Raw genomic sequence first — 52104 nt, 5'->3', positions numbered from 1 at the left:
CGCTTCGGCGGACGAACGCCGTTGTGCGCCTGAGGGGTGACGTCGTTGATCGACCCGACCTCGAGGCCGGCGGCCTGCAGCGAGCGGATCGCGGTCTCGCGACCGGAGCCCGGTCCCTTGACGAAGACGTCGACCTTCTTCATGCCGTGCTCCTGCGCCTGCCGGGCGGCGGACTCGGCGGCCAGTTGCGCGGCGTACGGGGTCGACTTGCGCGATCCCTTGTACCCGACGGCTCCGGATGACGCCCAGCTGAGCACCGCTCCGCTCGGGTCCGTGATCGAGACGATCGTGTTGTTGAACGTCGACTTGATGTGGGCCTGGCCCACGGCGATGTTCTTCTTCTCTTTGCGACGCGGCTTCCGAGCGGCCGACTTTGGTGTTGCCATGGTGTTCTCCTAAAACTCGTATGGCGACAGCGTTGGGGGTGACCCAGCGCCTATCGGGCCTTCTTCTTGCCGGCTACGGTGCGCTTCGGACCCTTGCGGGTACGGGCGTTGGTCTTGGTGCGCTGCCCGCGCACGGGGAGGCCGCGACGGTGGCGGATGCCCTCGTACGAGCCGATCTCGACCTTGCGGCGGATGTCGGCGGCGACCTCGCGGCGAAGGTCACCCTCCACCTTGTAGTTGCCCTCGATGTAGTCGCGAAGGGCGATGAGCTGGTCGTCGCTCAGATCCTTGACGCGGATCTCTCCGCTGATCTCGGTGTCGGCGAGCACTTTGAGTGCGCGCGTGCGACCCACTCCGTAGATGTAGGTCAATGCGACTTCGACGCGCTTGTCGCGCGGGATGTCGACGCCTGCTAGACGTGCCATGGCGGTGTCTCCTGGTGATTCGTGGAGGTCTGGAGCGCATCCGGTGCGGTGGCCTCCACCACCGGTGTCCCCTCACGAGTGAGGTTCTGGATGCGCTGTTCTGTGTTCAGTTATTGCTGTAGATCTCGATACGATCGCCCGGAAGGGGCGATCACTCGATCTTGACGGCTTCGAACGCTACGCGTCCGAGGCCATCAACCCTGGCGCTGCTTGTGACGCGGGTTGGACTTGCAGATGACCATGACGTTGCCGTTGCGGCGGATCACCTTGCAGTGCTCGCAGATCGGCTTGACGCTGGGGTTGACCTTCATGTGTTTCTCTTTTCGCTGTCTTCGTACCGGATGCCGCAGAAATGAACCCGACGGAACCGGCCGTTACTTTCCAGCAGCTGGTTACTTGTAGCGGTAGACGATCCGGCCGCGGGTCAGGTCGTACGGGCTCAGCTCCACGATCACGCGGTCCTCTGGGAGGATCCGGATGTAGTGCTGGCGCATCTTCCCGGAGATGTGGGCGAGTACCTTGTGCCCGTTGCTCAACTCGACGCGGAACATCGCGTTCGGGAGAGCTTCGGTGATCGCGCCTTCGATCTCGATGACACCGTCTTTTTTGGCCATATCCTCTTCGTCGCTAAAAGTGTTGACTGCTGGTCGTGCGGATGGGGGGGTGGGCGCCACGCGACCGCGTCATCCGTACCATCGGAGGAGCGAGAACTGCGGGCACACATGATGGGCCCGGACACCAAGGATCAAGCTTAGGTGATATCTCGGCTTTTCGGCAACCTGCCCCTATACTTGCGCGCCGAGTTCGCTTTGGGCGTCGCCGACCTGTGCTGCGATCGCGGTGAAGAGCGGATGCGCTTCGTCGAGACGGGTCAGCCGTGCCGTGAGCTCCGTCGCGTCGAGGGTCCCGAGCAGTTCCTGCAGCTCGACGCTCTCCGGGTCCTCCGCTACGTCGAACCGGAGGGCCGCGCCCATCGCCCGCACGAGGGCGTCGAAGGAGTAGCCGAGGTCCGCGAGTGCCGCCGCCGGAGCGACAAACCGCTCGTCCCGTCCGAGCTTCCGAATCGGCTGACGCCCGACGCGAGTCGGGGTGTCGGGCAGGTGCGGGTTCGAGAACCGCACGACGGTGCGATCGACGTACTCCCGGTGCGCGACCGGATCGAACCCGTGCGCGGCCACCAGGAACGCGGAGGTTTCCCCGAGCACGGCGACGACCTCGTCGCGCACCTCGGGGATCGCCGTCGCGGCCGACAGCGTCGGCGCACCGCGCAGGAACCCGTGATAGGCGAGAGTCGCGTGCCCGGTGTTGACCGTGAACAGCTTGCGCTCGATGTACGGGGCGAGGTCGTCGACGAAATGCGCTTCGGGGATGGCGGGCGGATTGCTGCCGAACGGAGCGGATTCGATCGCCCACTCGAAGAAGTCCTCGACCGTGACGTCCAATCCGTTCGCCTGATCCTGTGCCGGCACGATGCGGTCCACTGCGGTGTTGGCGAAGATCGCGCGGGCGGCGACCCAGTCGTCCGGACGCTCCTCGAGTCGCGACAGCACCTCCGTCTCGAGCAGATCCGTCGCGTTGTTCGCGTTCTCGCACGCCATGACCGTCAACGGGGCGGATGTCGATGAGCGCTGCTCGATCGCCGCGGCGATCAGCGGTGCGACGAAGCGCAGGACGTTCGGGCCGACCGCCGTCGTGACGATGTCGGCCGATGCGATCTCGGCGACGACGTCGGCCTCGTGCGTGGCCGAGTTGAGTGCCCGGTAGTTGTCGACCGTCCAACTCTTCGGCTTTGCTCCCACCTCGTGCACCCGGTAGCTCGGAGTTGCGGCGAGCGCGTCGATGAGGTCGGCGTTCACGTCGGCGAACACCACCTCGTAGCCGGCATTGTGCAGGATCAGGCCGACGAAGCCTCGACCGATGTTGCCGGCACCGAAGTGGACTGCCTTCACTCGTTCACCTCTGAGAGCAGCGCGAAGAGCGCGGGGCCGTCAGGCGCATCCAGAAGCCCTTGAACCTCGTCGTCATCGGAGAAGATGATGGCGATCTTCGAGAGGATGTCGAGGTGACCGTTGTCTTTGCCCGCGATGCCGACGACGAAACGCACCTCGTTGCCCTCCCAGTCGATCGGGGTGGCGTAGCGCACGAACGAGAGGCCGGAGGCGAGGATCGTGTCTTTGCCCTCGTTCGTTCCATGGGGAATCGCCAAGAAGTTGCCCATGTACGTCGAGACACTGGTCTCGCGCTCGAGCATGTAGTCGACGTAGTCGTCGGTCACGGCTCCGGCGGCCACGAGAATGGATGCCGCTTCGCGGATCGCGTCCTCCTTTGTGGTCGCGGTTCCATTGACGCTGATCGATTCGAGATCCAGTACTTTGTCGCTCATGACATCCTCATCTTCGTTCGCTTCGTAACCTGCGGATTGGGAAAATCCAAGGCCGCCCGGCCGCCGGAGCAGTGCTCCGACGGCCGGGGGCGTCCTGGGGAGAGTGCAGCCTACTACCGGGTGTGCTGGGCTGCGACCCGATTCACGACCTCGTCGTATTTGGGGCTGTTCATGAAGTTCTCCACCGAAACGTGCTCGGCATTCGGAGTCTTCTGCCTGGCCCTGTCGGTGAGGTCCGTGTGCGTGACGACCAGGTCGACGTCGCTGTTGAGGTTGGCGATGGCCACGTTCGTCACCGTGACGTCGGTGACGCCCGCCTTCTTGAGCTTGTTCCGCAGCACCGACGCGCCCATCGCGCTCGATCCCATGCCGGCGTCGCAAGCGAACACGATGTTCTGCAGCCGCGTTTCAGTGAGTACGGTCGACTGCCCGTGATCGATTGCCTCGTCGCCGCCGAGGAGCGCTCCGACGCGGCTTTCGCCGCCATTGTTCGCGGCGTTCTGAGCGACCGCTGCGGCGAGGGCGTCGTCGCCGGCTGCCTCGGCTGCCAGGTCTTTTCTGCGGCTGGCGCGGAGCAGCACCGCCGAGATGAGGAACGACACGGTGGCCGCCAGGACGACCGACAGGATGACACCGATGTAGCTGTCTTTCGCCGTCACGAGCATGACGGCGATGATGCTGCCCGGTGCCGCCGGTCCGACGAGGCCCGAGTTGAAGATGACGTTCGTGGCGACGCCCGTCATGCCACCACCGATCGCGGCGAGGATCAGCTGCGGCTTCATCAGCACGTACGGGAAGTAGATCTCGTGAATTCCACCGAAGAACTGGATGATGATCGCTCCCGGCGCACTCGCCCTGGCCGCTCCCACGCCGAAGACCGCGAAGGCGATCAGGATTCCCACGCCGGGACCGGGGTTGGCCTCGAGGAGGAACAGGATCGATTTGCCGTTCTCAAGCGCCTCAGGCGTTGCGACCGGCGTGATCACACCATGGTTGATGGCGTTGTTCAAGAAGAGAACCTTGGCGGGCTCGATGATGATGCTCGTCAGGGGAAGGAGTCCCAGGTTGAGCAGGCCGTCGATGCCGGCGCTGAGCAGGTTCGTCAGACCCTGGATCAGGGGCGCGACGCCGAAGAATGCACCGATGGCGAGGATGCCGCCGACGATTCCACCCGAGAAGTTGTTCACGAGCATCTCGAAGCCGGGGCGGATCTTTCCGTCCCAGAGCCTGTCGATCTGCTTCATGATCCATGCTGCGAGCGGGCCGACGATCATGGCACCGAGGAACATCGGAATCGTGCTGCCGACGATGACACCCATCGTCGCGATCGTCGCGACGACGCCACCACGCTGGCCGTAGACCATGCGTCCACCGGTGTTGGCGATGAGCAGTGGCAGCAGGTAGGTGATCATCGGGCCGACGAGACCCGCGTACTGCTGGAAGTTGTTGCCATCCTCACCGACGGCGATACTGGTGGCGGCGCCGGGCCAGCCTATGGTGGCCGCGTCACCGAATCCACCGAGGATGCCGTTCGGCAGCCAGCCGGCGGAGATGAACAACGAGGTGATGAGACCCCAGGCGATGAACGCGGGAAGGTTGGGCATGACCATTCCGGAGAGGAATGTGCCGAGCTGCTGAACGCGAACCCGGGCACCTCCCGGCTTGGCTGGAGCTGACGTCGTCGTCATGAGTGATTCTCCTTGTTTCTGTGTTGTGGGGCTGTGTGTGTTCGGGTGGGGTGTGGTGCGGGTGGAGCGTCAGGAGGACGCGGCGGCGGACACCGCTGCGCGGGCCTCCATCGCGCTGTTCGCCGTGAGGGCGAGTTCGGCGAAGTGCTGCGCCTGCTCGATCGTGTAGAGGCGCAGTTCCGCGCGCACGTCGGCGAGCGCGGCGGGTGACATCGACAGGGTGGTGGCCCCGAGTCCGACGAGTACGACGGCGAGCAGCGGGTCGGCCGCAGCCTCACCGCAGATGCCCACGGGCTTGCCCAGGGCGGCTCCGGCCTTTCCGACCTCACCGACGAGTCGGAGAACGGCGGGATGCCATGGGTCCTGGAACGAAGCGACGCTTCCGAGAAGTCGGTCGGCCGCCAGCGTGTACTGGGTCAGGTCGTTCGTTCCGATCGATGCGAAGTCGGCGTCGACCAGGATGCGATCCGCCAGCAGGGCAGATGACGGCACCTCGATCATGACGCCGGCGGTCTTCAGCCCCACCTCGCGGGCAATGCTCGTGAAGTAGCGCGTCTCCTCGAGAGTCGACACCATCGGGGCCATGACCCACACGTCGGCCGTGTTCTCGGCCTCGGCGTTGCGGATAGCGGTGAGCTGGTCGCGCAGGATCTGCTCGTTCGCCCGCAGGGCCCGCAGGCCGCGCAGCCCGAGGGCCGGGTTCTCCTCCGGAGCGTCGTTCAGAAAGCTGAGCGGCTTGTCGGCCCCGGCATCCAGTGCACGAACGACGACCTTCTTGCCCGGGAACGCGGCGAAGAGAGCGGAATACTGCGACTGCTGCTCGGCGACGGTCGGCGCTTCTGCCGAGTCGAGGAACAGAAACTCCGTGCGGAACAGGCCGACGCCCTCGGCGCCCAGGTGCACGGCCTCGGCTGCGCCCCCGGCAGAACCGAGGTTGGCCAGCAGGGGGATCGCGGTGTCGTCCGCGAGACGACCCGGACCGGCGGGGGCCGCGGCCATCGACGCACGCTCCTGAATCGCGATCTTCGCCCTGAAGCGAGCATCCTCGTTCGGATCGACCGTCACGGCGCCGGTGGATGCGTCGACGATGACGGTCGTGCCGTTCGGGATCTCGAGTGCGCCGGCGACGCCGACGACCGCGACGATCGACTTCTCCCGGGCGAGGATCGCCGTGTGCGAGGTCGGACCGCCGTCGCTCGTGATGAGTCCCAGAACCTTGTCGAGGTTGAGCAGGGCGGTGTCGGCCGGCGCGAGGTCGCGGGCGACGAGCACGAACTGGTGGTCGGGGTCGGGCACGCCCGGGGCTTCGACGCCCCGGAGCTGGGCGACGACGCGCTGTGACACGTCGTCGAGGTCGGTCGCGCGCTCCCCCATGTAGCCGCCCATGCTCACGAGCAGATCGCGGAAGCTGGCGAACGCCTCGAAGACGGCGCGCTCGGCAGTCTTGCCGGTCTCGAGCCGCGCCTTCACATCGTCGGAGAGAGTCGGGTCCTCGGCCATGAAAGCCTGGGCCTCGAGCACGTCTTTCGCGGAACCGCCGGCACGCTCACCGCGGGCCCGGATGCCGGCGGCCGTGGCGGCGAGCGCGACCGCTGCCCGCTCTTTCTCGGCGTCTACGGCGAGCGCCGACGCCGCATCCTGTGGTTCGGGAAGCGGTGCCGGCATCTGCAGCACGGTTCCCAGGGCCATGCCCCGGCCGATTCCTACTCCGGTGAAGGTCATCGCGGGCCGCTCAGGCTGCGTCGTGGTCGGTGGAGAGGAGGGCCGCGAGTTCATCGAGCACGTCGCTCGCGTCGTCGCCTTCCGCCGACAGCACGACGTCGTCGTTGTGGTCGATGCCGAGTGAGATGACGCCGAGAATGCTCGCCGCGTTGACGGTCTTCTCGCCCTTCGTCAACTGAACGGGCACCCCGCTCTTGGCCGCGGCCTGCGTGAAGATCGACGCGGGACGCGCGTGCAGTCCGTGTGTCGATGCGATGGTGACGGTGCGTTCGGCCATGATTTCTCCTTGAATTTCGTGTGTCGTTCGGTGGGTCAAGACGCGGGGGTCGTCGGGGCGTCGAGGCCCAGTGCGAGATCGAGCGCGGCCTCTTCGCCGCGCGCGCCGAAGACCGTGTCGGGCAGAAGGGCGCTGCGCGCACCCGCGGCGGCGGCGAGCCGCGAGAGTTCGTCGAATCGTGCCGCGAGGGGCGGGCCGACAAGCAGCACGTCGATTTCGCGTATTCGCTCGGCGAGACCGTCGGTGCTGGATGCCGCCACGTGCAGGTCGATGTCGCGAACGCGGGCGGCGGCACGAATTCGATGGGCCAGAAAAGTGCTCGACGCACCGGCACCGCAGACAACCAGCACTCTGTGCATCTCTCGCCTCCTTGCGATCAGGTTCAATACTCTCGGACAATCCACGGCTTCGCTCGCCGTCGGGCCTCAGAAAACTTTCCGCGGGGGAGGAAGCAGACCCTCGGCAATTAGTCTGCAGGCACCTGGGATGGTTGACTCTTCTCGGGAGCGACCAGCATGAATGAGAAGTACGAACGCCTCTTGGACTACCTGTCCCAGGCCGACGGCTGGGTGACCGCTGCCGAACTGGCCGACAGGCTCGGCGTCACGACCCGCAGCGTGCGCAGCTATGTGACGGCCGCGAAAAGCGCCGCGCATCCGCACGAGACGATTCAGTCGGGCGTGCTGGGCTATCGCGTCGACCGCGATGCACTGGCCGCGTCTCGCGCGGAAGGCCGCACATCGGAACCCGAGACGCCTCGCGACCGCCTTTACCAGCTCGTGCGACTCTTGGGCAACGCACCAGACGGACTCGACGCCCGCAGCCTCGCGACGCGTCTCTTCGTCAGCGACTCGACACTCGAGCAAGACCTGCGCAAGGTCAAGCTCCTCGTCGAGGCCGACGACCTGTCTCTCGTGCGGCGAGACAATCTCGTCTGGATCGCGGGCTCCGAGACGAATCATCGCCGCATGCTCAGCCGCATGTTCCGGGAGGAGAGCGCTCAGGGCTTTCTCGAACTCGAACGCGTTCAACGCGAGTTCGAGTCGGAGAACCTCGGCGGGTTCAAGACAGAGCTGATCGCCATGCTCGACGAACACGGTTACTTCGTGAACGAGTACGGCGTGAACAACGTGCTGCTCCATCTGATGATCGCGCTGGAGCGGCAGGATCGCGAGCAGCCCGGCGACGCACCACGTGTGGCCACCGGGGCCCGGGTCGCCGAGATCGCCTCCGCGCTGTCCGGCCTCGTCGTGACGCACTTCTCGGTGTCGCTCAGCGCCATCGACCTCGACTACCTGGCCGTGTTGCTCACCACCCGCGTCGTCACGCCGGGCCACGACCAGTCGACGAACGAGGTCGTCGAGAACTATGTCGACGCCGACGTACTCGAGACGATCCGGCAGATCGTCGCGCTCGTGCAGCAGGAGTATCTGATCGACCTGGCCGACGAGGACTTCATGGTGAGGCTGTCTTTGCACGTGCGCAACCTCGTGGCCCGCGCGCACGACAACGCCTACTCCGCGAACCCCTTGACCAGGTCGATGAAGACCTCGTACCCGATGACCTACGAGCTGTCCGTCTACATCGCGAGCCAGCTCCAGCGACGTGTCGGCATCCACATCAACGACGACGAGATCGCGTTCATCGCCCTGCACGTCGGCTCCTACCTCGAGCGCAAACAGCGTCGCGGCGACAGGCTGCGCTGCGCAGTGGTGTGCCCGAACTACTACGACATGCACGAGATGCTCACCGAGAGGATCACACGCGCTCTGGGCGACGAACTCGATGTCGCTATCGTGATCACCCGCACGGATGTCGATCGGGCCGAGCTCGATGCCGACCTCGTGCTGTCGACGATAGCCTCGCGCACCCCGCGCGACAACGAGGTCATCATCCAGCCGTTTCTCACCGAGGGCGACATCGAGAACGTGCGCCGGGCGATCAGCCGGGTGCGCCGACACGCTCGTCGGATGCAGATCAAAGACGACCTGCTGCTCTACTTCGACGAGACCCTCTTCTTCAGGGAGCTGCACGCGTCGAGCGAGGTCGAGATGATCGAGACGCTCGGGCACCGCATGATCGAGCGGGGCGTGATCGACCGCTCCTACGTCGACGGCGCCATCGAGCGTGAGCTCATGTCATCGACCGCGTTCACCGACAGCATCGCCGTTCCCCACGCCATGGCGATGACCGCATCTCGAACCTCGATCGCCATCGTCATCAACGACTCGGCGATGGCGTGGGGAGAGAACAGGGTGAACGTCATCGCGTTCATCGCCTTCGCTGCGGCCGGACGAACCTCGTTCCAGGAGGTCTTCGACCAGTTCGTTGAGGTGTTCTCCGACAGGGAGGACGTGCAGCGCATCATCAAGCGCGCGGTAGACTTCCCGAGCTTCATCGAAGAACTCGTGCACATCATGGACAAGTAGCCCGCCCGCTCCCGAGCCCTCGTTGCGAACAGTTCACGGATGAGGAAAAAGTCGCGACACGCCGAAGAGCTCTGTTGCGAGATCGGGGTGTCGCAGGTTCTTCCTCATCCGCGAAAGAAACGGGGCGGTTCCAGCCGAATTCTCTGTCGACAGGCTCCGGGAACTGCGGGGTCTTGCTACGGGATGGGGGTTGGCGAGACGCCGAACGGGGCGAGGCCGGCCGCTCCGCCGTCGTGGGCCGTGGTAACCCAGATGCCATCGGCGTGCACCGCGACGGAGTGCTCCCAATGGGCTGCCACGCTGCCGTCCGCAGTCGCGACGGTCCAATCGTCTGTGCGCACGTAGGTCTCGATCGAGCCCAGCGTCACCATCGGCTCGATCGCGACGACCAGCCCGGGTCTGACGTCTGGCCCCTTGCCCCGCACCCGGTAGTTGAAGACGGGAGGCGCCTCGTGCATGCTGCGACCGATGCCGTGACCGATGTAGTCGGTGACGATTCCGAACGTTCCGTGCGCCTCGACGTGTTCTTCGATGGCCTCGCCGACCTCGTTGAGGTGGCGGGCGGAACCGAGGCGGGCGATGCCGGCCCACAGCGAGCCCTCTGTGACATCGCACAGTCGCCGTCGAGCAGCAACGAGTTCGGGGCGCGATTCGTCGGGAACCACGATGGTGAAGGCCGAATCACCGTTCCATCCCTCGACCTCGGCGCCGTTGTCGATTGAGACGATGTCTCCTGGCCGAACGATGCGATCGCCCGGAATGCCGTGGACCACGTCGTCGTTGATCGAAGCGCAGATGGTGTGACGATATCCCGGCACCAGCTTGAAGTTCGACACTCCCCCGCTCTCGAGGATCACGTTCTCTGCGATCGCGTCGAGTTCGAGGGTGCTGATACCGGGGCGTATGGCGGCACAGACCGCGTCGAGGGACGCTGCCGTGACGACACCGGGACGCACCATGAGCCTGAGCTCGTCGGGCGTCTTGTAGATATTCTTGCGGAAGCTCATCGACCCGCGAGTGCGGTGACGATGCGCTCGGTGACCTCGTCGACCACGCCCAAGGCGTCGACGGCGACAACGAGTCCGCGGGTAGCGTAGATGCCGATCAGGGGCGCCGTCTGGTCGACGTAGACCTCCTGGCGGTGCCGCAGCACCTCTTCGGTGTCATCGGCACGACCTTCGACCAGTGCACGTTTACGCAGCCGCTCGACCACCTGGTCGACGTCGGCGACGAGTTGCACGACGGCATCGAGGCGGGCATCGGCCTGAGCCAGGATGCGGTCGAGCTCGTCGACCTGTTCGGTCGTGCGCGGATATCCGTCGAGGAGGAACCCGCCCGACACGTCGGGCTGCAGCAGCCTGTCGCGCACGAGATCGTTCGTCAGCGAGTCGGGAACATACGAGCCGGACTCGACGATCGCCTGCACCTGCTTGCCCAGCTCGGTTCCCTCTGTGATGTTGGCACGAAAGATGTCACCGGTCGAGATCGCGGGAATGCCGTAGATCTCGGCGAGCTTCGCCGCCTGCGTACCCTTGCCGGCCCCGGGAGGACCGATGATCAGCAGCCGCACGGTTCCCGTCACCGTGTCGACCGAGGTCATCGCAGCAGACCTTCGTAATGACGCTGCTGCAGTTGCGAGTCGATCTGCTTGACCGTCTCGAGGCCGACGCCGACCACGATCAGGATCGAGGCTCCGCCGAACGGAAAGTTCGATGTCGCGCCGACCAGGGCAAGGGCTATCAACGGAATCAGGGCGATGAGACCCAGGTAGATCGACCCGGGCAGCGTGACGCGAGTCAGCACATAGTCGAGGTATTCCGCCGTCGGACGACCGGCACGGATGCCGGGAATGAATCCGCCGTACTTCTTCATGTTGTCGGCGACCTCTTCAGGGTTGAAGGTGATGGCGACGTAGAAATACGTGAAGCCGACGATGAGCAGGAAGTACAGGAGCATGTAGAGCGGGTGATCGCCCTTGGTGAGGTAGTTCGTGACCCAGGTGACCCACGCCGCGGGCGACTGTCCGGCCGCAGGCTGATTGAACTGCGCGATGAGGGCCGGCAGGTACAGCAGCGACGAGGCGAAGATGACCGGCACGACGCCCGCCATATTGACCTTGATGGGAATGTAGGTGTTGTTGCCGCCGTAGGTTCGCCTGCCCACCATGCGTTTTGCGTATTGCACGGGGATGCGTCTCTGCGATTGCTCGACGAACACGACTGCCGCCACGATCACGAGCCCGACGGCGATCACGAGAAGGAAGGTCTCGAAGCCCTTGGCCTGCGCGATGCTCCAGAGCGAGGTCGGGAACTGCGCGGCGATCGAGGTGAAGATGAGCAACGACATGCCGTTGCCGATGCCGCGCTCGGTGATGAGCTCGCCCATCCACATGATGAGCCCGGTGCCGGCCGTCATGGTGATGACCATCAGCATGATCGCGTACCAGGCATCGTCGGTGATGAGCTGCGTGCACTCCGCCACCGTGGTGGTGCCGAAGAGGGCGCCGGAGCGCGCGACGGTGATCAACGTCGTCGACTGCAGGACGGCGAGGGCGATCGTGAGGTAGCGGGTGTACTGCGTGAGCTTGGACTGGCCCGCCTGGCCCTCTTTATGCAGGGTCTCGAAGTGCGGGATGACCACGCGCAGCAGCTGGGTGATGATCGACGCCGTGATGTAGGGCATGATTCCCAGCGCGAAAATGCTGAGCTGCAGGAGAGCGCCACCGGAGAAGAGGTTGACGAGCTCATAGAGGCCCGAGGTGTTTTGATTCGCAGCAAGACACAACTGCACGTTTCCGAAGTCCACGAAGGGTGCAGGGATGAAGGATCCCAGACGGAACAGTGCGACGATGCCGAGCGTGAAACCGATCTTCCGGCGGAGATCCGGGGTGCGGAAGATCCGCGCGACGGCTCTAAACAAAAAATGCCTCCTGCTAATTGGCGAAAGTGATGGCACGAAAGCCCCCGGCAGACTCAGGGAGTCTAGCGGGGGCTCTCGAACGAAACCGTAGCGCGTGAGTGAACGAATCACTCACCGCACCGGAAGGTGCGTTACTTTACGGAGCCACCGGCGGCAACGATCTTCTGTTCGGCTGAACCGGAGACCTTGTCGACTGCAACGTTCAGCTTAACCGTAATGTCGCCCTGTCCGAGAACTTTGACCTTCTCGTTGTTGCGTACGGCACCCTTGGCGACGAGGTCGCTGATCGTGACCTCACCCCCGGCGGGGTAGAGCTCGGCGAGCTTCTCCAGGTTCACGACCTGGTACTCGACGCGGAACGGGTTCTTGAACCCTCGGAGCTTCGGGGTGCGCATGTGCAGCGGCATCTGCCCACCTTCGAAGCCGACGCGAACCTGGTACCGGGCCTTCGTGCCCTTGGTTCCACGGCCGGCGGTCTTTCCCTTGGATCCCTCACCACGACCGACGCGTGTACGCGCCTTCTTGGCACCGGGAGCCGGACGAAGGTGATGAACCTTGAGGACCTGCTCGCGGGGAGCGGCCTGTTCGGTCTTCTCAGCCTTCGGAGCCGCCTTCGCCGCAGCCTTGGGGGCGGCGGCAGCGGCCTCGGCCTTGTCGGCCTTGGGGGCCGCGGCCTTCTTCGGAGCAGCAGCCTTCTCCGCTTTGGGGGCGGCATCGGCCTTGGCGGCCTTGGGTGCCTTCGCCGCAGTCTCTGCTTTGGCGGCAGCGGCCTTCTTCGGAGCAGCCTTCTCGGCCGTCTCCTTCTTAGCTTCTTCAGCCATTAGTCAATCTCCTCAACCTTCACCAGGTGAGCGACGGTGTTGACGTAGCCACGGTTCTGCGAATTGTCTTCGCGAATCGTGACGTCGCCGATGCGCTTGAGTCCCAGGCTGCGAAGGGTATCGCGCTGGTACTGCTTCTCACTGACTTTGGACTTGATCTGGGTTACCTTGAGGCGCGCGGCCATCATGCACCTGCCTTCGCAGTCGCCGCGGCCTCGCGAAGCGCTGCCTCGGTGCGGAGCAGACGGGCGGGGGCCACGTCTTCGTAGGAAAGACCACGACGTGCGGCGACGGCACGGGGCTCCTCGAGCATCTTCAGGGCCTCGACGGTCGCGTGCACGATGTTGATCGTGTTCGACGAACCGAGCGACTTCGAAAGGACGTCGTGGATGCCGGCGCACTCGAGCACGGCGCGGACGGGACCACCGGCGATAACACCGGTACCGGCGGCCGCGGGACGAAGAAGAACGACGCCTGCGGCGGCCTCTCCCTGAACCGGGTGCGGAATGGTGTTGCCGACGCGGGGAACGCGGAAGAAGTTCTTCTTGGCCTCTTCGACGCCCTTGGAGATGGCGGTGGGAACCTCGCGGGCCTTGCCGTAGCCGACGCCGACGAGTCCGTTGCCGTCTCCGACGACGACGAGCGCGGTGAAGCTGAAGCGACGACCACCCTTGACGACCTTGGACACGCGGTTGATCGTGACGACGCGCTCGAGGAACTGGCTCTTCTCGGCGTCGCGGCTTCCGCGGTCACCGCGATTCGGGTTGCGCTCACGGCCTCCGCGACGAGCCTCGCGGGGCTCGGTCTGGTTTGCCTCCGTGGATGCGGCGGTCTCTACCGGGGCTTCAACAGCCACAGCGTTCTCCTTCGTAGTGTTTTCGGTGCTCACAGGTTCAGCCCACCTTCACGAGCGCCCTCGGCGATAGCCGCAACGCGTCCTGCGTAGCGGTTTCCGCCGCGGTCGAAGACGACTGCGTCGATGCCGGCTGACTTCGCGCGCTCGGCGACGAGTTCGCCGACCTTGCGTGCCTTGGCGGTCTTGTCGCCATCGAACGATCGCAGATCGACCTCGAGGGTCGATGCCGAGGCCAGGGTGTGACCCAGGGCATCATCGACGACCTGCACGAAGACGTGGCGAGCCGATCGAGTCACGACGAGACGGGGGCGGAGGGCGGTGCCCTCGACCTTCTTGCGGAGACGGTCGTGCCGGCGCGAACGCGCGGCAGCCTTGCTCTTTCCTCTAGTTCCGAGACCCATGGTTACTTACCACTCTTTCCGGCCTTGCGGCGAACGACCTCGCCGGCGTAACGCACACCCTTGCCCTTGTAGGGCTCGGGCTTGCGCAACTTACGAATGTTTGCGGCAACCTCACCGACGGCCTGCTTGTCGATTCCGGTGACCGTGAGCTTGTTGACGCCCTCGACCGAGAAGCTGATGCCCGCGGGCGGCTCGACGGTGATCGGGTGCGAGTAGCCGAGTGCGAACTCGACGCCCGCGCCCTTGACAGCGACGCGGTAACCGGTTCCGACGACCTCGAGGCTCTTGGAGTAGCCCTCGGTGACACCGATGATCTGGTTGGCGATCAGGGTACGGGTCAGACCGTGCAGCGAACGCGAGGTGCGCTCGTCGTCGGGACGGCTGACCAGAACCTGGCCATCCTCGATCTTGACCTCGATGGGACTTGCAACGGTGAGCGCGAGCTCGCCCTTCGGTCCCTTGACGGCGACGGCCTGGCCGTCGATCTTCACTTCGACCCCCGCGGGGATCTCAATGGGAAGTCGTCCAATACGTGACATCGGTGATCACCACACGTAGGCGAGGACTTCCCCACCTACGCCCTTCTTGGATGCCTGGCGGTCGGTGAGCAGACCGGAGGAAGTTGAGAGGATCGCAACGCCGAGCCCACCGAGAACTGTAGGGATCTCCGTCGACTTCGCGTAGACCCGGAGGCCCGGCTTCGAGACGCGCTTGATGCCCGCGATGGAGCGTTCGCGGTTCGGTCCGAACTTGAGCGAGAGCGTCAGGGTCTTGCCGACCTCTGCGTCTGCAACGTCCCACGCCGAGATGTAGCCTTCTGCCTTGAGGATGTCTGCGATGTGGGACTTGAGCTTCGAGTGCGGCATGGACACGGTGTCGTGATATGCCGAGTTCGCGTTGCGCAGTCTGGTCAGCATGTCTGCGACCGGATCTGTCATTGTCATTGTGTTGTGCCTTTCGCCTGGTTTCGACACCCTTTACGAGGATGCCGACCTTTGGTGGTGAACTCCGCGAGAACCTGCGGAGCCTTTCATTGCATGCGTGACGCCCGGGTCGCGAAGAACGGCCCAGGCGAAACGGCAAACAACAAAGCTTATCCCACGCGGTCGAGGACCGCGCGGGACGAGACTATGCGGGAGTGTTCTCCGCGTTGCGGAACGGGAAGCCGAGCGCCTTCAGCAGGGCGCGACCCTCGTCATCGGTCTTGGCGGTCGTGACGACGGTGATGTCGAAACCACGAACGCGGTCGATCTTGTCTTGGTCGATCTCGTGGAACATCGACTGCTCGGTCAGACCGAACGTGTAGTTTCCACGACCGTCGAACTGCTTGTCGCTGAGCCCACGGAAGTCGCGGATGCGGGGAAGGGCGAGCGACAGCAGTCGGTCGAGGAATTCCCAGGCGCGATCACCACGGAGCGTGACGTGTGCACCGATGGGCTGGCCCTCGCGCAGCTTGAACTGGGCGATCGACTTGCGGGCGAGGGTGACCTGCGGCTTCTGGCCGGTGATCGCGGTGAGGTCCTTGACGGCCCCATCCATGATCTTGCCGTCGCGGGCTGCCTCGCCGACACCGGTGTTGACCACGATCTTCACGAGCCCGGGCACCTGGTGCACGTTCGTGAAGCCGAAATCCTCCTGGAGCTGCTTCGAGATCTCGGAGCGGTACTTCTGCTTGAGACGGGGCTGGGGCCGAGAAACGGACTCGGTGCCAGACACCACTGCAGTATCAGTCATTACAGGTCCTTTCCTGACTTCTTCGCGTAACGGATGCGAACGGTCTTGGTGACGCCGTCTTTCGTTACCTGTTCGGTGCGGAAGCCGACGCGGGTCGGCTTCTTCGACTCGGGATCGACGATCGCGACGTTCGACACGTGGATCGGCGCCTCGTGGGTCTCGATGCCGCCGGTCTTCGTGCCGCGCTGCGTCTGTCCGACGCGCACGTGCTTCGTGATGAAGTTCACGCCCTCGACGACGACGCGGTTCTTCTCGACGAGCACCTCGAGAACACGGCCCTGCTTGCCGCGATCGCCGCCGCGGGCCTGGGTCGCGCCCGTGATGACCTGTACGAGGTCACCCTTCTTGATGTTTGCCATGACTTAGATAACCTCCGGCGCCAGCGAGATGATCTTCATGAACTTCTTGTCGCGAAGCTCGCGGCCAACCGGGCCGAAGATGCGGGTACCGCGAGGGTCACCGTCGGTCTTCAAGATCACTGCGGCGTTCTCATCGAACTTGATGTACGAACCGTCGGGACGACGGGTCTGCTTCTTCACGCGAACGATGACGGCCTTGACCACATCGCCCTTCTTGACGTTTCCGCCGGGGATCGCGTCTTTGACGGTGGCGACGATGACGTCACCGAGACCGGCGTACCGGCGGCCTGAGCCACCGAGAACGCGGATCGTGAGGAGCTCCTTCGCGCCGGTGTTGTCGGCGACCTTGACTCTGGATTCCTGCTGCAGCATTTTCTACTCTTCCTTAGGCGAAGTAAGCGCGAGGCCTACTTGGCCTTCTCGAGGATCTCGACCAGGCGCCAGCGCTTGGATGCGCTGAGGGGACGGGTCTCGCTGATGAGAACGAGGTCGCCGATGCCGGCGGAGTTCGCCTCGTCGTGGACCTTGACCTTGGACGTGCGGCGGATGACCTTGCCGTACAGGGGGTGCTTCACGCGGTCTTCGACCTCGACGACGATGGTCTTCTCCATCTTGTCGCTCGTGACGTACCCACGACGGGACTTGCGGTAGCCGCGGGGGGCTGCCGTCGTCTCATCGGCCGGCGTTGCAGCCGAATCGTTAACCGTTGCCATTACTTGGCCTCCTCAGCCTCAGCGGCCGGGGCGTCCGCCGAAGCGGTCGCATCCTTCTTGGCCTTGCTTTTCTTCTCTGCCTTGGGAGCCACGGCGACCGGGGCGGGCGTGGCACGAATGCCCAGCTCGCGCTCACGGATGATCGTGTAGATGCGCGAGATATCGCGCTTCACGGCACGCAGGCGTCCGTGGCTCTCGAGCTGGCCGGTAGCCGACTGGAAGCGAAGGTTGAACAGTTCTTCCTTCGCCTTCCGCAGCTCTTCGACCAGGCGGGCGTCTTCGAATGTGTCGAGCTCGACGGGGGCGAGCTCCTTGGAACCGATCGCCATTATGCGTCGCCCTCCTCGCGCTTGATGATGCGTGCCTTGAGCGGCAGCTTGTGGATGGCCCGGGTGAGGGCTTCGCGTGCGATCGTGTCGCTGACGCCGCTGAGCTCGAAGAGCACGCGACCCGGCTTGACGTTCGCAATCCACCACTCGGGTGAACCCTTACCGGAACCCATGCGGGTTTCGGCGGGCTTCTTGGTGAGCGGGCGGTCGGGGTAGATGTTGATCCACACCTTTCCGCCTCGCTTGATGTGACGGGTCATCGCGATACGAGCGGACTCGATCTGGCGGTTCGTCACGTATGCAGGGGTAAGGGCCTGGATGCCGTACTCGCCGAAGCTCACCGTCGTTCCGCCGGTGGCGTGACCACTGCGTCCGGGGTGGTGCTGCTTACGGTGCTTGACTCTGCGTGGAATCAACATGGTTATGCCTCAACTCCTGCTGCAACGGGAGCCTCTGCCTTGGGGGCGGAGGCGCCAGTGCCTGAATTCGTGCCGGCAGCACCACGACGGGGACGGTCGCCATCGCGGCGGTCGTCACGACGGTCGGGACGCGTCGACTTCTGGTTGGCCTGCTCGCGAGCAAGCTCCTTGTTGGTGATGTCACCCTTGTAGATCCAGACCTTCACGCCGATGCGACCGAAGGTGGTCTTCGCCTCGTAGAAGCCGTAGTCGATGTTCGCACGAAGGGTGTGCAGCGGCACACGACCCTCGCGGTATAACTCCGAACGGCTCATCTCGGAGCCGCCGAGGCGGCCGGAGACCTGGATACGCACACCCTTGACCGAGCCGGTGCGCTGGGCGCCCTGCATTCCCTTGCGCATCGCACGACGGAAGGCGACGCGAGCGGTGAGCTGCTCCGCGATTCCCTGTGCCACGAGCTGGGCCTCGGCCTCGGGGTTCTTGACCTCGAGGATGTTGAGCTGGATCTGCTTGCCGGTGAGCTTCTCGAGGTCGGTGCGGATGCGCTCGGCCTCGGCTCCACGACGACCGATCACGATGCCCGGGCGGGCCGTGTGGATGTCGACGCGAACACGGTCACGGGTGCGCTCGATCTCGATGCGGGCGACGCCGGCACGATCGAGCGAGGTGCTGAGCAGCTTGCGGATCTTGACGTCTTCTGCAACGAAGTCCGCGTAGCGCTGCCCCGGCTTCGTCGAGTCGGAGAACCAACGCGACACGTGGTCGGTGGTGATACCGAGACGGAAGCCGTACGGGTTTACTTTCTGTCCCATTACTTCTTACCTGCCTTCTTCGTGGTCGTTGCCACTGCTGCCTCGTCGGGCGTGTTCAGCACGATCGTGATGTGGCTCGTGCGCTTCAGGATCTGAAACGCGCGGCCCTGTGCACGGGGCTGGAAACGCTTGAGGGTCGTTCCCTCGTCGACGAACGCGGCCGAGACGAACAGGTCTTGCTCGTCGAGGTAGCTGTTCGATGCGTCGGCCTTGACCCGGGCGTTCGCCATTGCGGACGCGACGAGCTTGAAGACCGGGTCGGACGCACCCTGGGGGGCGAACTTCAGGATCGCCAGCGCTTCGACTGCCTGCTTGCCGCGGATCATGTTGACGACGCGACGAGCCTTCATGGGGGTGACGCGGATGTGTCGCACACGTGCGATTGACTCCACCATTTCTCTCCTCCTTTCGCCACCGCGTTAGCGGCGACGGCCCTTCTTGTCGTCCTTCACGTGACCACGGAAGGTGCGGGTGGGAGCAAACTCTCCGAGCTTGTGCCCAACCATGGTTTCGGTGACGAACACCGGGATGTGCTTGCGACCGTCGTGCACGGCGATCGTGTGTCCGAGGAACGCCGGGATGATCATCGATCGGCGCGACCAGGTCTTGATGACGTTCTTGGAACCGGCTTCGTTCTGGGTGACAACCTTGCGATACAGGTGGTCGTCAACGAAGGGGCCCTTCTTGAGACTGCGTGGCATCTTCTACAACTCCTACTTACGCTTCTTGCCGACGGTTCGGCGACGAACGATGAGCTTGTCGCTTTCCTTGTTGATGTGCCGGGTGCGGCCTTCCTTATGGCCCCAGGGGCTCACAGGATGACGTCCACCGGAGGTCTTTCCTTCACCACCACCGTGCGGGTGGTCGACCGGGTTCATGGCGACACCACGCACGGTCGGGCGAACGCCCTTCCAACGCATGCGGCCGGCCTTTCCCCAGTTGATGTTCGACTGCTCGGCGTTGCCGACCTCGCCGATCGTGGCGCGGCAGCGGGCATCCACGTTGCGGATCTCGCCGCTCGGGAGACGAAGCTGCGCGTAGGGGCCGTCTTTGGCGACGAGTCGCACCGAGGCTCCGGCGGAGCGGGCCATCTTGGCACCGCCGCCCGGCTTCAGCTCGATCGCGTGGATGACGGTACCCGTGGGGATGTTCTTGAGCGGCAGGTTGTTGCCGGGCTTGATGTCGGCGGACGCGCCCGACTCGATGACGTCACCCTGCGACAGCTTGTTCGGAGCCAGGATGTAGCGCTTGGTTCCGTCGAGGTAGTGCAGCAGAGCGATGCGCGCGGTGCGGTTGGGGTCGTACTCGATGTGAGCGACCTTGGCGTTCACGCCATCTTTGTCATTGCGACGGAAGTCGATCACGCGGTACTGGCGCTTGTGACCACCACCGATGTGACGCGTCGTGATGCGGCCGGCGTTGTTTCGTCCACCGGTCTTCGAGAGCGGACGCAGAAGCGACTTCTCGGGAGTCGACCGGGTGATCTCCGCGAAGTCGGCGACGGACGAACCGCGACGACCCGGGGTGGTGGGCTTGTACTTGCGAATAGCCATTTCTATATCCCTCTGGCCCTAGCCGACAGCGGTGAAGATGTCGATGGTGCCGGATTTGAGCGTGACGATGGCGCGCTTGGTGTCTTTGCGCTTGCCGATGCCGAACTTGGTTCGACGGGTCTTGCCGACACGGTTGAGCGTGTTGATCGACGCGACCTCGACCGCGAAGATCTTCTCGATGGCGAGCTTGATCTCGGTCTTGTTCGAGCGGGGGTCGACGATGAACGTGTACTTGCCCTCGTCGATCAGGCCGTAGCTCTTCTCGGAGACGACCGGCGAAAGAATGATGTCGCGGGGGTCTTTGTTGAATGCGGCGTTGCTCATGCTTATGCCCCTTCGTTAGTCAGGTCAGTCGCCTGCTCGGTGCTCTTCGTCTTGGCTGCGACGAACGCGTCGAACGAAGCCCTGGTGAAGATGATGTCGTCGGAGACGAGCACGTCGTAGGCGTTCAGCTGGTCGGCCGGCAGCACGTGCACGGTCGGGATGTTTCGAACGCTCTTCTCGCTCAGCACATCGCCGCGCTCGAGCACGATCAGAACGTGCTTCGAGGTGGCGACCTGGCTCAGCAACTCGAGAACGCCCTTGGTCGACGGCGTGTCGCCCTGGGCGAGCGACTCGACGACGTGAACGCGTCCACCGCGTGCGCGGTCGGACAGCGAACCGAGGAGAGCGGCGGCGATCATCTTCTTGGGGGTGCGCTGGTCGTAGCTGCGCGGGGTCGGTCCGTGCACGATGCCACCACCGGTCATCTGGGGCGCGCGGATCGAGCCCTGGCGGGCGCGACCGGTTCCCTTCTGCTTGAACGGCTTGCGACCGGCGCCGGAGACTTCACCACGACGCTTGGTCTTGTGGGTTCCCTGGCGGGCGGCGGCGAGCTGGGCGACGACGACCTGGTGGATCAGCGGGACATTGGTCTGGACGTCGAACAGCTCGGCGGGAAGGTCGACCGAGCCGGCCTTCTTGCCTGTCGAGTCGACGACGTCGACCGAGGTAGTTGCGGTAGCCATGGACTAGGCCCCCTTCACTGCGGTACGGACGAAAACGAGACGGCCACGCGCTCCGGGAACGGCACCCTTGATGAGGATGACGTTCTTCTCGGCGTCGATGGAGTGCACGGCGAGGTTGAGCACGGTGACGCGCTCTCCACCCATGCGACCGGCCATGCGCATGCCCTTGAAGACGCGCGACGGGGTCGAGGATGCGCCGATGGAACCGGGCTTGCGGTGGTTGCGGTGAGCACCGTGCGAGGCGTTGTCGCCTCGGAAGTTGTGACGCTTCATGACACCGGCGAAACCCTTGCCCTTGGACGTGCCGACGACGTCGACCTTCTTGCCGGCTTCGAACACGGCGTCGACGGTGAGCTCCTGGCCCACGGTGTAGTCGGCCGCATCCGCGGTGCGGATCTCGGTGATGTGACGACGGGGCGTGACGCCGGCGGCGTCGAAGTGACCCGTGGCCGGCTTGTTCACCTTGCGCGGGTCGATCTGGCCGGCCGCGATCTGCACGGCGACGTAACCGTCACGCTCGACGGAACGAACCTGGGTGACCACGTTCGGCGTGATCTCGACGACGGTCACGGGGATGAGACGGTTGTTCTCGTCCCAGACCTGGGTCATGCCGAGCTTCTTGCCGAGCAGACCCTTGCTGGTCTTGGTCGGGAGAGACTGTGTAGGGATAGACATAGTGTTCAGCCCCCCGCTTAGAGCTTGATCTCGATGTTGACGTCAGCCGGCAGGTCGAGACGCATCAGCGAGTCGACGGCCTTGGGCGTGGGATCGATGATGTCGATCAGACGCTTGTGCGTGCGCATTTCGAAGTGCTCGCGGCTGTCTTTGTACTTGTGGGGCGAACGGATCACTGCGATCACGTTCTTCTCGGTCGGCAGCGGTACCGGACCGACGACGGTCGCACCCGCGCGGGTCACCGTGTCGACGATCTTGCGCGCCGAGGAGTCGATGACCTCGTGGTCGTACGACTTAAGTCGAATGCGGATCTTCTGTCCCGCCATGTGTGACTCACTCTCTTGTCTTGCGTCGTACCGCCTGGAGGCAGCATTGGACGCGCTTGCTTGCGCGGGCCTTGCGACCCGAGCTCGATACGCCCGCAGTCGGTCGCACCACTGTTCTTCTGTCAATGTCCTCGCGGACCCAACCCGTCTGCCCCGCACACAGGGCGAACCTGTAGCGCGTAAGACTGGGATTGAAGTGTGTTCTGCTACCCGCGGCCCAGCTCTCGACCTCGGATCGTGACGACCCAGTGGGCTAGCTGTGCACTGCCTGGCAGTGATTTCGCGCACGCAGGGCGGCACGAAAATGTTGAACTAGACGAGTTTGCCACACACAACGAGCATCGTGCAACCCGGGCGTGTCGCGTTGGGCGTGTCGCGCCGCCGGCCAAGCTTCGTCGGGGGGCCGGCTACTCGAAGAGCAATGCTCGCAGCTCCGATTCGGCCGAGGTGAGGCGGGCCGCGTCGATGGTCGTCCCCTCCATGTAGTGGTCGACGATGCGAGGATCGACGTAACTCTTCTTCGCTATCGAGGGCGTGTTTCCGAGCACCTCGGCGGCATCGCGCATGGCCTGTGCGAGCGCACGCGATCGAGCTGTGCTGCGCTGTTCAGGGCCGTGCTTCGCCAGGCTCACGGCGGCGGCAACAGTGCCGTGCAGCGTGCGAAAGTCCTTCGCCGTGAACTGGCCGCCTGTCTTCTCGCGCACGTAGGCGTTGATCTCGTCGGCGGCGACCGGATGCCAGTGGCCGGCACCGGCACGCCAGGCCAGCAACCTCGCGCGCGGCCCGCGATGCTTCAGCGCCCTGATGACCGCGGCGAGGTCGGCGTCCCTGATGTCGCTCTCCCACGCCTGCCCGCTCTTGGCGGGAAAGGCCAGGTGCACGATGTCGCCGCTGACCCGCGCGTGGGCCCCGAGCAGCGTCGACAGCCCGTGGCTGCCGTTCGACTCGGCGTATCGTTCGCTGCCGACTCGCAACGACCCGGTGTCGAGCATCCGGAATGCGGCGGCCAACGCGCGTTCCCTCGTGGGCTTCTCGCTTCGGAGGTCGATCGTGACCGCCCGCCGTGCGGTCGGCAGGGACTCGGCGAGGGCGAGCGCTCTGTCGAACTTGATTCGATCCTTCTGCTCTCGCCATGTCGGGTGATAGATGTACTGGCGCCGCCCGGCCGCGTCGATGCCGGTGGCCTGGATGTGGCCATTGGCGTAGGGCGCGATCCAGACATCGGCCCACGCGGGCGGAATAGCGAGACCCTCGATGCGGCGACGCAACTCCGTGTCGGCGACGACGGAGCCGTCTGCATTCCGATACGAGAATCCTCGCCCGGCTCGGACGCGATGCAGTCCGGCACCTGCGGAGTTGCTTCGCCTCAGCCTGACCATGCGTCCATTGTGAAGCCGAGTCGCGTGCTCCGCGTCATCGGCGTGATGGGCTTGACAGCGCCCGCACACGCGAGAAGCGCCTCATTCGATATCGAATGAGGCGCCCGTGCGTGCTGAGCACGTATTACTCAGTGCCGACGGCCTTGTCTGCAGCGGCTCGTGCACCCTCGACCTGTTCTTCGAACTTGTCGCCGGTGACCTTGTTGACGGCGCCCGCCACACCGTCGAGCAGCTTGTCGCTGATGTCCTCGGCCTGCTCGCTCTTCAGCGCATCCTTAACCGTGGAGTCGCCCAGGAAGTCCTGCGCCTTTTTGGTGATGTCCTCGAGTCCCATGATTCTCCTGTGATCGGGCCCCCTTGCGCGGGGCGTCGCGACCATTGTGCTCTGGAATAGCCCATCCGTCTACTCTGAGTCGCACCCGTTACGTCGATCGAACGGGGGGTTAACGCCAGCAGGACCCCACCCGAGGGTGAGGTCCTGCTGAATGGTGAGAAGTGAAGAACGACTACTTGGTGATCTTCGTGACGGTGCCGGCGCCGACGGTGCGGCCACCCTCACGGATCGCGAAGCCGAGGCCCTCTTCCATGGCGATGGGCTGGATCAGCTCGACGCTGATGTCAGTCGTGTCGCCGGGCATGACCATCTCGGTGCCCTCGGGGAGGGTGATGACGCCGGTCACGTCGGTGGTGCGGAAGTAGAACTGCGGGCGGTAGTTCGTGTAGAACGGGTTGTGACGACCACCCTCGTCCTTCGACAGGATGTAGGCGGTTCCATCGAAACCGGTGTGCGGCGTGACCGAACCCGGCTTGACGATGACCTGGCCGCGCTCGACGTCTTCGCGCTTGGTGCCGCGAAGAAGCAGACCACAGTTCTCGCCGGCCCATGCCTCGTCGAGCTGCTTGTGGAACATCTCGATACCCGTGACCGTGGTCTTGACCGTCGGGCGGATGCCGACGATCTCGACCTCGGAGTTGATGGCGAGGGTTCCGCGCTCGGCGCGACCCGTGACGACGGTTCCACGACCGGTGATCGTGAAGACGTCTTCTACGGGCATGAGGAAGGGCTTGTCCTTGTCGCGGACCGGCTCGGGGATGGAGTCGTCGACGGCCTGCATGAGCTCGAGGATCGAGTCGACCCACTTCTCGTCGCCCTCGAGAGCCTTGAGGCCCGAGACGCGAACGACCGGAGCGTTGTCGCCGTCGAAATCCTGGCTGGAGAGCAGCTCGCGAACCTCGAGCTCGACGAGCTCGAGGATCTCTTCGTCGTCGACCATGTCGGACTTGTTGAGCGCGACCAGCAGGTAGGGAACGCCGACCTGCTTGGCGAGCAGAACGTGCTCGCGGGTCTGGGCCATCGGGCCGTCGGTGGCGGCGACCACGAGGATCGCGCCATCCATCTGCGCGGCACCGGTGATCATGTTCTTGATGTAGTCGGCGTGACCCGGGGCGTCGACGTGGGCGTAGTGACGCTTCTCGGTCTCGTACTCGACGTGCGAGATGTTGATCGTGATGCCGCGCTGGCGCTCTTCGGGAGCGGAGTCGATCGACGCGAAGTCGCGCTGAACGTTGGTCTTGGACGGGAACTTGTCGGCAAGGACCTTGGAGATCGCTGCAGTCAGCGTGGTCTTTCCGTGGTCGACGTGACCGATCGTTCCGATGTTTACGTGCGGCTTGGTCCGCTCGAACTTGGCCTTGGCCACTGGGTCCTCCTCAGGACTCTCTTGCTCCGCATCCGGACAGAAATCTACCGGGTGAAGAGCGGGGGTGTTTGTGTATTGATGTTACGCGCTCCGGTGCTCGCAACAATATTGAGCACCGGAACACGATACAGGACTATTCGCCCTTGTTTTTGTTGATGATCTCTTCGGCGACAGCCTTCGGGACCTCGGCGTAGCTGTCGAAGGTCATCGAGTACACCGCACGGCCCGAGGTCTTAGACCTCAGGTCACCGATGTAGCCGAACATCTCCGAAAGCGGAACATGGGCACGGATGACCTTGATGCCGGTCGCGTCCTCCATGGACTGGATCTGGCCACGACGCGAGTTGAGGTCGCCGATGACGTCGCCCATGTATTCCTCAGGGGTGCGCACCTCGACTGCCATCAACGGCTCGAGGATGACGGGATCCGCCTTGCGGGCCGCCTCCTTGAATGCCATCGAACCAGCGATCTTGAACGCCATCTCAGACGAGTCGACGTCGTGGAACTGGCCATCGAGCAGGGCCGCCCTGACACCCACCATGGGGTAACCGGCGAGAACGCCGACCTGCAGGGCATCCTGGATTCCCGCGTCGACCGAGGGGATGTACTCGCGCGGAACGCGACCACCGGTGACCTTGTTCTCGAACTCGTAGCTCTTCTCCGCGGTCACCTCCATGGGCTCGATCGAAATCTGCACCTTGGCGAACTGACCCGAACCACCGGTCTGCTTCTTGTGCGTGTAGTCGTGCTTCGGAACGACGCGACGGATCGTCTCGCGGTACGCGACCTGGGGCTTGCCCACGTTGGCCTCGACGTTGAACTCGCGCTTCATACGATCGACGAGGATGTCGAGGTGGAGCTCGCCCATTCCCTTGATGACCGTCTGGCCCGTGTCCTGGTTCTGCTCGGTTCGGAATGTCGGGTCTTCTTCAGCGAGCTTCTGGATGGCGACACCCAGCTTCTCCTGGTCGGCCTTCGTCTTCGGCTCGATCGCGACCTCGATGACCGGCTCCGGGAACGTCATCGACTCGAGAACAATCTGGTTGTTCGAGTCGCTGAGCGTGTCTCCCGTAGTCGTGCCCTTCAGGCCGATGACCGCGTAGATGTGGCCGGCGGTCACACTCTCGACGGGGATCTCCTTGTTGGCGTGCATCTGGAAGATCTTGCCGATGCGCTCTTTCTTGCTCTTGGTCGAGTTCGTGACCTGTCCACCGGAGTCGAGACGACCCGAGTAGACGCGGATGAACGTCAGACGACCGAAGAACGGGTGCACAGCGACCTTGAACGCGAGGGCGGCGAACGGCTCGGACGAGTCGGGGTGACGCTCCACAGCGACCTCCTCGTCGCGCGGGTCCGTTCCCACCGTCGCGGGCACGTCGAGCGGGCTCGGCAGGTAGTCGACGACCGCATCGAGCATCGGCTGTACGCCGCGGTTCTTGAACGCGGAACCACAGAGCACGGGGTAGATCTCGCTGGCGACCGTCAGCTTGCGAATGCCCGCCTTGATCTCGGCGACCGTCAGTTCGTCACCCGCGAAGAACTTCTCGAGCAGCGCGTCGTCGGTCTCGGCTACGGTCTCGAGGAGCAGCTGGCGATACTCGTCGGCCTTGTCCTTCAGGTCGGCCGGAATCTCCTGCACCTCGTACTTGGCTCCCATGGTGACGTCACCCTTGGAGTCGGAAGGCCACACGAGCGCGCGCATCTCGACGAGGTCGACGACACCGATGAAGCCCGCCTCGGCGCCGATGGGCAGCTGGATGACCAGGGGCTTCGCGCCGAGCTTGTTGATGATGGTGTCGACTGTGAAGTAGAAGTCGGCTCCGAGCTTGTCCATCTTGTTGATGAAGCAGATGCGGGGAACCTCGTACTTGTCGGCCTGGCGCCAGACCGTCTCGGACTGGGGCTCGACACCCTCTTTGCCGTCGAACACGGCGACAGCTCCATCGAGTACGCGCAGCGAACGCTCCACCTCGACGGTGAAGTCGACGTGACCCGGGGTGTCGATGATATTGATCTGGTTCTTGTCCCAGAAGCAGGTGACGGCGGCGGAGGTGATCGTGATGCCACGCTCCTGCTCCTGCTCCATCCAGTCGGTCGTCGACGCGCCGTCGTGTGTTTCACCGATCTTGTGATTGACACCCGTGTAGAACAGGATGCGCTCGGTGGTGGTGGTCTTTCCCGCATCGATGTGAGCCATGATGCCGATGTTGCGGACCTTGTTCAGGTCGGTGAGCACGTCCTGTGCCACAGATTGCCTCCGGTTGTTTACTAAGGGGTGTTCTCGAACAAATGCATTAACAGGATCGGGCGAGGGAGCTCTTGACCTCGATCGCAGGCTCCCTCGGGACTGGCGTCACGCAATCGCTGGCGCGATTGCTCCCAGCTCCAGCGTCCTACCAGCGGTAGTGAGCGAATGCCTTGTTCGACTCGGCCATCTTGTGGGTGTCTTCGCGGCGCTTGACCGCGGCACCGAGGCCGTTGGATGCGTCGAGGATCTCGTTCGTGAGACGCTCGGTCATCGTCTTCTCGCGACGGCTCTTCGCGTAGCTCGTGAGCCAGCGGAGGGCGAGGGTGTTGGCGCGGTGCGGCTTGACCTCGACGGGAACCTGGTAGGTCGATCCGCCGACGCGGCGCGAACGCACCTCGAGCGTGGGACGCACGTTGTCGAGCGCCTTCTTCAGCGTGACGACGGCGTCGGCCCCGTTCTTGGCTGCGACTCCTTCGAGTGCGTCGTAGACGATGCGCTCGGCAAGGCCCTTCTTGCCATCAAGAAGGATCTTGTTGACGAGCTGGCTGACGATGGGGGCTCCGTAGACCGGGTCCGCGATGACGGGACGCTTCGGTGCTGGTCCTTTACGAGGCATTACTTCTTGTCCTTCTTCGCGCCGTAGAGGCTACGGGCTTGCTTGCGGCCCTTGACGGCCTGGGTGTCCAGTGCGCCGCGGACGATCTTGTAGCGGACACCGGGCAGGTCTTTGACACGACCGCCACGCACGAGCACCATCGAGTGCTCTTGCAGGTTGTGGCCCTCACCGGGAATGTACGCGGTGACCTCGGTGCCGTTGGACAGCTTGACGCGGGCGACCTTGCGCAGAGCCGAGTTGGGCTTCTTGGGCGTGGTCGTGTAGACGCGGGTGCAGACGCCGCGCTGTTGCGGGTTGGCCTTCAGGGCAGGCGTCTTGGTCTTGGTGACCTTCGGAGTTCGGCCCTTGCGGACCAACTGCTGAATGGTTGGCACTACTTCTCCTATTTTCTACTGCACGGTGACAGCTTGCTTTCGCGTAGCAATCGGCGGCACCCGACGAGCGGGATTTCACCGATGTTCTTGTGGACCCACCGTCTGCGCACGCGAACGCCTGCAGATTTTTTGATGGTGGGTATGCCGTGGGAGCTGGCCCCAGAGAGGGCCGGCCCGTGGGCGTGCAAGAATGCACACACCCGAGCAATATTAGCCCGAAGTGGAGCGTCGGTCAAGCGAGGCCGAACGCTCAGAACGAGAGGAGCGACGGCGTGAAGACGACTGCTTGATCGACGATGGAGATCTCGCCCGCGGGCCGATAATTCGAGATGGTCGTTCCCGACGAACCGGGGCGACCGGCGCCGTCGACGGAATCGGCCACGACGTCGACCGTTCCGGCCGTCTCGGTGGTGACGGTCCACCCGTCTTGCGCCCATCCGCCGAACGACAGCGTAGGCCGCACCGTGAGCGACCAGCGGATGTTCGAATACGTGATGCCGTCTTGTGCGCGCGCCTCGAACCCGCAGTTGTCGGGCTTCAGGCTCGGCTGCGCCACGCATCCGTCGACGTAGGCGTCGACCGCCGACCGTGCCGCCGCCGCGCCGGCCTCGGTGAGCGTCGTCGTGACCGCCGCCGTGGCGACGCTGCCGGCCGCGTCGTCGGACAGCCCGACGACATTCGCCGTCGCGGGCTCTGCGTCGAAGAGCTCGCCTTCGTCGACGACCGCCACCTCGTAGTCGCCCGGAAAGGCGCGCAGGCTCGTGCCGCCCCCGAGATCGACGGCGTTGCCATCGATTTGGAGCGCCAGCCCGGGCGGCCCCTGCACCTGCACGTCGACCGCTCCGAGGGGCAACGGCTCGAGCTGCCAGGTGTCGAAGACGACGAACGACTTTGCGCTCTTGTTCAGCACGAACTGCTGCGTATAGCTCGTTCCGCCCTGGGTGATCTCGGCCGTGACCGTCGACGTGTCCCCGGTCGTCTTCGGCTGTGCGACCGCGAAGGCGGTGATGTGATTGGCAGAGGCGGCGTACGCCTCGTCGGTGAGCAGACCGACCGGCTCCTCCCCCATCACCGCGAGGGCTTCTTCGGCCCTGCCGTCGACGAGGTTCTGCAGAAATCTCTCGACCTGCGTGTCTGGCGCGACGCTGGCCGAGATCGACGCGCCTGCCACGGCCAGCCCGGCTCCGCCCGCAACGACGACGGCCGCCGCAATGGAGATGCCGACGATGAGTCCGGTGCGCGACTTACGGGCCGGCGGCTGCGGTGCGACATTCGGCTGCGGTGCGACATTCGGCTGCGGCTCGTAGCGCGGTGCTCCGGGGTACGGCGGGGCCGGGTGCAACTGCGGAACCGGAGGGATGGCGGACGCGCCCTCGGGCAGAGGCGGAAGGCTGTTGTCTGGCATCGAGGGCTCCTCAGTTCGAATCCCGGGATTCCATCCAAGCAGAGATCGCCCTTCTCACGCGATCGAAATCGCGAGTTCGGGGTTCAGTCCTTCTCCCAGGGCCAGGATGCCCGGCTCGGCCCCGCAGCGAGCAGTCCCAGCCCTGCAGCCGAGACGAATGCGGCCCCGATCACCACCCAGGTGTACGGAGTGGGCGCCTGAACCGCAATGACGAGCAGCAGCGCCGTGGGCCGACCCGTCGCCACGAACTGCAGGATGCCCAGGGTCGCCAGCTGCACGGCGACGGCTCCGAGGGCGAGAACGAGCGACGAGCCGAGCAGCGCGCCAACGCGTCCGGTGGTCAGCCTCGACCACCGCGGCGCCGCGAGTGCGAGGAGGACGGCGGCCGCGGCGACCGCCACCGACACGGGCACGGCTATCGGTCCGACGTCGCGGTCGGCCACCACGTCGGTTTCGGTCAGAAGGCTGACGAAGCCCCAGCCCGCCACGACGAGCGCGACGAACAGCACGGTCGCGAAGGCCGATCGGCCGTAGCGAAGACCTCGGCCGCGCATCGGGGCTACCAGGCCGGCGTACCCTGCGGCAGGGCCGTGGGGGCTTCGGCCACGGTCTTGTCGTAGTCGGCCTTGGCGGCCTGGTTGTGTTCCTTCATCTTGCGGCCCCGGGATGCGACCCAGGCTCCGGTCCAGACGGAGACCTCGCGGGCGACGATCGCGGCGGTGAGGGGCAGCGGATCCATCAGGAGCGAGCGCAGGAACTCGCCCAGCGCATCCGGCGTCATGGACCAGCCCTCGACGGCGAGGTACGCCCCCACGATCGAGCCCGCGTACACGATGGCCGCAACCACGAACCCGCCGGTGATGTACGCCCACCAGCCTGCGCGGTTGAGGATCAGCACGAGAAGGATGAACGCGATCGCGAAGAACACGACCGGAACGATGAACGCGAAATTGACCAAAAACCGCGTCAGGGTCGCCACCGCGTCGTCGACGGCCGGATTGAAGACGAAGAAAATCGACGCCACGGCCGCGTAGACCACGGCGAACGCGAGCGTTCCGAGCAGGGCGATGATCGTGCCGAAGAGGCGGTTGCCCCGCCGACCGGGCTGAGCGGGCCGAGCGGAATGAGTCATGTGCACGGGCGTCGGCGCGGCCGAGTAGATCTCGCCGCCGGGGATGCCCGACGGAGCGGAGGGGGCGGGCGGAGCGGGGATGCCCGACGAAGCGGAGGGGGCGGGCGCACTTGGCGAGCTCGCGTACTGCTGAGCCAGCGGCGCGCCCGTCGAGTGCGGGTTCATCGGAGGAACGGTGGTGCGGACGACGTAGGGGTTGGGAGCCTCCGCCTCGATGTTCTCCGCGGGCCTGGTCCAGCCGGATGCCTCGGGGCCGTCCGGGTGCTGCGGGGCGCGGTCGGGATCGTTGTTCGTGCTCATAAGGCCATCCTGCCGCCCGGGGAGGTGCTTGGCCAGCAGGCGCGTCGCAAGAGCGTGTGGGTGCGCCGGCATCAGCGCACGATGAACGACTGGCGTCCCATGCGAACGACGGCTCCGAGTGCGGCCGGATGCCGTTGTCCCGGCGCGATCGGCAGGGCCGGCCGGCCGGGCGGCACGATGGCCGTGCCGTTGCCCGAGTCGCAATCCTCGATCCACAGACCCTCGGCGTCGACCTCGAACCGCACGTGCACCTTCGACACCGATCGTGCCGGGTCGTCGACACTCACCAGCTGCAGCGTGGTGTCGCCGCGGGTGTTCTGGGGCGCGCGCCCGATGAGACCCGAGCCCACGACCGTGACGACCTCGCCCGTGCTGAACTCGAGAACGAACGATTTGGCGACATCCGGCGCAACCGGCTCGTGCCCTCGGGGCCACGGCTCGTGCCCCCGGGGCCATGGCTCGATGAACGGAATCCGCGGCGACCGCGAGTGCCACAGCCCGTCGCTCGACCGGGCAGAAAACGGAGGAAGCACGGGCTCAGCCACGACGCGCTCCTCGTCGGTCGGACGTGCTTCTGGGCGTGACGAGGGATGTGACCCGCACGGCGGCGCGGACGCGTTGCCACCGTGTGTGCGTGCGCGCCCAGGAGGCACGGAGGAGCGTGAGATCAGACCAGTATCGGTCGGCGTCGCGCCGGTCGACCCGATCATCTGAGAAGACCGCGGCATCCGCGCGTCGGGCGAGAGCATCGAGGTCGACGCCGCCCACCACACTCGCGGCTTCGTGCCTGGTCGCGGTCGGCGGCACGGGGTAGCCGTAGTCGAGACCCGCATCGACGAGCTCCTGCCAGCCCGCGGCGATGCGGGAGGCGGCATCCGAGCGCCGCCGGCGTCGTCGCCGACGCGCCAGCTTCGCCGAGGCCACGAGAATCGCCGGCGCGCACACGAACAGCAGCACCAGCGCGACGACACCGACGACGCGCACGATTCCGAGCACGCTCGGCCAGAACGTGTCGGGGTCGGGCGCGCCCTTCTCGTCGGCCTCCGGCCGGTTGGGCTCGATGGGTGTGTCATCCGCCGCAGGCGGCGGCGGGATCACGACCTGCGGCCTCGACACCTGCTGCGTCGCATCCGGCAGCGTCTCGGGAATGGCCCGGTCTTCGGGAGTCGCGTCGAGCGCGACCCACCCGTATCCCGCGAGGTCGACCTCGGCCCAGGCCGACACGTCGGAGCCGGTCACCGTGCGGGCACCCGGGGCGGGCGCGAACCCCAGAACGACCCGCGCCGGAAACCCCAGCTCGTCGGCCATGAGGGCGACGGTCGTGGCGTACTGCTCAGCGTCGCCCACCATCAGCGGCGCTGTCAGGAGCTCGGTGATCCGATCGGCGGCGTGGCCCGAGCGGCTGTACGGCCGCGATGCGTCGGTGCCGTGGCTGATGTACCCGGATGCCCGGATCGCCTCGACGACGGCCGCCAGCTTCTCACCGGGGGCGTCGAGGCCCTGGGTGTCTTGGTCGACAGCCGTGGCGATCGCCTCGGGAACGGCTCTCGGCTGCGGCACGGACGCACTGCCCGGCCGCGCGGAGAGCAGCTCGTCTCCGTCGGGGGCGGGCGGCACGATCGAGTCGATCGTGACCGTGTCGCCCTCACGCAGTCCGCCCAGCACGGTGGCCGTATTCGTCGTGCGGTTGTAGTAGTACGCGCCGGCGAGCTGCTGCGCGCGCGATCCGCCGAACCGCACGCGCTCGACATCGCCGACCGTCGGCAACCAGACTCCTCGGTATTCCGCAACGACGAACGTCGCGCTCAACGGCGTCCCCGACTCGCCCGTTCTGTCGATCGTCGACGGCACCCGGGCGAAGAAGCCCGAGTCGCTGTCGGAGGCGGCATCGCCGACGCTGTAGAAGACGCCGTCGTAGGTGTCGAGCGCGGCGAGGCGGATGCGCCCCCCGTCGGGCATGCCGGCTATCTCGAAGAGCGGCGCTCCGGCGGCCTCGGCACTCCAGTAGGAACGGAATCCGCTGAGCGGACTCGCGTAGTCACGAGGATCGAAGGGCCTCTCGACGGCCGACCTCACCACGTCGCGCGGCCCCGGCGGCGCGAAGACCCCGGCGGCCGACACGCCCGCCGGCACGGCGATCGACAGCACGATGACGGCCCCGATCAGCGGGCGCGCCGACTGCCGCCGTTCGGAAACAACGTCGGCTGCCCGAGGATCGGCCTCATTCTGCCCCGCGAGAAGGGCGATCGCCCGACGTCTCGCCCGACGTGCGCGCCAGGTCATCCACGAGATCGCGACGACGAGGAACGCGATCGACGTGGCGAACGGATTCCACGCCACCTCGGGGCCGAGGGCGAGGGCCGTGATCGCCACCCCGACGGGGAGGATCAGAGCGATCTCGCCCCGCCGCGTTCTGAGCACGAGCGAGAGCCCGAGCACGGTGCCGCCCAGCAACAGCACGAGCGCCGGCGCAAGCAGCGACTGGTAGCTGGCGACGGGGAGGTCGACGGTGACGAGCCGCTTGAACCCGAGGGCGCTGCCGACGACCAGGTCACGCACGCCGTCGAAACTCGGCAGCACCCCGAAGATCGCGCGTCCCGGCACCGCGAGCGCCACGCCGACGACCAGGAACACGCCGATGGATGCGCCGAAGACGACGTAGCCGGGCCACCTGAACTGCGCGCCCGCCCAGGCGACGACGACGCCGAGCACAAGTGCCGCGCCCGCGAGAACGATGAGGCGGGGCGTCTGGTAGATGGGCCAGAGGGTCGACGCCGCGATGCCCATCAGCGCCACGAAGAACGCGGTGTCGACCGCGGCGGAGCGCCTGTCGATCCGGGCCGCCCGCCTCACGACGCGGCCCTCGCGAGCGCTTTCTGAACGTCGTCGAGATACCCGATCGTCACGACACGCAGCTCTCCGACGCGACGCAGGCTCGGAACGATTCCCGGATTGCAGACGATGGCCAGCACCTCGACGCCGGGGGGAAAGGCGGCCGACGCGCTGCGCAGCTGCGCAGCGGTCGCCTCCGATCCGCAGACGATGATCGCCACGGAGGCCCCCGACACCGAGTCTGCGATGCCCCGGGCGAGTCCTGTGAGTGCGGATGCCCGAGGGCTGTGCTCGACGCGTGCGAGGTCGTCGAGAAGTCGTGACCTGCTGAGCGAACTCAGCCGCCGGGGCGTGTTCACGCCCCGGCGCGCGAATTCAGCCGGTTCGGCGCTGGCCAGCTCGGCGCTGGCCAACACGGACACGTCGCGTGCATCCCGGATCGCGCGGATGCCGATCGACCCGGCCACGCTGACGGCGAGCTCGAACTCCTCTTCGGAGTGGTAGTCGGCGCTGGCCAGCGACAGCGCGATGACCAGGTGACTGCGCCGCGTCTCTTCGAACTGCCGAACCATGAGCTGGCCCGTTCTGGCCGTGCTCTTCCAGTGGATATGCCGGCGATCGTCGCCCGGTGCGTATTCGCGCAGCGCGTGGAACGAGACGTCGGAATTCGTCAGGTCACGGGTCGGATTGCCCTCGAGGTCGCGGATGAGGCCGGTGCTCGTGGCGGGGATGGGAACGGTCACGGGATGCACGAACAGGTCAAGGTGCGAGGTCCAGACGTACTCGCGGCGCAGGAGCCCGATCGGGTCTGCCCGCACGGTTCGCACCGGGCCGAGACGAACGACCCCGCGTCGCGAGGTGGGCACCGAGAACTGCCTCGTCGTGCGCCCCTGCCGCGGGATGCTGCCGAGATAGAACTCGGCGAGGCCACGACCGACGGGCACCTCGCTCTTCACGGGCGGCAGACGGAACCGCGTGGGGTTGTTCACGAGAAGGGTCGCATTCACGTCATCCCCGACCACCACCCGGTCGCGGTCGAGCGAGAGGCCGACGTCGTAGGAGTTGCGGCCGAGCAGAAAGAAGACCCCGAGAAGCAGAAGGGCGAAGCTGGTGAACGCCACCGCGACGAGCTCGATCCACCCGAGCGTGTAGCCGAATGCCGCGCCGGCCACGACGACGATCGCCATCGCCAGCCCGAGGCCCGTCAGGGTGGCAGAGGTCCATCGCCAGGCGCGCTCGAGCGAGGCTCGCGCCGCGCGGACGGCCCGGAACAGGCGCACCTGGGCGCCCCTCCGCGCGCCGTCGACAGCTGCGCCGCCCGACGCCGTGCGCGTTCGGGTGTAGGCGCCGGTGCCGGTCAGTCCCGTAGCCGCGCGCTGCGTCTCGGTCGTTCCGGATGCCGCGAGCGCGCGCGCGCGACGCGCCGTTCTGCGGCCGAACGCCGTTCGGCCCGCACGCACCTCGCGCCGCGGGCGCTCGCGCCTGCCGAGGCCGTCGGCCCCGGCGGCCCTCGTGCGCCGCGCGTCGTCGCTCACGCCGACTGCGCCCTGTCGGTGGGTGGCGGAGTCTCGAGGAGGATCTGCCCGATGACACTGGCGGCGGTGACCCCGTCGAACTCGGCCTCGGGGTCGAGCACCAGCCTGTGCGCGAGCACGTTCTCGGCGAGCGTCTTCACATCGTCGGGAGTCACGAAGTGCCGGCCGTGGGCCGCGGCCCAGGTCTTCGAGGTGCGCACGAGGGCGACGGCGCCGCGCACGCTCGCGCCGAGACGCACCTCGACGGCGTTCCTCGTCGCATCCACGATGTCGGCCACATAGTCGAGAACGGCGGAACTGACGTGCACGGTGCGGGCCAGGTCGGACATCTCGACGATGTTGGCGCTCGTCGCGACCGCGGGAATGACGCTGTCGTGGGTGCGCGTCGCGGCGCCCTCGAGGATCGCGATCGTCGACGAGCGATCGGGGTAGCCGAGCGAGGCCTTCATCATGAAGCGGTCGAGCTGCGCCTCCGGCAGCCTGTACGTTCCGGCCTGCTCGATGGGGTTCTGCGTCGCGACGACGAGGAACGGCCTGCCGACGCCGTGGGTGGCGCCGTCGATCGTGACGCGGCCCTCCTCCATGACCTCGAGAAGGGCGGACTGGGTCTTGGGGCTGGCCCGGTTGATCTCGTCGGCGAGCACGATCGACGCGAAGATCGGGCCCCGGTGAAACTCGAAGACACCCTGCTTCTGGTCGTAGATGCTCATTCCGGTCACGTCGCCGGGAAGAAGGTCGGGGGTGAACTGGATGCGGCTCGACGTTCCCTGCACCGTCTGCGCCATCGCGCGGGCCAGCGATGTCTTTCCGGTGCCCGGAAAATCCTCGAGCAGAAGGTGTCCCTCGCTGAGCAGGGTCGCGAATGCCAGCTTCACGACGTGGGTCTTGCCGAACACGACGCGTTCGACGTTCGAGACGAGTCGGTCGAACACATCGGTGAACCAGACGGCCTGTTCGCGGGTCATGGTCATGGTCGCACTCCTGGTGTCATCGTTGCCGGCGCCATCAGCCGCACAGCTTGGCACTGCCTCGCTGCCGCAGCGTGTTCTGGTCGATACCGCTCGTAAAGTCTCCCCCATCGCCGATGGTGCGCACGACGACCTCCTGGCCGTCTGCAAGCGTCTCGAGTGCTGGCGCTGTGGGGTCGTCGGACCACCTCGACCACGCGCCGGGAATGCCGGCGAGGGACGACCTGAACGAGTACTCGAACGTCCATGAGACCGAGCCGGGGCTGTCGAGGGTGGCCGACACCGGCTGGCCGGCGACGCACGAGACGACCGACGCGTTCGCGTTCACGGGAACCAGCGGGGTGGAGGGCGCAGCGGCCTCGCTGCAGCGCGTCGTGCCGTCGCTCGTGATGCACGACGTGAACGTCCACGGCCCCGGCCCGGAGAGCGGTGAATTCTTCGTGACCGCGCCGCCGCCCGATACCTGGATTGTGTACTCGGACTCGTCTGTGTTCTTCAGGAGCACCGGCTCCGCAGACTCGACCGCCACCCCGTAGCGACCGTCGGCAGGCTCCTGGTACTTCACGGTCACGGTCGGCGGATCCGGGGGAACCAGCACGCGCACGCCGCCGGTCTGCGCCGACGAGCAGCCCCAGCCGTTGTCGGCGTAGACCACGTAGACGAAGCGGGATCCCACGTCGCCGTCGGCGCTCGGGAGGACGACACCGGGCGAGACGCCGGGCGTGCCGGATGCCTGGGCGCAACTCGGCACGGAGGAGTCGGCCCCGTAGCGCACAACTGAGTACCTCACGGCCGATCCGCCGTTCGCGCCGAACGCCGACCAGTCGACCCGAACGGATCCGGCATTGTCGACGATCGTCGCCGTGACCGCGGTCGCCGTGGGGCGACCAGACGCGGTGACCGCGCCCGACGTGGACCGGTTCCACGGGATCTGCCCGGGGTAGAGGGTGTCGGCGCCGTTCTCGGCCCACACCTCGGCCGTGTACTCGGTTCCGGGTGATCCCCGGAAGCGCACCGAGGTCGCCGATCGGTCGGGGGTGATCGTCGTTCCGCCGATCTGCACCTGCACGCGCTGCACCGGGCTGCCGGGCGTCGGATCTGCAATCGGTTTCCACGAGACGACCAGGTAGCCCTCGTTCGACTGCGCCGCGTCGGCGGGCTCGCGGGCGATAGTGACCTGCTGGGGTGGCGCGGGAATGTAGTCGCTGCGCATCGGGGCGCTGAGTGCGCTGGGCGCCGACTGACCATACTGGTTCACCGCAATCGAGTAGAACGTGTAGTTCTTGCCCGCCTGCAGGTCGCTGAGCAGGCACGTCGCCGAGGCGCCGCAATCTGCGGAGTAGCCGCCGTTGTCGTCGCTGCGGATGAGAAACGAGGTGATGGGGGCCCCGTTCGGGTAGGGAAGGGGAACCGCCGAGACGCTCAGTTGGCCGTTCACGAAACCGGCGCCGGTGAGAACCGGCGGCGCCGGCTGGTCTGGCGCGTCGACGACCGTGATGGTGACCGTGCCCCACGTGAAGCGCGCCGGATCTCTCGTGGCGTCGGCCACCTGGTACTGCATCGTCACCTGTCCGGCCGCCTTGAGGTCGAGCTGGGGCGAGACGGAGACCGACAGCGTGCTCTTGTCGGCGCTCGGGGTGACCTGCACGCCGGTCGGCACCGCACCCTGCACGCCGATGACAGTGAGGTTCACGTCGGGGAACGGGTTGGTCGCCGAGTCGTTCGCGAGCACCGGGATGGTGGCGGACTCGCCGCGCCGGATCGTCAGGCTGTCGGCGCCGGGACTCACGAGAGGCCGGTTCGACGTGACGACCGAGAGTCTGACCACGCCCGCCTTGCCCTCGTTCGCCGTGTCGCGCACCCCCACCGAGAACTCCGACGTGCCGCCGACCCGGGCATCCGCCGCCGCGGCGACCGTGAGCCGGGTTCCCGAGAGAGACGCCGAGAACCCCGATCCGGGCTGCGAGTTGATCGCGTAGACGAGCTGGCCGACGTCGGCGGGGTAGGGGTACTTGGTGAGCTCGTGCAGCTCGAGCACACGTTCGTCTCCGGGCTGGAGTGCGAGCTGGGCGCCCGAGAAGACGGGGGGCTGATTGTCTCGGGGCGTGACCGTGATCGCCAGAACGATCACCGCCCGCCGGCCGTTCGGGTCGTCGGAGCTCGACCCGTCTGTCACTTCGAACGACAGTGAGGCTGGCCCCCAGTAGCCGTCGCGGCTCGTGAAGCTGAGGTTCTGGGCGTCGACGACGAGGTTCGTTCCATCGGCATTGCTGGCCTTGACCGTGGCCTCGTCTGTCAGCCGCACGCGCCTGTCGCCGGCCGCGACCACATAGTCGTTGATGTCGATCGGCAGGGTGCCGCCGCTCGACACCTGCAGCGGCTTGGCCGTCGTGCGCAGTTCGGGCAACGCGTCTTCGAGGCCGGGAACCCGGATGAACGCCATGGCGTTCACGCTGGGATCGTCTGCCCTGGCGACCACGAAGGGAATGATCTGGCTCTTCTGCTGCACGGCGACACGCACCCGGTCGTTCGGCAGAATCTGCGCGGTGGTGTCGTAGCCCGCGACGAGCGTCACCGCGAGCGCATCGACATCGCCCTCGGCGTAGAAGACGCCCCGCATGACATCGACCGCCACCTCGTCTCTACCCCGGATGTCGGTCAGGCTCAGCACCGTGTCATCGGCTTCGGGGCGCACCGGCGGCGCAGCCGCATCGACGCGCACTCGAAGCCAGGCGGATGCCTGCTGGCCGGCCTCGTTCTGGATCGTGTAGAGCACCGCGTAGTCGCCCTCTTCGTCGGGCGCGCGGAACGTGATGCGGTCGCCGGACTTCGGCACCTCGGCGACCGCATCGGCCGACTCCACGCCGACGACGTCGAGTGCTTTCGCGTTCGGATCGGAGTCGTTCCCGAGAACCCGCACGGTGATGCTGTTGCCCGGCGTCGTGACGACGGCGTCGTCGACCGCGACGGGCAGGCTTGCGGTGTCGAAGCTCGGACTGATGCCCACTCGCACCACGCCGGTCGCCCGCGCCCCGAGGCCGTCTACCACCTCATAAGAGAAAGAGTCGGTGCCCTGCGACGCCGCACCGGCCGTGTACGTGACGACGTCGCCCGCGACGGTCACGTTGCCCTGCGCGGGATTCGACGCGGCACCGACCAGCCTCACCGAGTCGCCGTCGGCATCCATGTCGCCCAATGGAACCGGGATCGTGACGGATTCGCCCGCGAGCACCCGGGCGGACAGCGTCGGCGGCACCGGTGGGGCGTTGGTCTGAGCATCGGCCTCTCGCACGGCGATGCTCACCTGGGCGGTGTCGAACTGCACGTCTGCCGTGGTTGCCACACGGTAGATCGCCGTGTAGTCGCCCGGTAATTCGGGCGCCAGGTAGCGCAGGCGACTGCCGGAGACGAACAGCAGGCCCGCGCCCGAGGGCACGTTCTGCACCAGGGCGGGGTCGAGCACGAGCGGCTTGCGGTTCGGATGCCCGTCGTTGGCCAGCACGGGAATGTCGACGACCTCGCCCACGCGCACCGAGATGCTGTCGGCTGCGGCGACCGGTGCCTGCAGCCTGCTGGGCTCGGGCACCTGATAGACCGTGACGACCCCCTCGGCGCTCGAGAACCCGTTCGTCGCCGTGTAGCCGAATCGCGCGGGCGCATCGAGGGGGTTGTTGAGCCGCACACGCAGGATGCGGTGCTCGATGATCTCGACGACGACACCGGCGCCCGTCGGAACGCCGCTGACGCTCGAGATGCTCAGCACTCCCCCGGCCGGGTCGATGTCGGTGGCGAGCACATCGACCAGGTCTGTCTGCTGCTGGTACAGGAATGCCACGGTCGGCACGGTGATCGGCTTGGTCGAGGCATCCGGCGCGACCGAGATATCGACCCGGATGAGACCGGTCGCCGTCTGCTGCGCGGCGTCGGTGACCGAGTACGACAGGTAGTGGATTCCGGGCGCCTGCGCCTGGAAGCGGAACGTGCCCGTGGTGTAGTCGGGCGTGATGGTCGTCTCGGGGTAGTCGGCCACGTTCATGAGGCGGATGGCCCCCGTGCCGCCCCGTACGTGATCGAGCGGAGCGAGCCGAAGCTCCTGGCCGGTGTATCCCTGCACGAGGAAGCCGTCGGGGATGATGGCGACGGAGCCCGGTTCCGACACGGCGACCCGCACCTGGCCGGAGCCCGAGAGGGTGAAGTCGGAGACCTGAAGTCCGATGTCCTTGCTCGCCGGGGCTGTACCTCGGTCGCGAAAGTCGAGTTCGCCCGCCGGCGAGAACGACACGCGATCGGGCTCGGCCGTCTGCGCCTCTGCGAGGTACAGCGGGTCGCCATCGGGGTCGTACCAGTCGCCGAGCACGTTCGTCGTGAAGGTTCCCCCGACGGCCATGGTCGCCTGGGTCACCCTCGCCTGCACGGGCGCCGAATTCTCACCCGGCGTACGCACGGTCACGCTGACCACGCTCGAGGCGATGCCGCCACGGCCGTCAGAGATGGTGTAGTCGAACGAGAATGTTCCGGATGCCTGCGGCGTCACCGTGACCTGGAGCTGTTGCCCGGCGCTCACCAGGTCGACCCGGGCGATGGCCGGATCGACCTCGGCAACGGCCGTGATCGAGAGCACATCGCCGTTCGGGTCGTAGTCGTTCAGCAGCACGGGCAGAATGCTCGACACGCCGGGCCGGGCGCCGAGGTCGTCGACAGAGGCGATGGGCGGTTGCTGGTCTGCGACGAGCTCGGGCGGGGTGGCGTCGTCGACGATGTCTTTCTGCTGCTCGTCATCGTCGTCGTCGATCAGCTGGTTCCAGTTGTCGATGAGCCGGTTCTCGTGCTGCACGGCCCACACCCGACCGCCGCTGCGCTCGTTCAGAACGACGTAGCGCCCGTTGCTGCGGAAGGCCAGTTCGTCGTCGGCCGACACGCCGGCGAGCTGGGCGCGCACCGCATCCGACGACCCGCAGCGCTGCCAGGTCGAGCCGTCCGCCCAGGCGGCGTAGGCGCATCCGTCGTGCGCGAGCGGTTGCGCCGGCTGCCCTCGGGCGCCGTCGACGAGCTGCTCGATGGCCCCCGAGGCCGTGTCGATGCCGAGCAGCCCGCCGGTGTGAGCCAGCAGCAGGGTGGTGCCGGTCGTGCTCGAGGCGGCGAGCCGCAGCTCGGCCGACGAGCCGATGCGGTCGGAGAGGTCGATCTGCCGCCCGCCGACCACGAGTTCGCGGCTCTCGACATCGAGTACGGATGCGACGCCGCCGGTGAGCGCGACCTGCACCTCGTCGGCATCCTCGATATCGAGGTCTGCGACTGAGGTGGACTGAGGCTTGGCGCCCGACGCGAGGTCGGCCGTGACGAGTCGCAGGAACTGCCGGTCGAAGCCCACCAGTGCGCCGTCGTCGGCGACGGTCACGACGCTGCCGGCATCGAGGGAGAGTAGCGGTTGCTCCGAGGAGTCGAACGCGTCGAGCTCGGCCTGGCGTACGACCCACACCTCGCCCGTATCGCTCGAGTGGATGACGACCCGGCCGTCGGCGAGCATCACGTCGGGGTCGCCCGACGGAAGGGGGATCGTCGAGGTGACGACGGAGGAGGCGGGGTCGATCACCTGCAGGGTATTGCTCGTGTGATCATGCGCGAGCACGGTCGCACCCCGCTGCAGCACATCGATGTCGTTGCCCTCGCTCTCGACCACCGTGTTGAGCTCGAGTACGTCGGTGTTCGCGCGTCCGAGAACGTGCCGCGATCCGTTCGTGACCCAGACCGACGCGTCGTCGAGTTCGAGTTTCTGCTCGGTGTACCCCGGCGACAGCAGGGCGACGGTGAGTACGACGACGACGACGAGCAGAACGCTCACCGTCGTGATCGCCTGCGACGCGTGGGCGCGGAGCCAACGAAAGATCATCCGCCGCCCCCGGTCGAGGCGCACTTCTCGACCGAGCGGTCGCCGAGTCGTCCATCCCTCGAGACGCGCACGGTGATGCACTCGGCGACGACGGCGTCGGCCTGCACGGTGAATTCGCTCGACGACTGGGTCGAGCTCGATCCGTTCGAGGAGCGGATCACGTAGAGATCGCCGTCTCGGAGCCCCGGGTCGCGCCACGAGAACACGACGGCGTCGGCCCCTTCAGCGGCTCGGATGTCACTGACGACCGGAATCGAGGTGTTGAGCGCGCCCAGCACCAGCACTGCGGCGGCGGCGATCGCGGCGACGAGAACCACCGCGCTGCCGATGACGGCCGCGGTGACGCCGGGCCGGCGAAGCGGCTGTGCCCTGGCCGTCGTGGCCTGCCTGATCACGGTGACACTCGAATCGGTCGATTCACGGATCGCGTCTGTCTGCCGCCCACGGTGACGTACTCGCCCCCCGCCGGTGGCGCGTACGGATACGCCGCCCTGGGCGGCCTGCGTGAGAGCAGCGGGAGCCGCTCGCTGCGGCGGGCGGGCAAACGCCTCGTTCGAGATGTCGGCAGAGGTCTGCGGAAGGGACAGCGCCGACTCGATGAGCTGCAGCCCGCGCACGACCTCGAGCACGCTCGCCGGGCGCGCGGAGGTGTTCTTCGACATGCACGACGCGAGGAGCCTCTCGAGCTCGGCCGGAACATCCGGCCGGCCCGTGACCGGCACCCGGTCTCGACCCACGATGCGGCGCTGCAGGTCGTCGCGGGTGTTGCTCGTGCCGGGATACTCGAACGGGCTGCGACCGGCGAGCATCGAATACAGCGTGGCGGCCAGCGACCAGACCTCGCTTTGCACGGACCCCCGCGTCTCGGACTGCAGCACCTCGGGCGCCGACCAGGGCACGCTCATGCCTTCGGCCTCGTCACGGTCGGCCTCCGCGACGGTGGCCGCGATTCCGAAGTCGGCGAGAACGGGATGGTTGTACTGCGTGAGCAGGATGTTCGACGGCTTGATGTCGCGATGCAGAAATCCGAGCCGATGAGCGCTCTCGAGCGCGCTGCCGATCTTGACCCCGGCGGTCAACACCTCGGCCACGGGAATGCGCTCGGTCTTGTACCTCGTGCCGAACGACGAGGGGCAGTACTCCATGACCAGGTACGGTCGACCGTCGGGTGCGATGCTCGCGGCGTGCACGGTGACCACAGACGGATGCGTCGCCAGCTGCGACATGAGGTTCGTTTCAGAGAGGAACATGGCGCGCACGCTGGTGCTCGCCACCCCCGGCAGCAGAACCTTGACGGCGACGTCGGCTCGGGGCAGCGCCTGTTCGTAGAGGAACACGTCGGCGAAGCCGCCCTTGCCCAACGCGCGCAGATGGGTGTAGCCCGCGAGGACAGGAGGCTGTGACGGCAGCCTGCGAGCCATGGGCGTTCCTCTGTTCGGGACGGGTGCGGGGTGGAGCGAACACGCCCCTGCTATCCCCCCGAAAAGTCGTCCCTCCACTGTACATAGGCCGTCACGGCACACGTCCACCCCTCGACCCTGTCGGGGGTGCCCCCAATCAGGGTGACACGCGTCCGTCGTAGCGAGGCAGTGTGGTATCGAGCTCGGCCTCATCGTCGGCTCGAATGACCTCGACGACCACGGTGGTCACGTTGTCGCGACCCCCGGCGGCGAGGGCCGCCTCGAGCAGCAGCCCGGCGGCGTCATCGGCGTCGGTCGCCTCGGTCAGAAGCAGACGGATGAGGCCGAAGTCGACCTCCTTGGTCAATCCGTCGGAGCAGATGAGCAGCCGGGCACCCTGCGTCACCGGAATGAACCACAGATCGGGCACCGGGTTCCTGCCGAAACCCACCGCTCGCGTGATGATGTTGCGGTTCGGGTGCGACTCGGCCTCGAGCGCCGTGATGCGTCCGGAGTCGACCATGGCCTGCACAGCGGAGTGGTCGACCGTCAACTGGGTGAGCACGCCGTCGACGAGCGAGTAGACGCGGGAGTCGCCGATGTTGAAGACGGCCCAATAGGGCATCTGCGCCTGCAGGGTCAGGGCGATTCCGGCGACGGTCGTTCCGGCCCCCGGTCGTGCTCCTGCTCTGTCGTAAACGCCGACGATCTCGCCGATGTCGGCGCTGGCCCGCCTGAGTGCCGCGGTGATCTCGTCGGTCGACGCGAAGGCTCCCTCGAGCCGCTCGGCCAACCGCGCGACGACTGCGGCGCTTGCCTCGTCGCCGGCCGCGTGCCCTCCCATGCCGTCGGCGACAGCGAAGACGGGTGCGACGGCCAGAAAGCTGTCCTGGTTCTCGGCGCGCTTCAGGCCTGTGTTCGTCTGGGCGGCCCACGACAACCCGAGGTGGCCATCGGCTCCGGGCAGCGCGACGGTGACCACGCCGACGGCCGAGGCTGGGGCGCTCACCACGCCGAACCGGTCGTGTTCCCTGAGCCCGTTCGCGCGATGCCGATCGGAGCGACAATCTCGAGAACGATGTCATCGCCCAGATCGAGCAGTGTTCCCGCGGCGACGACCCGGGAGGCGCCGGGGCTGAGCAGCGACTGCGCCGCGCCGGGCACGCTCACCCTGGTTCCGTTCGTCGATCCGAGGTCGCGCACCACGACGGCGCGACCCTCCTGCTGAAGCTCGAGGTGGGTCGAACTGACCTCCCGCCTCGGGGAGGCCACAGCGACGAGTTCGGGCGCGACACCGGATGTGATGCGCGGGCTTTTCGGGGATCGGCCGACGTAGACGGGTCGGTCGAGTGCCACGATGCGCCCGTCGGGAAAGGACACCGCGATAGTGCCGACGGACTCACCGGATGCCTCGGCAGGCTCGACGCGCGTGCGCCGGGAGCGCATGGGAGAGAGCCCGGCATTGACGTGCGCACTCGCCGGCACGCTCGGGATGGCGGGCAGTGGGGGACGGTTTCTGCCGGCGCCGATGATGGTGTCGGCCGACGCATCCGGATCGTCGACGTCGACGCGGGTCGCCGGCGCCTGCCCCAGAATGGTGTCGTCTATCGGTTCGTCGTCGGGTTCGTCGCGGGGTTGGTCGCCCGACAGCGCGAACGCCGGCTGGCCGAGAATGGTGTCGTCGATGTCGTTCCCCGCGCGGGTCAGCGCGCGGGGTTGCACGTCGCCTGCGCCGACGATGCCATCGGCGTGCGCAACGGTATCGTCGTCGTCGCTCGGTGCAGCCTCGAGTTCGATCGAGGTGACCCCGCCGACAATCTCGCCGACGCGCACCCAAACCGGCCCCGCGGCATCCTGCAGCCAGACGTGCACCGTTACCTCGGCGCCGACCATCAGCTGAACGGCGCCGTCGGACGACCGCCGGAGTTGGCTCGCCTGCGGATCGGTGACGTCGGCATATACGTGGAGCGATACCGGTGCATGCCACTCGACGCGCGTCACTCGAGTACCCACGTGAACTCCCACTCCGCCGCCGTCGACGGTCGTCATCGCCTGCCGTGCCACAGCCTATTACGGTCGGGCCCGTGTCGGCTGCGGCTCCCGCCTTCATGCTGCACGCCCGCGAAGACGGGAAGAGCCCCTCACCGCGAACGGCGAGGGGCTCTTCTGTCGTGGCCTGTGCCTACTAGTTGTAGGTTCCCGGGGTGTAGTCGTCGCTCGAGAAGCTGTCGAAGTCGACGAACGACAGGTCGGCCTCGGAGAACGACGCGTCATCGGTGAAGATGCGGTTCGGGTAACGCTCCGCCTTCGCCTCATCGGTCGCCTCGACGGCGACGTCGCGGTACCGCGGCAGTCCCGTTCCGGCGGGGATGAGCTTTCCGATGATGACGTTCTCTTTCAGACCCATCAGCGGATCGCTCTTGCCCTCCATGGCGGCCTGCGTGAGAACACGCGTGGTCTCCTGGAAGGACGCGGCGCTCAGCCACGACTCGGTCGCCAGCGACGCCTTGGTGATACCCATGACCTCTTGACGTGCGGATGCCGTCTTCTTGCCCTGGGTGAGCGCCTCGCGGTTGAGCGTGTTGTAGCGCGCCCGGTCGACGAGCTCGCCCGGCAGCAGGTCGGTGTCACCGTGCTCGACGACAGTCACCTTGCGGAGCATCTGACGAACGATGACCTCGATGTGCTTGTCGTGGATGGGGACACCCTGCGAGCGGTAGACGCCCTGGACACCGCCGACGAGGTGCTTCTGCACCTCGCGCACACCCTTGACGCGCAGAACCTCTTTCGGGTCGACCGCGCCGATGATGATCTGGTGTCCGAGCTCGACGTGCTGGCCGTCTTCGATGAGAAGCGTGGAACGCTTCAGCACCGGGTAGGCGATCGGCTCGTCGCCGTTGTCGGGCGTCAGGATGACCTTGCGGCTGCGATCGGTGTCTTCGATGTGCACGCGGCCTGCGGCTTCGGCGATCGGGGACGCACCCTTGGGGGTACGAGCCTCGAACAGCTCCTGCACACGGGGCAGACCCTGCGTGATGTCATCTGCGGATGCGGAACCACCGGTGTGGAAGGTACGCATCGTCAGCTGGGTTCCGGGCTCACCGATCGACTGGGCCGCGATGATGCCGACTGCCTCGCCGATGTCGACGAGCAGGCCCGTGGCGAGCGAGCGGCCGTAGCAGGCAGCACACACACCGACGGCCGACTCGCACGTGAGAACGGAGCGCACCTTGATGATGTTGACTCCGGCCGCAACCAGCTTGTCGATCAGAACGTCTCCGACGTCGTCGCCGGCCTCGGCCACGACAGTGCCCTGGGCGTCGACCGCGTCGGCGGCGAGTGACCGGGCGAACACCGAGTTCTCGACGTTCGGGTCCTTGGTCCAGGTTCCGTCGGCGCCCTCGATCGCGATCGGAAGATCGAGACCCTTGGTGGTGCCGCAGTCGTCTTCACGGATGATGACGTCTTGCGACACGTCGACGAGACGACGCGTGAGGTACCCCGAGTCGGCCGTACGGAGGGCCGTGTCGGCCAGACCCTTGCGGGCACCGTGCGTCGCGATGAAGTACTCGGCGACCGAGAGTCCTTCGCGGTAGCTCGAGATGATCGGGCGAGGGATGATCTCACCCTTCGGGTTGTTCACGAGGCCCCGCATACCGGCGATGTTGCGCACCTGCAGCCAGTTACCACGAGCACCGGAGGTCACCATGCGGTTGATGGTGTTGTCTTTCGGGAAGTTGTCGCGCATGGCCTGTGCGACCTCTTCGGTTGCCTTGGTCCAGATCTGGATGAGCTCCTGGCGACGCTCGAGGTCGGTCGTGAGACCCTTCTCGAACTGGCCCTGCACCTTGGCGGCCTGCTTCTCGTAGCCCTGAACGATCTCGCGCTTGTTCGGCGGAGTCAGGATGTCGGAGAGCGCCACGGTGACACCCGAACGGCTGGCCCAGTAGAACCCGGCGTCCTTGATGCGGTCGAGCGATGCGGCGACCTCGACCTTGGGGTAGCGCTCGGCGAGGTCGTTGACGATCTCCGAGAGCTGGCCCTTGTCGGCCACGGCCTGGATGTACGGGTAGTCGGCCGGAAGCGCCTCGTTGAAAAGCGCGCGACCCAGCGTGGTCTCGACGATGACGGGGCCGTCGACGTAGTCGGCAGGGCCCTCGTTCTCGCCGAAGTGCACGTCGTGCAGACGGATCTTCACGGGTGCGTTGAGGTCGAGCGACTTCTGGTCGTGCGCCAGGATCGCCTCGGCGACCAAGGAGAACGCGCGGCCTTCGCCGGTGGACCCTTCTTTGACCGTGGTGAGGTGGTGCAGACCGATGATCATGTCCTGGGTGGGCAGGGTCACCGGGCGGCCGTCGGACGGCTTCAGGATGTTGTTCGACGCGAGCATCAGGATGCGCGCCTCGGCCTGGGCCTCGACCGACAGCGGCAGGTGCACGGCCATCTGGTCACCGTCGAAGTCGGCGTTGAACGCCGCGCAGACGAGCGGGTGCAGCTGGATGGCCTTGCCCTCGACGAGCTGGGGCTCGAAAGCCTGGATGCCCAGTCGGTGAAGCGTCGGTGCGCGGTTCAGCAGAACGGGGCGCTCGCGGATGATCTCCTCGAGCACGTCCCACACCTGCGGACGGCTGCGCTCGACCATGCGCTTCGCGGCCTTGATGTTCTGAGCGTGGCTCAGGTCGATCAGACGCTTGATCACGAACGGCTTGAACAGCTCGAGTGCCATCTGCTTGGGCAGACCGCACTGGTGCAGCTTGAGCTGGGGACCGACGATGATGACCGAACGACCGGAGTAGTCGACGCGCTTTCCGAGCAGGTTCTGGCGGAAGCGACCCTGCTTTCCCTTGAGCATGTCGCTCAGGGACTTGAGGGCGCGGTTGCCGGTACCGGTGACGGGGCGTCCACGACGACCGTTGTCGAACAGGGCGTCGACGGCCTCTTGCAGCATGCGCTTCTCGTTGTTGACGATGATCTCGGGAGCACCGAGATCGAGCAGGCGCCGCAGACGGTTGTTGCGGTTGATGACCGACGGTAGAGGTCGTTCAGGTCGCTCGTTGCGAAGCGGCCACCATCGAGCTGCACCATTGGGCGCAGCTCCGGCGGAATGACCGGAACGACGTCGAGCACCATGGCAGCCGGCGAGTTGCCGGTGGCGAGGAAGGAGGACACCACGCGCAGGCGCTTGATGGCACGGATCTTCTTCTGGCCCTTGCCCTCGGCGATCTGCAGGTGAAGGTTCTCACCCTCGGTCACCAGGTCGAAGGCCTCGAGGCGCTTCTTGATGGCCTCGGCACCCATGTAGGCGCTGAAGTACTGGCCGTAGCGGTCTTGAAGCTCGTGGAAGACGGCGTCTTCGGGCTTGAACTCGCCGACCTTGAGGCTGCGGAAGTCCTCCCACACGCGCTCGAGCTGGCCGATCTGCTCGTCGTAGGCCTTGCGGGTCTGTCCCATCTCCTTCTCGGCGGAGTCCTTCGTGCGACGCTTCTGGTCGCTCTTGGCTCCCTCGGCCTCGAGGGCGGCGAGGTCGGTCTCGAGCCGCTGGAGGCGGTTCGCGATCGTGGAGTCGCGCTGGTCGGACAGGGTCTTGATCTCGAGGCGGAGCTCGTTCTCAAGGCCGGGCATGTCTTCGTGGCGCGCATCCTCGTCGACGGAGATGATCATGTACGCCGCGAAGTAGATGACCTTCTCGAGGTCTTTCGGCGCCATGTCGAGCAGGTAGCCCAAGCGCGACGGAACGCCCTTGAAGTACCAGATGTGGGTGACGGGCGCGGCGAGCTCGATGTGGCCCATGCGCTCACGACGAACGGAGGACTTGGTGACCTCGACGCCGCAGCGCTCGCAGACGATTCCTTTGAATCGCACCCGCTTGTACTTGCCGCAGGAACACTCCCAGTCACGGCTCGGCCCGAAGATCTGCTCTCCGAAGAGGCCGTCCTTCTCGGGCTTCAGCGTGCGGTAGTTGATCGTCTCCGGCTTCTTTACCTCACCGTGTGACCACTTGCGGATATCGTCTGCCGTGGCGAGACCGATGCGCAGTTCGTCGAATGTTGTAACGTCCAGCAATGTTTTCTCTTCTCCTGAAGGGTGCGTCAGCTAAGTAACTAAGCCGGTCTAGATGTCGTCGATCGACGACGACTCGAACCGGGTGGAGATGTTGATGCCGAGCTCTTCAGCGGCACGGAAGACCTCGTCATCGGTGTCGCGCAGGCTCACTGCCGTTCCGTCGGCCGAGAGAACCTCGACGTTCAGGCACAGCGACTGCATCTCCTTAATGAGCACCTTGAAGCTCTCGGGAATCCCGGGCTCCTGGATGTTCTCTCCCTTGACGATCGCCTCGTAGACCTTGACGCGGCCGAGGATGTCGTCGGACTTGATGGTCAGGAGTTCTTGCAGCGCGTATGCGGCTCCATAGGCCTCGAGAGCCCAGACCTCCATCTCACCGAAACGCTGACCACCGAACTGCGCCTTACCACCCAGCGGCTGCTGCGTGATCATGGAGTACGGACCCGTCGAACGCGCGTGGATCTTGTCGTCGACGAGGTGGTGCAGCTTCAGGATGTACATGTAACCGACCGAGATGGGCTCGGGGTACGGCTCACCGGAGCGGCCGTCGAAGAGACGGGCCTTTCCGGAGGAACCGATGAGACGGTCGCCATCACGGGTCGGGGTCGTCGAGTCGAGCAGACCGGCGATCTCCTCTTCGAACGCACCGTCGAAGACGGGGGTCGCGACCTTGGTGTTCGGCGCGGCCTTGCGGGCCTGGTCGGGCAGCCCGGCAGCCCACTTGGGCTTGCCTTCGACCTCCCAGCCCTGCTTGGCGATCCACCCGAGGTGGGTCTCGAGAACCTGGCCGAAGTTCATTCGACCGGGGATTCCCAGCGGGTTGAGCACGATGTCGACCGGGGTTCCGTCTTCGAGGAACGGCATGTCTTCGACCGGAAGGATCTTGGAGATGACGCCCTTGTTGCCGTGACGACCGGCGAGCTTGTCACCCTCGGTGATCTTGCGCTTCTGTGCGATGTAGACGACGACACGCTGGTTGACGCCCGAACCCAGCTCGTCGTCGTTCTCGGCCGAGAACTCCTTGACGGCGATGATCGTGCCCTGCTCGCCGTGGGGAACCTTCAGCGACGTGTCGCGAACCTCGCGGCTTTTCTCGTTGAAGATGGCGCGCAACAGGCGCTCCTCGGCGCTGAGCTCGGTCTCGCCCTTCGGCGTGACCTTGCCGACGAGGATGTCGCCGGGGCGGACCTCGGCACCGATGCGGATGATGCCGCGCTCGTCGAGGTCTGCGAGCAGTTCAGGCGAGACGTTGGGGAGGTCACGCGTGATCTCCTCTTTACCCAGCTTCGTGTCGCGCGCGTCGACCTCGTACTCCTCGATGTGGATAGAGGAGAGCACGTCGTCTTTCACCAGGTTCTGGCTCAAGATCATCGCGTCTTCGAAGTTGTAGCCCTCCCACGGCATGAACGCCACGAGCAGGTTTTTGCCGAGCGCGAGCTCGCCGTTCTCGGTGGCGGGACCATCGGCCAGGACCTGGCCGACCTCGACCCGCTCGCCCTCGGCGACGATCACGCGGTGGTTGTAGCTCGTGCCCTGGTTGGAGCGGTCGAACTTGCGCAGGTAGTAGTCCTCGGTTCCGCCCTCGTCGAGCTGGATCGTGACGACGTCTGCCGAGACCTCGGAGACGACACCGGCATTGAGCGTGGTGACCACGTCTCCGGCGTCGATGGCCGCGTAGCCCTCCATGCCGGTACCCACGAGCGGGCTCTCGCTGCGCAGCAGCGGAACGGCCTGGCGCTGCATGTTCGCACCCATGAGGGCGCGGTTCGCATCGTCGTGCTCGAGGAACGGGATGAGACTGGTCGCGACCGACACCATCTGGCGCGGAGAGACATCCATGTAGCCGATGTCCTCGGCCGGGAACAGGTCGACCTCTCCGCCCTTGCGGCGGGCGAGGACGCGCGCCTCTGCGAAACGCGCGTCGCCGGTGAGCGGCGCGTTCGCCTGGGCGACGATGTACTCGTCTTCTTCGCTCGCGGTCAGGTAGTCGATGGTCGCCGTGACCACGCCGTCGACCACGCGACGGTA

The 52104-nt window shown here is 66.1% G+C and carries 52 protein-coding genes and 1 pseudogene; 1 reads left to right on the top strand and 52 read right to left on the bottom strand.

The window, feature by feature from the left end; all coding sequences use genetic code 11:
- The 10 genes from rpsK to ACE5CZ_RS04545 form a co-directional block, all read right to left on the bottom strand.
- A partial coding sequence (gene rpsK / locus ACE5CZ_RS04590) for a 30S ribosomal protein S11 (RefSeq protein WP_374946165.1) occupies positions 1 to 386 on the bottom strand: 386 nt, incomplete at its 3' end.
- A 50-nt stretch (positions 387 to 436) separates the two neighbouring features.
- Complete coding sequence (gene rpsM / locus ACE5CZ_RS04585) at positions 437 to 811, bottom strand: 30S ribosomal protein S13 (RefSeq protein WP_374946164.1); 375 nt, start codon at positions 809 to 811, stop codon at positions 437 to 439.
- 194 nt (positions 812 to 1005) lie between these two features.
- Positions 1006 to 1122 carry a 50S ribosomal protein L36 gene (gene rpmJ, locus ACE5CZ_RS04580; protein WP_325516628.1) on the bottom strand — a complete coding sequence of 39 codons (117 nt, stop codon included), beginning with the start codon at positions 1120 to 1122 and terminating at the stop codon, positions 1006 to 1008.
- A gap of 81 nt (positions 1123 to 1203) precedes the next feature.
- Entirely contained in the window at positions 1204 to 1425 is a 222-nt protein-coding gene (gene infA / locus ACE5CZ_RS04575) for a translation initiation factor IF-1 (RefSeq protein WP_374946163.1), read from the bottom strand.
- Positions 1426 to 1596: 171 nt separating this feature from the next.
- Positions 1597 to 2760, bottom strand: coding sequence for a mannitol-1-phosphate 5-dehydrogenase (locus ACE5CZ_RS04570; protein WP_374946162.1), 1164 nt, complete (start codon positions 2758 to 2760; stop codon positions 1597 to 1599).
- Complete coding sequence (locus ACE5CZ_RS04565) at positions 2757 to 3194, bottom strand: PTS sugar transporter subunit IIA (RefSeq protein WP_374946161.1); 438 nt, start codon at positions 3192 to 3194, stop codon at positions 2757 to 2759. Before ACE5CZ_RS04565 ends, ACE5CZ_RS04570 begins: the two co-directional genes overlap by 4 nt.
- Positions 3195 to 3307: 113 nt before the next feature.
- Complete coding sequence (locus tag ACE5CZ_RS04560; RefSeq protein ID WP_374946160.1) at positions 3308 to 4882, bottom strand: PTS mannitol transporter subunit IICB; 1575 nt, start codon at positions 4880 to 4882, stop codon at positions 3308 to 3310.
- Positions 4883 to 4951: 69 nt separating this feature from the next.
- The gene (gene ptsP, locus ACE5CZ_RS04555; RefSeq protein WP_374946159.1) at positions 4952 to 6604 is read right to left on the bottom strand and encodes a phosphoenolpyruvate--protein phosphotransferase; all 1653 of its coding nucleotides are present in this window, start codon (positions 6602 to 6604) and stop codon (positions 4952 to 4954) included.
- A gap of 10 nt (positions 6605 to 6614) precedes the next feature.
- The gene (locus ACE5CZ_RS04550) at positions 6615 to 6881 is read right to left on the bottom strand and encodes an HPr family phosphocarrier protein (RefSeq protein ID WP_374946158.1); all 267 of its coding nucleotides are present in this window, start codon (positions 6879 to 6881) and stop codon (positions 6615 to 6617) included.
- Between the two features lie 35 nt (positions 6882 to 6916).
- Positions 6917 to 7240 (bottom strand): PTS sugar transporter subunit IIB, encoded by a 324-nt coding sequence (locus tag ACE5CZ_RS04545; RefSeq protein ID WP_374946157.1) that lies wholly within the window; start codon positions 7238 to 7240, stop codon positions 6917 to 6919.
- Between the two features lie 156 nt (positions 7241 to 7396).
- Here ACE5CZ_RS04545 and ACE5CZ_RS04540 point away from each other — a divergent pair, with 156 nt between their 5' ends.
- Positions 7397 to 9310 (top strand): BglG family transcription antiterminator, encoded by a 1914-nt coding sequence (locus tag ACE5CZ_RS04540; protein ID WP_374946156.1) that lies wholly within the window; start codon positions 7397 to 7399, stop codon positions 9308 to 9310.
- A 176-nt stretch (positions 9311 to 9486) separates the two neighbouring features.
- Here ACE5CZ_RS04540 and map read toward each other — a convergent pair whose 3' ends face one another.
- The 42 genes and pseudogenes from map to ACE5CZ_RS04330 all read right to left on the bottom strand — a co-directional run.
- A complete protein-coding gene (map, locus tag ACE5CZ_RS04535; RefSeq protein ID WP_374946155.1) occupies positions 9487 to 10317 on the bottom strand; it encodes a type I methionyl aminopeptidase in 831 nt (276 codons plus the stop codon).
- Positions 10314 to 10910 (bottom strand): adenylate kinase, encoded by a 597-nt coding sequence (locus tag ACE5CZ_RS04530; protein WP_374946154.1) that lies wholly within the window; start codon positions 10908 to 10910, stop codon positions 10314 to 10316. Before ACE5CZ_RS04530 ends, map begins: the two co-directional genes overlap by 4 nt.
- A complete protein-coding gene (gene secY / locus ACE5CZ_RS04525) occupies positions 10907 to 12229 on the bottom strand; it encodes a preprotein translocase subunit SecY (protein ID WP_374946153.1) in 1323 nt (440 codons plus the stop codon). Before secY ends, ACE5CZ_RS04530 begins: the two co-directional genes overlap by 4 nt.
- A 131-nt stretch (positions 12230 to 12360) precedes the next feature.
- Positions 12361 to 13050: a 50S ribosomal protein L15 gene (gene rplO / locus ACE5CZ_RS04520; RefSeq protein WP_374946152.1), complete on the bottom strand. Its 690-nt coding sequence runs from the start codon at positions 13048 to 13050 to the stop codon at positions 12361 to 12363.
- Positions 13050 to 13235: a 50S ribosomal protein L30 gene (rpmD, locus tag ACE5CZ_RS04515; RefSeq protein WP_044440029.1), complete on the bottom strand. Its 186-nt coding sequence runs from the start codon at positions 13233 to 13235 to the stop codon at positions 13050 to 13052. Before rpmD ends, rplO begins: the two co-directional genes overlap by 1 nt.
- Complete coding sequence (gene rpsE, locus ACE5CZ_RS04510) at positions 13235 to 13906, bottom strand: 30S ribosomal protein S5 (protein WP_044440027.1); 672 nt, start codon at positions 13904 to 13906, stop codon at positions 13235 to 13237. Before rpsE ends, rpmD begins: the two co-directional genes overlap by 1 nt.
- A 29-nt stretch (positions 13907 to 13935) precedes the next feature.
- Positions 13936 to 14307 (bottom strand): 50S ribosomal protein L18, encoded by a 372-nt coding sequence (gene rplR, locus ACE5CZ_RS04505; RefSeq protein ID WP_374946151.1) that lies wholly within the window; start codon positions 14305 to 14307, stop codon positions 13936 to 13938.
- Between the two features lie 2 nt (positions 14308 to 14309).
- On the bottom strand, positions 14310 to 14846 hold the full coding sequence (gene rplF / locus ACE5CZ_RS04500) for a 50S ribosomal protein L6 (RefSeq protein ID WP_374946150.1): 537 nt from the start codon (positions 14844 to 14846) through the stop codon (positions 14310 to 14312).
- Between the two features lie 6 nt (positions 14847 to 14852).
- Positions 14853 to 15251, bottom strand: coding sequence for a 30S ribosomal protein S8 (gene rpsH, locus ACE5CZ_RS04495; RefSeq protein ID WP_374946149.1), 399 nt, complete (start codon positions 15249 to 15251; stop codon positions 14853 to 14855).
- A 184-nt stretch (positions 15252 to 15435) separates the two neighbouring features.
- Positions 15436 to 16041: a 50S ribosomal protein L5 gene (gene rplE, locus ACE5CZ_RS04490; protein WP_374946148.1), complete on the bottom strand. Its 606-nt coding sequence runs from the start codon at positions 16039 to 16041 to the stop codon at positions 15436 to 15438.
- Complete coding sequence (gene rplX, locus ACE5CZ_RS04485; RefSeq protein ID WP_374946147.1) at positions 16041 to 16400, bottom strand: 50S ribosomal protein L24; 360 nt, start codon at positions 16398 to 16400, stop codon at positions 16041 to 16043. The genes rplE and rplX overlap by 1 nt, the downstream gene beginning before the upstream one ends.
- A 3-nt stretch (positions 16401 to 16403) precedes the next feature.
- Positions 16404 to 16772 carry a 50S ribosomal protein L14 gene (gene rplN, locus ACE5CZ_RS04480; protein WP_044440021.1) on the bottom strand — a complete coding sequence of 123 codons (369 nt, stop codon included), beginning with the start codon at positions 16770 to 16772 and terminating at the stop codon, positions 16404 to 16406.
- 35 nt (positions 16773 to 16807) lie between these two features.
- Positions 16808 to 17113: a 30S ribosomal protein S17 gene (gene rpsQ, locus ACE5CZ_RS04475; RefSeq protein WP_374946146.1), complete on the bottom strand. Its 306-nt coding sequence runs from the start codon at positions 17111 to 17113 to the stop codon at positions 16808 to 16810.
- Entirely contained in the window at positions 17113 to 17442 is a 330-nt protein-coding gene (gene rpmC / locus ACE5CZ_RS04470; RefSeq protein ID WP_044440019.1) for a 50S ribosomal protein L29, read from the bottom strand. The genes rpsQ and rpmC overlap by 1 nt, the downstream gene beginning before the upstream one ends.
- Positions 17442 to 17861 (bottom strand): 50S ribosomal protein L16, encoded by a 420-nt coding sequence (gene rplP, locus ACE5CZ_RS04465; RefSeq protein ID WP_044440018.1) that lies wholly within the window; start codon positions 17859 to 17861, stop codon positions 17442 to 17444. Before rplP ends, rpmC begins: the two co-directional genes overlap by 1 nt.
- A gap of 2 nt (positions 17862 to 17863) precedes the next feature.
- Positions 17864 to 18673, bottom strand: a complete 810-nt coding sequence (rpsC, locus tag ACE5CZ_RS04460) for a 30S ribosomal protein S3 (RefSeq protein WP_374946145.1) — start codon at positions 18671 to 18673, stop codon at positions 17864 to 17866.
- Positions 18673 to 19068: a 50S ribosomal protein L22 gene (gene rplV, locus ACE5CZ_RS04455; RefSeq protein ID WP_374946144.1), complete on the bottom strand. Its 396-nt coding sequence runs from the start codon at positions 19066 to 19068 to the stop codon at positions 18673 to 18675. Before rplV ends, rpsC begins: the two co-directional genes overlap by 1 nt.
- A 24-nt stretch (positions 19069 to 19092) precedes the next feature.
- The gene (gene rpsS / locus ACE5CZ_RS04450) at positions 19093 to 19374 is read right to left on the bottom strand and encodes a 30S ribosomal protein S19 (RefSeq protein ID WP_044440015.1); all 282 of its coding nucleotides are present in this window, start codon (positions 19372 to 19374) and stop codon (positions 19093 to 19095) included.
- A gap of 12 nt (positions 19375 to 19386) precedes the next feature.
- Entirely contained in the window at positions 19387 to 20226 is an 840-nt protein-coding gene (gene rplB, locus ACE5CZ_RS04445; RefSeq protein WP_374946143.1) for a 50S ribosomal protein L2, read from the bottom strand.
- 18 nt (positions 20227 to 20244) lie between these two features.
- Positions 20245 to 20550, bottom strand: coding sequence for a 50S ribosomal protein L23 (gene rplW / locus ACE5CZ_RS04440; RefSeq protein ID WP_374946142.1), 306 nt, complete (start codon positions 20548 to 20550; stop codon positions 20245 to 20247).
- A gap of 2 nt (positions 20551 to 20552) precedes the next feature.
- Positions 20553 to 21233: a 50S ribosomal protein L4 gene (gene rplD / locus ACE5CZ_RS04435; protein WP_374946141.1), complete on the bottom strand. Its 681-nt coding sequence runs from the start codon at positions 21231 to 21233 to the stop codon at positions 20553 to 20555.
- 3 nt (positions 21234 to 21236) lie between these two features.
- Entirely contained in the window at positions 21237 to 21908 is a 672-nt protein-coding gene (rplC, locus tag ACE5CZ_RS04430; protein WP_374946140.1) for a 50S ribosomal protein L3, read from the bottom strand.
- A gap of 17 nt (positions 21909 to 21925) precedes the next feature.
- Positions 21926 to 22234: a 30S ribosomal protein S10 gene (gene rpsJ, locus ACE5CZ_RS04425; protein ID WP_018171443.1), complete on the bottom strand. Its 309-nt coding sequence runs from the start codon at positions 22232 to 22234 to the stop codon at positions 21926 to 21928.
- 407 nt (positions 22235 to 22641) lie between these two features.
- Positions 22642 to 23613 carry a DNA topoisomerase IB gene (locus ACE5CZ_RS04420; protein ID WP_374946139.1) on the bottom strand — a complete coding sequence of 324 codons (972 nt, stop codon included), beginning with the start codon at positions 23611 to 23613 and terminating at the stop codon, positions 22642 to 22644.
- Between the two features lie 124 nt (positions 23614 to 23737).
- Entirely contained in the window at positions 23738 to 23947 is a 210-nt protein-coding gene (locus ACE5CZ_RS04415) for an Rv0909 family putative TA system antitoxin (protein ID WP_374946138.1), read from the bottom strand.
- 172 nt (positions 23948 to 24119) lie between these two features.
- The gene (gene tuf / locus ACE5CZ_RS04410) at positions 24120 to 25313 is read right to left on the bottom strand and encodes an elongation factor Tu (RefSeq protein ID WP_055927050.1); all 1194 of its coding nucleotides are present in this window, start codon (positions 25311 to 25313) and stop codon (positions 24120 to 24122) included.
- Between the two features lie 133 nt (positions 25314 to 25446).
- Complete coding sequence (gene fusA, locus ACE5CZ_RS04405; RefSeq protein ID WP_374946137.1) at positions 25447 to 27561, bottom strand: elongation factor G; 2115 nt, start codon at positions 27559 to 27561, stop codon at positions 25447 to 25449.
- Positions 27562 to 27706: 145 nt separating this feature from the next.
- Entirely contained in the window at positions 27707 to 28177 is a 471-nt protein-coding gene (gene rpsG, locus ACE5CZ_RS04400) for a 30S ribosomal protein S7 (RefSeq protein WP_055927045.1), read from the bottom strand.
- The gene (rpsL, locus tag ACE5CZ_RS04395; protein ID WP_055927044.1) at positions 28177 to 28551 is read right to left on the bottom strand and encodes a 30S ribosomal protein S12; all 375 of its coding nucleotides are present in this window, start codon (positions 28549 to 28551) and stop codon (positions 28177 to 28179) included. The genes rpsG and rpsL overlap by 1 nt, the downstream gene beginning before the upstream one ends.
- A gap of 250 nt (positions 28552 to 28801) precedes the next feature.
- Complete coding sequence (locus ACE5CZ_RS04390; protein WP_374946136.1) at positions 28802 to 29956, bottom strand: hypothetical protein; 1155 nt, start codon at positions 29954 to 29956, stop codon at positions 28802 to 28804.
- Positions 29957 to 30039: 83 nt separating this feature from the next.
- A complete protein-coding gene (locus tag ACE5CZ_RS04385; RefSeq protein WP_374946135.1) occupies positions 30040 to 30510 on the bottom strand; it encodes a hypothetical protein in 471 nt (156 codons plus the stop codon).
- Between the two features lie 5 nt (positions 30511 to 30515).
- A complete protein-coding gene (locus ACE5CZ_RS04380; RefSeq protein ID WP_374946134.1) occupies positions 30516 to 31388 on the bottom strand; it encodes a hypothetical protein in 873 nt (290 codons plus the stop codon).
- Between the two features lie 71 nt (positions 31389 to 31459).
- Positions 31460 to 31933, bottom strand: coding sequence for an FHA domain-containing protein (locus ACE5CZ_RS04375; protein ID WP_374946133.1), 474 nt, complete (start codon positions 31931 to 31933; stop codon positions 31460 to 31462).
- Positions 31926 to 34241: a transglutaminase-like domain-containing protein gene (locus tag ACE5CZ_RS04370; protein ID WP_374946132.1), complete on the bottom strand. Its 2316-nt coding sequence runs from the start codon at positions 34239 to 34241 to the stop codon at positions 31926 to 31928. Before ACE5CZ_RS04370 ends, ACE5CZ_RS04375 begins: the two co-directional genes overlap by 8 nt.
- Entirely contained in the window at positions 34238 to 35755 is a 1518-nt protein-coding gene (locus ACE5CZ_RS04365; protein WP_374946131.1) for a DUF58 domain-containing protein, read from the bottom strand. The genes ACE5CZ_RS04370 and ACE5CZ_RS04365 overlap by 4 nt, the downstream gene beginning before the upstream one ends.
- Positions 35752 to 36726 (bottom strand): AAA family ATPase, encoded by a 975-nt coding sequence (locus ACE5CZ_RS04360; protein ID WP_374946130.1) that lies wholly within the window; start codon positions 36724 to 36726, stop codon positions 35752 to 35754. Before ACE5CZ_RS04360 ends, ACE5CZ_RS04365 begins: the two co-directional genes overlap by 4 nt.
- Before the next feature lie 34 nt (positions 36727 to 36760).
- Positions 36761 to 42613, bottom strand: a complete 5853-nt coding sequence (locus tag ACE5CZ_RS04355; protein WP_374946129.1) for an Ig-like domain-containing protein — start codon at positions 42611 to 42613, stop codon at positions 36761 to 36763.
- Entirely contained in the window at positions 42610 to 44034 is a 1425-nt protein-coding gene (locus ACE5CZ_RS04350) for a serine/threonine-protein kinase (protein ID WP_374946128.1), read from the bottom strand. The genes ACE5CZ_RS04355 and ACE5CZ_RS04350 overlap by 4 nt, the downstream gene beginning before the upstream one ends.
- A gap of 136 nt (positions 44035 to 44170) precedes the next feature.
- A complete protein-coding gene (locus tag ACE5CZ_RS04345) occupies positions 44171 to 45022 on the bottom strand; it encodes a PP2C family protein-serine/threonine phosphatase (RefSeq protein ID WP_374946127.1) in 852 nt (283 codons plus the stop codon).
- The gene (locus tag ACE5CZ_RS04340; protein ID WP_374946126.1) at positions 45019 to 46062 is read right to left on the bottom strand and encodes an FHA domain-containing protein; all 1044 of its coding nucleotides are present in this window, start codon (positions 46060 to 46062) and stop codon (positions 45019 to 45021) included. Before ACE5CZ_RS04340 ends, ACE5CZ_RS04345 begins: the two co-directional genes overlap by 4 nt.
- Positions 46063 to 46198: 136 nt before the next feature.
- Positions 46199 to 50076, bottom strand: a pseudogene (locus tag ACE5CZ_RS04335) (DNA-directed RNA polymerase subunit beta').
- A gap of 48 nt (positions 50077 to 50124) precedes the next feature.
- Positions 50125 to 52104, bottom strand: a 1980-nt coding sequence (locus ACE5CZ_RS04330) for a DNA-directed RNA polymerase subunit beta (protein WP_374946125.1), incomplete at its 5' end; no start/stop codon positions are given.

The sequence above is a fragment of the Agreia sp. genome (genome assembly GCF_964263775.1).
Classification (GTDB): domain Bacteria; phylum Actinomycetota; class Actinomycetes; order Actinomycetales; family Microbacteriaceae; genus Agreia.
Note: the sequence above shows the minus strand (reverse complement) of the source record. Positions and strands in the feature narration are given on the sequence as shown.

Coding starts and splice junctions, on each gene's coding strand:
- rpsM (WP_374946164.1), bottom strand. CDS start 811: ATGGCACGTCTAGCAGGCGTCGACATCCCGCGCGACAAGCGCGTCGAA.
- rpmJ (WP_325516628.1), bottom strand. CDS start 1,122: ATGAAGGTCAACCCCAGCGTCAAGCCGATCTGCGAGCACTGCAAGGTG.
- infA (WP_374946163.1), bottom strand. CDS start 1,425: ATGGCCAAAAAAGACGGTGTCATCGAGATCGAAGGCGCGATCACCGAA.
- ACE5CZ_RS04565 (WP_374946161.1), bottom strand. CDS start 3,194: ATGAGCGACAAAGTACTGGATCTCGAATCGATCAGCGTCAATGGAACC.
- ACE5CZ_RS04560 (WP_374946160.1), bottom strand. CDS start 4,882: ATGACGACGACGTCAGCTCCAGCCAAGCCGGGAGGTGCCCGGGTTCGC.
- ptsP (WP_374946159.1), bottom strand. CDS start 6,604: ATGACCTTCACCGGAGTAGGAATCGGCCGGGGCATGGCCCTGGGAACC.
- ACE5CZ_RS04550 (WP_374946158.1), bottom strand. CDS start 6,881: ATGGCCGAACGCACCGTCACCATCGCATCGACACACGGACTGCACGCG.
- ACE5CZ_RS04545 (WP_374946157.1), bottom strand. CDS start 7,240: ATGCACAGAGTGCTGGTTGTCTGCGGTGCCGGTGCGTCGAGCACTTTT.
- ACE5CZ_RS04540 (WP_374946156.1), top strand. CDS start 7,397: ATGAATGAGAAGTACGAACGCCTCTTGGACTACCTGTCCCAGGCCGAC.
- map (WP_374946155.1), bottom strand. CDS start 10,317: ATGAGCTTCCGCAAGAATATCTACAAGACGCCCGACGAGCTCAGGCTC.
- ACE5CZ_RS04530 (WP_374946154.1), bottom strand. CDS start 10,910: ATGACCTCGGTCGACACGGTGACGGGAACCGTGCGGCTGCTGATCATC.
- rplO (WP_374946152.1), bottom strand. CDS start 13,050: ATGGCTGAAGAAGCTAAGAAGGAGACGGCCGAGAAGGCTGCTCCGAAG.
- rpmD (WP_044440029.1), bottom strand. CDS start 13,235: ATGGCCGCGCGCCTCAAGGTAACCCAGATCAAGTCCAAAGTCAGTGAG.
- rplR (WP_374946151.1), bottom strand. CDS start 14,307: ATGGGTCTCGGAACTAGAGGAAAGAGCAAGGCTGCCGCGCGTTCGCGC.
- rplF (WP_374946150.1), bottom strand. CDS start 14,846: ATGTCACGTATTGGACGACTTCCCATTGAGATCCCCGCGGGGGTCGAA.
- rpsH (WP_374946149.1), bottom strand. CDS start 15,251: ATGACAATGACAGATCCGGTCGCAGACATGCTGACCAGACTGCGCAAC.
- rplE (WP_374946148.1), bottom strand. CDS start 16,041: ATGACTGATACTGCAGTGGTGTCTGGCACCGAGTCCGTTTCTCGGCCC.
- rplX (WP_374946147.1), bottom strand. CDS start 16,400: ATGGCAAACATCAAGAAGGGTGACCTCGTACAGGTCATCACGGGCGCG.
- rplN (WP_044440021.1), bottom strand. CDS start 16,772: ATGCTGCAGCAGGAATCCAGAGTCAAGGTCGCCGACAACACCGGCGCG.
- rpsQ (WP_374946146.1), bottom strand. CDS start 17,113: ATGGCAACGGTTAACGATTCGGCTGCAACGCCGGCCGATGAGACGACG.
- rpmC (WP_044440019.1), bottom strand. CDS start 17,442: ATGGCGATCGGTTCCAAGGAGCTCGCCCCCGTCGAGCTCGACACATTC.
- rplP (WP_044440018.1), bottom strand. CDS start 17,861: ATGTTGATTCCACGCAGAGTCAAGCACCGTAAGCAGCACCACCCCGGA.
- rpsC (WP_374946145.1), bottom strand. CDS start 18,673: ATGGGACAGAAAGTAAACCCGTACGGCTTCCGTCTCGGTATCACCACC.
- rplV (WP_374946144.1), bottom strand. CDS start 19,068: ATGGTGGAGTCAATCGCACGTGTGCGACACATCCGCGTCACCCCCATG.
- rpsS (WP_044440015.1), bottom strand. CDS start 19,374: ATGCCACGCAGTCTCAAGAAGGGCCCCTTCGTTGACGACCACCTGTAT.
- rplB (WP_374946143.1), bottom strand. CDS start 20,226: ATGGCTATTCGCAAGTACAAGCCCACCACCCCGGGTCGTCGCGGTTCG.
- rplW (WP_374946142.1), bottom strand. CDS start 20,550: ATGAGCAACGCCGCATTCAACAAAGACCCCCGCGACATCATTCTTTCG.
- rplD (WP_374946141.1), bottom strand. CDS start 21,233: ATGGCTACCGCAACTACCTCGGTCGACGTCGTCGACTCGACAGGCAAG.
- rplC (WP_374946140.1), bottom strand. CDS start 21,908: ATGTCTATCCCTACACAGTCTCTCCCGACCAAGACCAGCAAGGGTCTG.
- rpsJ (WP_018171443.1), bottom strand. CDS start 22,234: ATGGCGGGACAGAAGATCCGCATTCGACTTAAGTCGTACGACCACGAG.
- ACE5CZ_RS04420 (WP_374946139.1), bottom strand. CDS start 23,613: ATGGTCAGGCTGAGGCGAAGCAACTCCGCAGGTGCCGGACTGCATCGC.
- ACE5CZ_RS04415 (WP_374946138.1), bottom strand. CDS start 23,947: ATGGGACTCGAGGACATCACCAAAAAGGCGCAGGACTTCCTGGGCGAC.
- rpsG (WP_055927045.1), bottom strand. CDS start 28,177: ATGCCTCGTAAAGGACCAGCACCGAAGCGTCCCGTCATCGCGGACCCG.
- ACE5CZ_RS04390 (WP_374946136.1), bottom strand. CDS start 29,956: ATGCCAGACAACAGCCTTCCGCCTCTGCCCGAGGGCGCGTCCGCCATC.
- ACE5CZ_RS04385 (WP_374946135.1), bottom strand. CDS start 30,510: ATGCGCGGCCGAGGTCTTCGCTACGGCCGATCGGCCTTCGCGACCGTG.
- ACE5CZ_RS04380 (WP_374946134.1), bottom strand. CDS start 31,388: ATGAGCACGAACAACGATCCCGACCGCGCCCCGCAGCACCCGGACGGC.
- ACE5CZ_RS04360 (WP_374946130.1), bottom strand. CDS start 36,726: ATGACCATGACCCGCGAACAGGCCGTCTGGTTCACCGATGTGTTCGAC.
- ACE5CZ_RS04355 (WP_374946129.1), bottom strand. CDS start 42,613: ATGATCTTTCGTTGGCTCCGCGCCCACGCGTCGCAGGCGATCACGACG.
- ACE5CZ_RS04350 (WP_374946128.1), bottom strand. CDS start 44,034: ATGGCTCGCAGGCTGCCGTCACAGCCTCCTGTCCTCGCGGGCTACACC.
- ACE5CZ_RS04340 (WP_374946126.1), bottom strand. CDS start 46,062: ATGACGACCGTCGACGGCGGCGGAGTGGGAGTTCACGTGGGTACTCGA.